The sequence below is a fragment of the Paenibacillus durus ATCC 35681 genome (assembly GCF_000993825.1).
Classification (GTDB): domain Bacteria; phylum Bacillota; class Bacilli; order Paenibacillales; family Paenibacillaceae; genus Paenibacillus_AQ; species Paenibacillus_AQ durus_B.
Window position 1 is genome coordinate 3,225,959 of the sequence record NZ_CP011114.1, and the last position, 57,671, is coordinate 3,283,629.

A 57,671-nucleotide genomic window follows, 5' to 3' on the forward strand; every position below is an offset into this window, starting at 1 on the left:
GTGTGTTTCATAACTAAAGCATCAGCTTGGGCTGAACGATAATACGCTTTAGGGTAGGGGCAGTTAGGCCCCGGGCACGAGTATGCCATGCTCCAAACCTCAATGATTCCGGACAATGTATTTACATTTTTATGCCAAGCGGTATGATGCCGCTTCAGTTTAGTCCCGCAATGGGGACAGTGTCGCAGCTCGCTGTGGAAATATACTTTTTGCTCAGGAACAATTCGGTTTTTGATTGAAGGCATAAGAAGCCCCTCCTTCCTTACCCTTTATTACCCGGTAGGAAGGACTTTACCGTTGATTGGTTAGTGAAACGGGCAGACGTAGAAAAAAAAGGGATATATATGGAATTCCACATATATATCCCGAAGTGCAAGATCTACTTCAGATATTTAATCATTTCAATTCAATTAAATATACTTACTGAAGCTTAAAGCAATTTCTTCAATCTTAGTGCTCGAGCAGGTAAGCGCGAGTCAGGTCAATAGCGCCGCTGAAATCAAGCGTAACGCCTTTCAGGTAAGGCTTAGTCAGCGAGTTGTTGGTATAGTAGTAAATCGGCATCAGGATCATATCGTCCTGAATGATCATTTTCTCAGCTGCTGCAAATTTCTCTTGACGAACCGCAGCATCACCCGTCGCCTTCGCTTCGGCGATCAGCTTATCATATGCAGGGTTGGCATAACCGGTATCGTTGTTACCGCCTTTGGTTACCCACATGTCAAGGAAGGTCATCGGATCGTTGTAATCCGCTGTCCAGCCTGCGCGGGCAACTTGGAAGTTCTGATGTTGACGGTTTTCGATAAATACGGCCCATTCTTGATTTTCCAGCTTCACGTCAATGCCCAGAGCTTTCTTCCACATGTCAGCGACTGCCAGGGCAATCTTCTTATGGCCTTCACTCGTGTTGTACGACAGGGTGAAGGTAGGCAGTTTAGTCAGGCCTTCTTCTTGCAGACCTTCAGCCAGCAGAGTCTTGGCTTGTGCTACATCTTCAGTAAAGTAGTTGTCTTTAATAGCCGTGCGGTATTCACCGTTAGCGCCGGCAACGCCCGGAGGAACATAGCCGAATGCCGGCAGTTGTCCGCCCAGCGTAACCTTGTCAATCAGCGTTTGACGGTCGATCGCCATCGCAAGAGCCTTACGAATCTTAACGTTGCTGAAAGGTTTCTCAGTCACGTTGAACTCGTAGTAGTACACACTTGCAATACCTTTTCTTTGGAACTCATCCGGATATTTTTGTTGAACGATCGGAAGCTGCTCCGTCGGAATTTCGCCGTTTGGAGCGCCTGAATAGTCCAATTGGCCACTTTCGTATGCTTGGAGTTCGGTAGCGCTGCTGTTCACGAGCGAGAAGTCGATTTTGCTAAGTTTAATGGAATCTTTATCCCAGTAGTTGTCGTTCTTGGATACTTGCAGCGATTGTCCAGTCGTCCATTCGGTCAGTGTGAAAGGACCGTCAACGATCATAGTGTCTTTGCTTGTTGCCCATTTCGCATTGCCTTCAACGGATTTATGAACCGGATAGTAAGTATAGAAGGACAGAAGACCCAGGAAATATGGAGTTGGCGCTTTCAGCGTCACTTCCAGCGTCTTGTCGTCAACCGCTTTAACGCCTACTTGGTTGAAGTCGGTAATTTTCTTTTCGTTGTACTCTTGAGCGTTCTTCAGGTAATACAATTGGTAAGAGTAAGGGGCAGGCTCAGCAGCGGCAGGATCAAGGACCCGCTTCCAAGCGCGAACGAAGTCGGCGGAAGTTACAGGGTCTCCATTACTCCACTTGGCGTCGCGCAGGTGGAACGTATATACTAAACCGTCAGCGGAAACATCCCATTTCTCGGCGATGCCCGGCTCGGCTTGTCCAGTTTCATCATTCATGCGGGTCAAACCTTCGTACATGGTCTTCAGGACCGTGTTAGCCTGGCTGTCTTGCGCAAGAGCCGGATCGAATGTCGGAGGCTCGGAGCTCAGGTTAATTTTAAGCGTTTGATCAGCGGCGAGCTTCTCTCCCGATGCGCTTCCATCAGAAGCGGCTGGTGTGTTGCCAGTGTTCGTGGCAGCATTATTGCCACCGCCGCATCCTGCAAGCACGGTTCCAATGACAAGAACGAGTGCGAACAGGAGTAAAAGACTTTTACTCTTCTTCATCTAGCAGTTCCCCCTAAATAGAATGTGGTATATGGTTTATGATTATACAACCAGTGGTCAAAAAAATCCAGAGGAATGTACTCGTAAATAAAGTTTTTTAATTTTTTTAAAAATTATGTGACAACCTTATTCTATTCATGTTAGATTTCATGACATTACCTTTAGGATATACTTAATCATTCCGACAACCATGAATACCACATAACCTGTCCCCATGAACAAAAAGCCAAGCCTCCAGACCGCCCTCAGCAATCTTTTCCCGTCTACCTTTCCCTTCAGGCGATTCTGAGCGCCGCCGATCAATCCCGCCGCAATCAGCACAAGCAGGAGAATCAGATAGAATCCGAAGCCCGAATGAAAAATGATATTGAACAGCGCCGATACGGAGAACAGCAGAAAAACAGTCGTCACATCCATAGCCAGCTGTAGAGCCGGCTTCTTGTCCCGCCCCATAGCAACAGAGATAAAATAGACGAGCAAAAAAGGCAGTACAGGCGTTATGCTTAATACGATCAGCGAATTGCGGAGCCATTCCAAGCGGCTTCACCTCTCCTTTACAATCATGCCCTCCACCATCCTGATTATCAATCGGTGCGCGGGCACATCTACGCCCGACTGGTTCGCCAATTCAACCAGACTGCCGTTAATCCAGCCGATTTCCGTCTCCCTGAAGGCCAGAACGTCAGCCAGCATGGAGGACAGATTTCCGGATGTCGCGCGGCATACTTCAAGTATGTCATCCCATAGGCTGAATTCGTAGGCAATACCGCAGGCGTCATAGACGGAAACCGCTTCCTCGTAAAGCTCCCTCATCATGCTTAGGCGCAGATCTGAGGCCAGCAGTTCACCGTTCGGAATACGCCATACAGCAGTCAGCGGATTAATTACGGCATTAATCAGAAGCTTCCGGAAAATTGCAATATCCACTTCATTCGACAACGTTACGGGAAATCCTGCTAACACCAGCGCCTCGGCCAATGAAGCTGCCGTAATATTCTCCACGGTCCCGTTCTCCCCCCACAAACCGATGACCGTCCGTCCCGTCCCAGCGTGAACGACACGGACTGGAGACTCCCGCTTGGCTCCTTCCGTCGTTACGGCGGCATACAGATGGGCCGCAGGCAGCAGTTCCTGAAGCAGTTCCAAATGTCCCCAGCCGTTCTGAAGACATAGAAGATTCAGTTCGCTTTGCCGAAGCGGAGCAAGGAGTTCCGGCAGCATGCTGCGAAGCGGCCCTTGTTTGACTGCTAGCACTAGCCAGTCTCCGGGCTGCTCCGGATAGAGCCGGGAGAACTCGCTCATGGGCAGTGCTTCAACCTCGCTGCCTGGAACCAGGATCGGCTGCCGTCCGTCCTCATAGCTTATCGTAATGCCGTCTTCCGAAAGCGCCGCGCGCTGCTCTTCGCTTCTGCACCATAGCCTCACTCTGTTTCCGGCAAAGATCAGCTTCCCCGCCAGCAGAAGTCCGAGCGAGCCTGCACCAATAATATCGATTCTCAAAGCTCTATCCACCGTCCATCCATCATATAATTAGCAGTTCCGTGGTTTTCGCAAAAGCAACTGAGCACGCTTTGAAGCCACGATCCCATTTTACGGGGTTACTTGTCTAGTATATCGGGCGGTGGACAAAAGGAAAATCCCGCCTGCGCGGCATCTATTCATGCCGCAGGCGGGATTTTGTAAATATTGCTCTCCTTCATTCGATTCTTTCCAGATTTCCGTTGGCGTCCATCTTGAAGCGGTTCTTGATTTCCTCTTCCTCTTCGCTTAAGAATGCGAGCCTGCGGGCGCGGTCCATGATCTGAATAAGCGCCTTGTAGTCATCGTTAACCACGCGATAATCGCTTTGGGCCGTATTCACTTCTTTGGACAATCTCTCATTCTCGGCTCGGAGTTCGGACAGCTCCTCCTCCTTATCGCGAAGATCCCTTTCCAGCATTTTTAGCTGACGGCCCGCCTCCTGATAAGTACCCTTCCACTGTCTCAGAAACCGGATAACGGCATCGATGGACAAGGAGTTCTCGGCTCCTTCATTCCCGTAAATCTCATCACCGTCACCGATAATGAAGCCGGCTACCTGCGCGCCTCTGGACGAGGTTTGTTTTTTCAGATAGCTCCTTTTCTGACGCTGGCCTTTCGCAATAGTTATCGCTTCCTCGTAGCTTTTGCGAACACTGCTGTTCCAGCGAAATCCGCAGGCCGCCGATGTCCTGCCGATTCTTTCGCCCACTTCTTCAAACGCGGCGAGCTGTGTACTGCCTTCCCGGATATGGCGCAGTGTAACCTCGGCCAAAATGAGATCGTCTTCCTCGCTCCAGGCATCCTGTCTAATGGCTGTCATAAAGCCAAACCTCCTAGTAACATCTTGAAATAACCATTTTCATAACCGGCGATCCCGCCAGCAAGTGAATGGGGATAAAAGCTGCTTACTCCATTCCTATGCCTCTCATAGAGTTCATAGAATCTATTTGATACTCATTTGTATTTCCATTTTGGCTTCGGCTCATACGCAGTCGTGGGAAAATAGCGCTTTTAGCATCTTCCCCCGCCGTCAATCATATAGATCACATTCCCTGGGAAATCGCCCTCTTTTTCCATTGTATTCGTTTACACTGTTTTGCTCGCCGGGTATAATAAATATAAGGTTTATCCATTCGTTTAAGCCTAAGGAGGGGGATGGTAAAGTGGCTCGGATGTTTCGTGTACTGGGATTTTTCACGCTGACAACCGGTCTGATGGCGTTTGCTGGCGGTATGATCGAAATGGCCCTGTTGTTCTTTTTACAGACCGCATTTTTCGTGATCATGGGGTATATGAAGTTTACCGAAAAAACCTATATCCTGCTGTTCTGGGGCTATATGATTGTCACATTTACAGGCTTCAGCTACTGGACGATCTTTGAGATGGGCCTTCCCCTGTGAGCATCAGCTAAAAGCACCTGAGCAAACAACGGAATCAAAGCCCCACGCTGTGGGGTTATTTTGTGTGACTTGATATAGGCTGCCGGCCTGAAAAGCGGTATGATATTTTTACAGGATCGAACATATCATACCTAGCATAAGCTAAGTTCTTCCAAGGAGGTGAGTGCGGTGCTCTTCCGCAAACGTCTGGCTTTCTTTCCGCTTATACTGCTCTGCTGCTCGCTGCTGCTGATTCCTCAGGCGCCGTATTCGTCTGCCGATCCGGAGCAAAGCGCACCGGCCGCCGCTCCTTCCGCTTCCCCTTCTTCTATGCCGTCTTTTCCGGATAATGAAGAAGCCCGCAGGCTGATGCAGCAGACACTGTCCGCAACTGAAATCGAGAAGGAAATTGAACGCATCGGCGCCGAGCAGCACACACTTGAACAAAAGACAGCCGAATTGAGCAGCCAAGCCGCCAAGAAAAAGTCCGATATCGCGGAAAAAGAAAAACGGGCTGGCGCCATTGTACGCGCCTACTATACAGGAGACAGGGACCCTTTGCTGACCGCCATGCTATCTGCAAAGACTCTCAGCAAATGGTTCATTCTGCTCGATTACTATGAAATGATTATGGGTCATGACCAAGAAATACTGGCGGAGTATGAGAAGGAGTATAAAGATCTGCGGACCACGCTGGCGGCGGCGGAACGCACTTCGCAAGAGTTGGCGGAACTGAGAAGCGCCTTAGAGGAACAGAAGCTGCGAGTTGAGGCTTTACACAAGGATATTGACGGCACCATTCAGAGCAGCGGGAATCCGGAGAGCATGGCAGCCCTTCTGGAGGAATTTACAGCTTACTGGCAAAATATCGGGATTCATGAAGTCAAGACTTATTTTAAAGCGCTGTCCGCGGCGATGAATCATCTCCCGCAGTTCGTAGAGAGCCGTGACGGCGTTCTGACGCGCCGGGGGATGACTTACGAATTGAATTTGAAGGAAGCGGACTTGAATGAATTTTTGCATTCCGAGAACAAGCTGTTCGACAATTTCGCTTTTACGTTCGAGAGCGGTTCGGTTATCGCCACTGGCAAGAGCGGGGACTTGTCGCTTCGCCTTCAGGGACATTACACCATACAGGAAGAGCCAATGAACGGGCTGATGTTCCATGTGGACAGCATCATCTTCAATGGCCTTGAATTACCCGATACGACGCGCAAATCACTGGAAGAGGAGTTTGATCTGGGCTTCTATCCGTCTAAGATCGTCTCTTTCCTTCGCGCCTCTGAAGTGGACAGCAAGGATCGCGTGCTTCATGTGAAGCTTACCCTGTCGTTCTGAGGTTAATCCGCCATCCGCTCGTTCAGAGCCCATGATCCTCTCCCTCAGGTGAATACGAGAGCGCTTTGATAAATCCCGCCGCATCCAGTTTGCCGGTCAGCAGCAAACCCGCCGCTGACGTTATTTCGCTCCAATCGGCCTGAGGCTCTCCGGTCTGGTCGGCTCCACCCGTAAGCAAGCTGCCAACGTCAAATGGAAGACTGTCTCCGCCCGGAAGCCCGCCCCGGTACGGTTCTTCCGCCGCAGGCAGCCGCCCGGTGCCGGCCAGCCAATCCAGCTGTGACCTCGCTGATGTTATGTACGACAGCCAGTCGGCCGCCGCCTCCGGACTTCGGGTCTGCGCGGAGAGGGCGAAGCTGCGGCTGTACAGCGTCTCATCTCCGGCAGCATCTCCCCTCCACGGCGCCTCCGCAACCAGATCCCCGCCTCCGCTCTTCTGCCACTCGGATAGCGGGAGCACGGCTGCGGCGATCTTACCCTCCCGAAGCATATTCCAGACTCCTTTGTCCTGCTTGTCCGCCAAATAGATGGAGCTGCGCGCCCGCCCGATCCAGTCAAGCGCCTCTCGGTTCCCCCGAAACAGGGAACTGCTTACACTTTCCAGCAAGGCGGACACACCGTAAGCGCTGCCCGCATCCATCGCCAGCACGTATGTACCCGGCTTCGCGAGGCTGTGTTCCAGCAGCCGGTTCCACTGGTCAACCGTTCTCGGCAGCGCCTCCGCTCCGAGCTCTTCCATCACCTTTGGCGAATAGACAAAGACATACGGATCAATATCCAGCGGCATGCCCCAGACATAACCGTTCCATTGCAGCAGCGGCAGCAGCGGGGTTAGCGGCGTACCCCCGGGCGAGCTCCGGTATACGTCAACCGGCAGCAAATACCCCTGCTGCGCCAGTTCCCTGATATGATGCGTTTCTGTCATCACAATATCGGGCCTGTTCCCGATCGTCAGCTCATTCATCAAAGCATCGTCTCCGGCTGCTTCTCCTAGATTGTTCAGCTCTACCGTCACTCCGCTGGATAATGCGTAATGGCCGCTAATTTTTTGCAGTTCGCGGAACTCCTTGTAGCTTAGCGACACCGATATCCGCAGATGGGCCGGCTCGCCCTTTTTCCGGGGGGAGGAGCTTTGCGATTGCGATTGATATTCGTTCAAGGCAGGAGAATCATCCGTTTGATTCAGGTCCATACTGGGAGATAAGCTCGTCAGCGACAGCAGCAAAATTGCAAACAGCAGCCAGTAATTTTTGCGTTTCAGCATATTCTCCTCCTTGTCCGTTTCGGGGCCCATCTCCCTATTTTACCAGTCCGCGGCGCATTTGTCTGCCCATTTGATGTTAGCGCTTTCACATCATTCTACATAAAGCAGGGGCCGAAAGCTTCCTCCCGGCCCCTGCTTTTAATGTTAATAGGAACGGTTCTACAACAAATCCGCAGCCAGTTGAGCCAAGCGGGATCGTTCCCCTTTTTCCAGTGTAATATGACCGCTTATGCCCTGCTGCTTGAACTTTTCCACAATATAGCTGAGCCCATTGCTTGCGGCATCGAGATAAGGATGGTCGATCTGCTCAGGGTCGCCCATCAGAATAACCTTGCTGCCCTCGCCCGCTCTGGAGACAATCGTCTTGACTTCGTGGCGTGACAGATTTTGCGCTTCATCGATGATGATGAATTGTCCCGGAATGGAGCGGCCGCGGATATAGGTCAGCGCCTCAACCTGAATGCTGCCGAGACCCATCAGAATTTTGTCGATGTCGCCGGCTTTCTTCGTGTCGAACAGGAACTCCAGATTATCGTATATCGGCTGCATCCACGGCCGGAGCTTTTCGTCTTTTTCACCAGGCAGATAGCCGATGTCCTTGCCCATCGGAACGACAGGCCGGGCAATCAGCAGCTTCTTGTATTTATGCTCATCCTCAACCTTGAACAGTCCGGCGGCAAGCGCCAGGAGCGTCTTGCCCGTTCCTGCTTTGCCGGTGATGGTGACAAGCGGAATTTCCTCATTAAGCAAGAGTTCGAGCGCCATCCGCTGCTGCGCATTACGGGCGCTGATTCCCCATACGGGATCGTTGCCGAGATAGAGCGGCTCCAGACGGCTGCCGTCGCTGCTTACCTTGAGCAGCGCCGATTTGCCGCTGCCGATCTCATCCTTCAGGATAATAAATTCATGGGGATACAGCGGATAGGTCAACTGCAGCTGCTTGACGGAAAGGGAACGGTTGCTGTAATACTCGTCGATCAGCGCCGGGTGAACAGGCAGTGTCTGGTACCCGGCGTACAGTTCATCCAAGTCGCCTGTGCGGTCGGATAAATAATCCTCCGGCGTAATGCCGAGCACATCGGCCTTAATACGGACCAGAACATCCTTGCTTACGAGCACGACTGGCCGGGGATCGGCCTTCTCGCTCTCCTCTTGCAAATAATTAAGCGCCACAGCCAAAATCCGATTGTCAGTGGATACCTCGCCGAACATCTCCTGCACCTTGATGAAGCTGCGATGATTCAGTTCGACCTTCAACTTGCCCCCGTGCTCAAGCTCCACACCGCTGTGCAGATGACCCCGCTCGCGAAGTCCGTCGAGCAGGCGGGACACCGTACGGGCATTGCGTCCGATTTCATCGGCGTTCCGTTTTTTATTATCGATCTCTTCCAGCACCACAGCGGGAATGATGACTTCATTCTCTTTAAACGAAAAAATCGAATTGGGGTCGTGAAGCAGTACATTGGTATCCAGTACAAAGATCTTTTTCATGTTATCCCCTCCACAGCGCCTGGTTTGTCTTAAAGATACATAACTCTTTTCGCCGCTGGCAAAGATAAAATCAGAATTCATCTTGGACGAAAGGAGTAAGCATCTATGAGAAAATCAATTTGTCTGTTGCTGGTCCTTCTACTGCTGCTGACAAGCTGCGGTATGGCTAAAAAAGGATCATCACCCTCTCCTCAGGATAAACAATCGGCAGGGCATGGCGTGAATTACGGGGAACGCGGGGTAAGACCGCTAGCCGACGATGGAACGGCCGTTGTCTCCCCAAGAGACGCCGAGCTTAAATATCATCTGGAACAGCTGGCCAAAAGAGTGCCTGGCGTCAAGGGAGCACACTGCGTCGTAATGGGCAACACCGCGGTTGTCGGTATCGACGTGGACGGGTCGCTCAGCCGCTCCAGAGTGGGAACAGTGAAATACTCGGTCGCCGAGGCTTTTCGCAAAGACCACAGAGGCATTAACGCGCTTGTGACCGCGGATGTCGACATGGCATCACGAATTGCCGAGCTGAGCCGCCACTTCCGTCAAGGCCGCCCTGTCTCCGGCTTTGCCGCCGAGATGGCCGATATCATCGGCCGGATCATTCCTCAGGCTCCCGAAGATACAACCCCCCGGGGTCAGCATTAACCTTTTTATCGGCAATTCTGCCCACAGATTCAATGGTCCAAAGGTCAAAAAAAGCCCAGTGAACCTCTCACTAGGCTTTTTGCATTGCGGCAAATACTTGTCCATCCAGCTTCTCCGCCGCACGCTGATCATATGCCTTGGCATATTTGGGAGCGGATTCTAACTGCGCGCCATAAAAAAGCGCATTTCGCACCGCCGAAATTTGCACATCGAAGCAGCACAGCTCGAACGGAACATCCGGAAGCGGATCGATCTTAACGACCGCGCTGCCATTAATGGCATGAACCGTTTCTTCCCCAAAGACAGTCAAAGTTACCAGGGGATTCTCCTTTATGTTTCTGACCAGCCTGGAACGGTGATCAATCGCCAGTCTGAGCGTGGAAGAATCCACTGCATAGACCCACGAAATAACCGTAGACGTAGGGCCGCCGCTTTCCGCATCAACGGTATTAAGCAGCACAAATGTTTCGTTCTGCAGCAACTTCAGCAGGGATTCGGTAAGCTGGGCAGCGGATTCGGACATGTTGACAGGCCCCCTTGTGCAGCATGTTAGAACTTAGTTAATTATATTATAACATAGGCCCAAACTTGCATTCAATTTGGGAAAGTCAGGGGGTGCTCGAGCCGCCGCGCATCTACTGAGCTGCGGACGCCGCCGGAGCTACTCCAGCCTGCCGGTCCCTCAGACTCTGCTTCGCGGCATCAAGAGACTTTTCGTTAATATATACATAAGGGCTGTGCCAGGTGCCGGTCACGGGCTTAAATTCCACGTTATCCTTGGACATTTTCCAATAAGCTGCGATCATGTTCTTGATCTGATCCTTCTCGATGTCAGTCTGCATGTTATCGTTGATCGCATCCAGCACCCCGCCGATTTTTACAGCTCCCCCCAGCGATTGCATCTGGTCCATGAGCGAATGCAATACCTCGCTTTGGCGCCGGTTGCGGTCGAGATCGTCAGAGGGTTTCGTTTCCGGTTTACAGTTGGATTTGCGGTAACGGACATAATCGAGCGCGTCGTCGCCTTTTAGCTCGGCCGGACCCTTTTTCAGATTGATGTCGGTGCCGTCCACGCTGTCCGTATAGCACATATCCTCGCTGATGTTGACTTTCACCCCGCCAAGCTCGTCGACCGCCTCCCGGAAGCCCTGAAAATTAATCACGGTTACGTAGTCGATCCTGACTCCCAGATATTTACCCATCATCGTCTTCATTTCGTCCTCAGCGGAGATGCCGGAGGTCTCTTCCTTGACTTTGAAACGCGGATAAAACGCATTGATCTTCGTTCTCTTGTACCCATCCAGCTCCATATACGTATCACGGGGAAGCGAAACGATGGTTGCCGATTCCGTCTGCGGATTGAGCGAGGCCACCATGATGACATCCGTCAGATACGATTCATGCTTCGGCCGGTAATCCGTACCGAGCAGCAGCAGCGTCAGAGGCTTGACTTTGGCTGAGTTTCCGGCGGACACCGGTTTATCGACACCCGTATTCAGCACACCGCTGTCCAGCTTGTAGTACAAATACAAGAAGTAGCCGACCACGACGAGCGCCGACAGCAATACGAGAATCAACAGCATTCTTCCAAGCCTGGCCCAAAAGCCAGGTTTTTGTTTGCGGACCGCCTTCTTGGAAGACGGCCCTGCGGGCTTCCTGCCACCGCTGCTCTGTCCTCTGGATCTCGGAGGCAAACTGTTATTTCTAGTACTCATAATAAAATTAAGTCCTTTTCATTTTTGGGAATTAGTAAAATCTACTAAAGCAATAGACGTAATTATCGCCAAAAGGTTGCGGTTTATCGCCTCTTTGCCGAATCAGCCGCTGCCCTGCGCTTCTGCCTTGCCTCTAGAAAATAGCGAACCCGGACGAGCAGCATCAGACCGACGGCGACGAGCAGGCACTGAATGATCGGCAGCTTATCATGCTGAAAAATAAGCAGAATGCCCGAACCAAGGGCCATCAGCGCATAGAGCATAACTTCCTTCAGCAGAGACAGCTTCTGATTTACCCGAAATACCCGGTTGTACACATAAGTAAGCAGAATAAAGATAACGACATAGGCAATCAAGGGGTGCGCGGCAAACCAACTTTGCAAGGGTTGTCACTCCTTCCGGTTATGGATGCTATATCCATTATATCACCGAAAAAGGCTGAGACGCCTCAAAACATTCCGGTTCGCTGCCTGCTTTCTTCTATGTGATTTTTATCGGCAAAATGCTAATCCGCCTTTATCGCATAAGTCCCGTAAAAGCGAATCAGCCGCCGGAATGAGATTCCGGCGGCTGATTCTTTTAAAATATAAGTATTTGTAAGCTGAGCGCTTATCATTTTAACTTATATTTCTACGAGAAACGGGTGTCCTCCTTCCGCGAGGACGGCGAAGTCGTTTCTTCTTGTCTGAGAGTGCCTTTGATTACATATTGGCTTCGGCCATTTTACGATGCTTCTCCGCACGCTCGCGTTCGCTCTTGTTCAGAATTTTCTTGCGCAGGCGAACGGATTTCGGCGTGATTTCACAATATTCGTCATCGTTCAGGTATTCCAGCGCTTGCTCCAGCGAGAACAGGCGAGGCGTTTTCAGCTTGACGGTATCGTCCTTTGTAGCGGAACGGACGTTGGTCAATGCTTTTTCCTTACAGATGTTTACAACGATGTCATTATCGCGCGTATGCTCGCCCACGATCATGCCTTCGTAAATATCGGTACCCGGCTCCAGGAACATGATGCCCCGATCTTCCACGCCCATCAAGCCGTAGAAGGTGGAAGTTCCGGTCTCGGTCGAGACGAGCACGCCCTGATGGCGTCCGCCCACCTGACCGCCGATCAGCGGAGCGTAGCTGTCGAACGCATGGTTCATGACGCCATAGCCGCGTGTCAGCGTCAAGAAATGCGTGTTGTAGCCGATCAGGCCGCGCGCCGGAATCAGGAACTCCAGACGTACCTGGCCGTTGCCGGTGTTGATCATGTTGACCATTTCGGCCTTACGGGTCCCCAGGCTCTCCATAACGGCGCCCATGCTGTCTTCCGGCACATCGATAAGCAGTCGCTCGAGCGGCTCCATCTTAGCGCCGTCGATTTCCTTGACGATAACCTCAGGCTTGGAAACCTGCAGCTCGTATCCTTCGCGGCGCATGTTCTCGATCAGAATACCGAGATGCAGCTCACCGCGGCCTGAGACGATAAAGGCGTCGGGACTGTCGGTTTCATCTACGCGCAGGGAAACGTCGGTCTCAAGCTCTTTGAACAGACGCTCGCGCAGCTTGCGGGAGGTTATCCACTTGCCTTCCTTACCGGCGAACGGGGAATTATTGACCAGGAAGGTCATTTGCATCGTAGGCTCGTCAATTTTCAGGACAGGCAGAGCCTCAGGGTTCGCAGGGTCAGCGATGGTCTCGCCGATGTTGATGTCCTTGATCCCGGCGATCGCCACGATATCACCCGCGCCGGCTTCCTCCGTCTCTACGCGCTTCAGCCCTTGGAACCCGAACAGCTTCTCGATGCGCGCCGACTTGTGCTTGCCATCGCGCTGAATGACTGTAACTGCCTGGCCTTGGCGGATAACACCGCGGTTGACGCGGCCGATGGCAATACGGCCCAGATACTCGTTATAGTCCATCAAGGTTACAAGGAACTGCATCGATTCTTCCACGCTCTCCGTCGGAGACGGAATGTGCTCGATGATTGTTTCATACAGGGCAAGCATGTTGTCATCCTGTTTCTCCGGATCAAGGCTGGATGTACCGTTCAGCGCGGAGGCGTAGACGACCGGGAATTCAAGTTGCTCATCGTTAGCTTCAAGCTCGATGAACAGGTCCAGCACTTCGTCGATCACTTCGCTCGGACGGGCGGCCGGACGGTCGATTTTGTTGACGACGACAATCGGCGTCAGATTTTGTTCGAGCGCTTTGCGCAGCACGAATTTCGTCTGCGGCATACAGCCCTCATACGCATCAACGACAAGCAGCACGCCGTCAACCATCTTCATAATCCGTTCCACTTCTCCGCCGAAGTCTGCGTGTCCGGGCGTATCCACAATATTGATCAGGAAATCTTTATAAGTAATGGCTGTGTTCTTTGCCAGAATCGTAATGCCGCGTTCCCGTTCCAGATCGTTGGAATCCATGGCGCGCTCCTGTACCGTCTCGTGCTCGCGGAAAATCCCCGATTGCTGCAGCAATTGGTCGACGAGTGTCGTTTTGCCATGGTCAACGTGGGCGATAATCGCAATGTTGCGAATTTGTTCTCTTGAATGCATGATTTGTATCCAAATCCTTTCATTTATCAAATAAAATCAATTGAAATTTGCAGCAGAATTGGAGGCTTCATAAAAGAAGCGCCGGACGCAAAACCCGACGCTTCAACATTATTTTTAATTGTAGCGTGAAAGCACTGTGAAAAGCAAGTATTTTCATGAAAAAACAATATTGAGACTCAGTTAGCTTACCAGCCCCGGTTCCACTTATTCCGCCCGCTGCTGCGTCCCGCAATCAGCCAAATTCCCGCCAGAACGAGAACAATTCCGATAATGTACATAATGCCCGAGCCCAAGATGCTTAGGAACATCAGCGCCACACTGAGAACGCCGAGTACGATGGCGCCTATGGTTAATCCGCCGCTTCGCGGAGATACGAAAAGCGAATACTCGTAAAGGCCAACCGCCACGCCCAGCGGCAGTACAGGCCAGAGATAAGCCATCAGTCCCCAGCTCCACGTGTTGCACAGGCCAAACAGCAAGCCGTATACGGTGAGAATACCGGCGGGTATAAGCGCGGCAGACGTAATCCGCCGGCCGAAGACGAGAACATGCAGGAATATTCCAGGCAGCAGCAGAAGCAACGGCCACAGCGCCCGTCCTAAAAAACCGAATACCCCTAATTTTCCCAGTAAAATAACAAGCCCAGCGCATACGACGAACAGACCCAGCTTTATATCGTTTTTGGAGGACATCATACCACCCATCCCTTCAACTCGCATCTCTTCCGCTCCGCATCGGCTGTCCGACGCTTCAGGATTCTTCTTTATTTTATCCGAATCCCGCAAAAAACACCATCATTCGCCACTGAAAGCCAAAAGAAAAGACCCCACGGAATGGAGCCTTTTCCTTTGAATTCTGAACAGAAACTCTACGCGGGCAACTTTATTTCTCCTTTTCTACCCCGCTCTTGGGGTATGCCGCTTGATCCCGCCAGCCGCCACGACGGCAACGCCCAGCGCAACCGGCAGTAAAGAATGAAGAGTGGGCAGCAGGAAAGACAGCATCGCGCCCAGCTTGGCGTCCTGAAGGAGCATCTCCCCGGAGGTGTAGGCCAGAATATAAGCGCCTAGATAAATAAGGAACGGAAAGCGGTGCAGCCACCCGGTGATAATGCCGCTGCCCCATACAACGACCGGAATGCTGAGCGCAATCCCGATGACAATTAGAGCCAAATCGCCCTTCGCCAGTCCCGCAATGGCAAGGACATTGTCGAGACTCATAATAAAATCCGCCGCCAAAATGGTCCGGATTGCCTTCCATACCGTCGAGCCTTCGCTCACGCGGATATGATCTTCCTCCTCCAGCAGCAGCTTGAATGCTATCCAGAGCAGCATGAGGCCGCCGCCAGCCTGAATATAAGGGATTTTCAGCAGCAGCACCGCCGCCAGCGTCAGGATGCAGCGCAGAAGCACAGCCCCTGCCGCTCCCCACCATACGGCCTTTTTCCGGTGCCTGTCCGGCAGGTTTTTGCTCGCCATCGCGATCACTACGGCATTGTCTCCGCTGAGCACTAAATTCACCATTAAGATTTCCCCAAGCAGCCATATCGATTCCATCGAACATTCCTCCCGAACCGGCTATGTAACTACTTGTATGCTCAGCCAAGGCAAGCTATGCTTCCTGTCCCATTTCCCCCTCTTTCTTGTTAGAACCATTCTTCGTTGACGGTTGCGATCAAATCGGCCTCATCGGCAGGGCGTTCATCTCCATGCGGAGTGACTTCCACCGTAATTACCGCTGCAGCCGCCTCGGCAAGCCGATCCGCATAACCGGGCAGCGTCGCTTCGATCTTCTCAACGATTTGCAGATTCGGATTGGTTGTCGGCGACTTCGGCAGGAACAGTGTGCAGCAGTCCTCATAAGGAAGAATCGATAAATCATAGGTGCCGATTTGCTTCGCAAGATCCACAATTTCGGCTTTGTCCATCATAACGAGCGGCCGCAGCAGCGGCAGCTCGGTCGCGCGCCCAATGACATTCATGCTGGGCAGCGTCTGGCTGGCCACCTGGCCCAAACTTTCACCGGTGATTAGCGCCAGCGCACCCTCGCGTTCCGCGAGCGCTGTCGCGATCCTCAGCATCGCCCTTCGCATCAGTGTAACCATTAGATTGTCCTGACCGATTCCGGCAAACGAAGTCTGCACCTCCGTAAACGGGACCAGATGCAGCCGAATTTTTCCCGCATACCGCGACAATACCCTGGCCAAATCGACAACCTTCTGCCGGGCTTCCCGGCTTGTATACGGATAGCTGAAGAAATGAACGCATTCCACCTCCAGCCCCCGCCGCATGGAAGACCATGCCGCCACCGGACTGTCAATCCCGCCTGACAGAAGCAGCATGGCCTTGCCGTTGGTGCCGAGCGGAAAGCCGCCCACTGCGGGAATACTCTCGCAGAAAATATAAGCTTGCTGTTCACGAACCTCCACCCTCAGCTCGAGCTCCGGCGTTCTGACGTCGACGGAAAGCGCCTGGAAGGCTTTAAGCAGCGGAGCGGAGACGAGACGGTTCATCTCCTGCGAGCCATATGGGAAATCCTTCCATACCCGCCGGGCATTCACTTTGAAGGTTGTTCCAGGTTCGGGATTGAGCATTTCAATAAATCGAAGACTTGCCTCCACGATTTCCTCAAGCGCCGGCCTAACTGCTTTTACCGGACTTATGGATGAAATGCCGAATACTTTGACCAGCGCTTCCAGCAGCTCCTGCGCGGGTTCTCCGTTCAGCTCCACATATATCCGTCCATATTCTTTAAGCAGCCTCGCCCTGGAATAAGGCTTGACGATTTCCCTTACATGCCGCAGCATCGTCTTCTCGAAACGGGTGCGGTTCTTGCCCTTAAGCGTAAACTCTCCGAAACGCAGCAGCAGCATGTCGGCGTATTCTATGCTTGTTCCCGCCAAACGCGCGGGTTCTATCGGTTTCATGTTACCGCATGCCTCCTTCAGCAATCTTCAAAGCTTTAATTGCGCCAAGCAGCGCCTGTTCCAAAGCGGCAACATCGCCTGCGGTATGCTCATCCCCGAAGCTGATGCGAATGCCGCCAAGCGCCGCACTTTCATCCCTGCCGATCGCGAGCAGTACACGGCTCGGTTCGGCCAGCCGCGATGAACACGCGGAGCGGGTGGATACCAGCATGCCGAGCTGCTCAAGCTGTCGCGCCATAACCTCGCCTTTCATGCCGGGATAAGAAAAATGCACGATATGAGGCGCTCCCTTTTCGCTGCTATTCACGATGAATTCGGGTATTTCCCGCAAAAATGCCAGCAGCCTGTTCCGGAGCGGCAGTATGCGGGAGACGAATTCTCCCCGCCACTCGGAGGCCATCCGCACCGCTTTGGCTCCGGCGACGATCGCCGGGAGATTTTCCGTTCCGGCACGTAGGCCGCCCTCATGGGAGCCGCCGCTCAGCAGCGGGAACAATTGAACCCCTTCTTTGACATACAGCAGGCCGCTTCCGCGGGGACCACGGATTTTATGCGGAGACAAGCTGTACAAGTCCGCTCCGAAATCCCGGGGATCTCCGGGGAGCTTGCCGAACCCCTGAACGCCGTCCACATGGAACAGCGTCCGGGGGTTAGCCGATTTGACGGCGCGGCTGATCTCCGCCAGCGGCTGCACCGAGCCGATTTCGTTATTGACGTGCATTACGCTTACAAGGACCGTATCGCGCCGTACTGCCCCGGCAACCTCTGAAGGGTTCACCGTACCATTTGCATCAGGCCGGATGAAGGTGACTTCCCAGCCCATTTGTTGCAGCTGCAGGCAGCTCTCATAGACGGAAGGATGCTCGATCTCCGTCGTTATGATATGGCGGCCTCTTCCCGTATACTGCAAAGCGGCGCCTTTAATGGCCAGGTTGTTGCTTTCCGTTGCCCCGGAGGTGAATCTGATCTCCCCGGGGAGAACGCCAAGCGCAGCGGCACTTACTTCCCGGGCCCGTTCAATCAGAGCGGCAGCCTCGGCTCCGGCCCGGTGCAGCGAAGAGGGATTCGCATAATGCAGCCTCATTAGCTGCTCCACCGTGCGCGCGACCTCATCATAGGGCGGCGCGGCGGCGGCATAATCCCAATAAATCATATATGCCAAAACTCCTTTGCTGTCAATAAAGTGAAAGGATCAAACGGGGACCCGGCGGCCGGAGCACGGCGCGAACGGTTTGTCCCGTTTGACCCTTTCTATTATACCGCTATACTGCATATTTGGCGCGGGCGCGTTCGATTTTGGCAATATAGGCCTGCGTCTCTTCCGGCAGCTTGTCCAATTGCTGCATCAGTTCTTCGTCCGTGCTAACCCCGAGCTTGATCACGCGGGCCGGACCAGCGTTATAGGCAGCAAGCGCCATTTTCTCCTGTCCGTTAAACCGATTCAGCTGATACGACAAGTAGCGGACGCCTCCGTCAATGCTTTGCGCCGGATCGAACGGATCGGATACCCCGAGCCCTTCGGCGGTGCCATCCATTAGCTGCATCAGTCCCTTGGCTCCCGCTGAGGAAACAACATTCGGATTGAAAGAGGATTCCGTATCAATGACCGCTTTAATCAGATCGGTAGGCACTCCGTATTTGGACGACGCCGCCTGAATAAGATTTTCATAGCTGGTCGGTTTTGCCGCTGCATCCGCAGCTCCATTAACATCCGCTCCCGCTATTTCCCCGGAAATACCGCCTGCCCCCACGGCCCCGACTTTCTGCCATAGCAGCCCGTCTTCGGGCGCAGCAGTTCGGGCCTTCACCTCACCGGAAGATGATGATTGATCCGCAAGAACAGCCTCGAATCGAGATGCTCCCGATGTGGAGCTTTTATTATTTTTTGCCGAAACGCCTGCATCAGCTGAGCTTCTTAGGTTAATCCAATTCAATTGGCCAGTCTCGCTGGCGACGGCGGGATTAATATTCATGCTGCCGCATTCCCTCTTCCCTTAATCTAGTACTTTAATAATTATATCGGTTTTTGGAGGGAATTTGTTAAATATAGTTTTATTTTATGCTGCCTGCGGGTTTTAAAAAAGGCTCTCAGCCCCTTTTCCAAGGTCCGAAAGCCTTCTTTGCCAACTGTTCCCTGTTAAAACCTAACGAGCGAAAGGAATCATAACGAAATAACTTAGCGTTGCGACAATACCAAGACCGATCGCCCAGCCTCCGGCTGTTTTACGGCCCTTATTATAAGCATAATAGCCCAATACTGCCGCCGACGGTCCCAAAATAACCGGCCAAATGAACAGAGAAGCAATGCCTAAGACCAGTCCGGCATAACCGGCAGTCTTATCCGCATCCCCCTCCCTGTCAGCAGTTCGCTCCTTCGAACCGTCTGGAGAGTCAGAACGGACTGGAAGCGGACTGATCTCGGATGCATATTCCTCGCGATGCTCGGGCGATTTCCGGGGGTAATCGACTCTGCGCGGACGCAGCTTGATTTTTTTGCGTTTGGAGCCGTTTAATCCTGAATCCTTGTGTCCACTGTCCATAGGGAACCCTCCTACGCTTTCGGCTTAAAGGTAAGACAACAGGTTGCAGAGGAATTAGCCGCAACATCATGATGATTCGCGTAGGTCATTTCTTCGGCTAATTCTTCTTTCATCCGGCTTCCCGAGTGCTTGTCGATTTCAATAATGATTTCCTCGGCGCGGCAGATGTTGCTCTCACCCCAATAATTACAGTTACTGACACTGCAGTTGACTATGGTTTTTGCGGCATTTGCCATTGGATATCACCTCGGCTTCATTATGTCCTTTCGGCAGAGCTATTATGCAGCGCGGAGAGTTCTTGAATAAAAAAAGCCTCCCGCACATTCGGGAGACTTTTGGAAATTACAATTGATTTTGCATACGCCGCTCAGTCAAATAATCGTTCTCGTAGTAGGTGAGATCATCGCGCAGTTCCTCATACACCTTGGTAATGTCCAAAATGATATCGCGGACGGGACGAACCGGCTTTTTGCGGAAACGGATGGCATCCTGCCCCGTGTAGGCGTAACGTCCATCTTCCGAGTAGCTTTCATTTTTCGGATAGAAGAAGTTATTGACGCCATAGTGGTAAACATTATAAAGCGCTTTTTGCGCAAACTCCTCATTAAATGTGGCGCGGCGGAGCGCAACTCCCAGCTTCTCGTACGACATCTCGGAGAATACCAGCAAGTGACGGAGGTCAGACAGAAATCCTTGATAAAAATGCGTCGTTTCCTCGTCCGGTTCGGGCGCAAGCTGCGGCAGCGCGTAGTGATTTAGGAATGCCTCCATTTTCTCAATGGCATATTTAAGCTTTTCTCTCGTCGTTTCGCACAAATTCTGAATATTGGCTGACATGGCGGTTGCTCCCCCTTATTGTCTTCGGCTATAAATTTAACTTGCCTGCTGTTACATAATTCCTTGCATTTCAATCGTTTTCATGTCTATCCTAACATAAAAATAGGTTCGGCGGTATCCCTTTTACACATGTATAAATCAGGCTGTGTCCTCCCATTCTAACCTTATTACAATGTCAGGGAGGAGCGGGAAATATGTCTCGCAAAAATATTGCCATCGCCGGTCTGCTCACAGCGGTCTGCGCTTCCGTACTGGTGTTTATCATAGCTACGCATCCTGGAACGGGGAACATCGGGGGGCAGCCGGGATATGTGCCTCCAACTCAGGAGAAGCCTCTGAAAAAAATGGCGCTGATCCAGGATGTTGCCGCCACGGATAAGCTGAACCGCGTTGATGCGGGCCGGGATTTGCGCGCAATGCTTACGGCAACCGAAGGCAAGCCGCCGCGTGATGTTGCATTGTATGCGCAGCAGTTGGAACAGAGTCACGGGCATATTGCCATGCTTATGTGGATCGATTTCTCGAGAGAGCAGATTCGGACATTCAAATCCGTTCCGCCCGAAGGCACCCGCGAGCAGCAGCAGCGTCTTCGTCAGTATTTGAATGCCGCCAAATCGGCGGTTAAAAAGCATCAATCCTACGAATCGCCTTCATTTGCCGTCGGAACCCGCAAGTACTTTATTATGGGTCAGCGGAGCCGGGATGGTCAAGTCGGCGTACTCGCCCTAATCGACCAGACCATACTCAGCCGGGTGGCTGAGCACCAGCGAAAAAACTTGCGGCTCATCCCCTACCCCAAAGAAGGCAAATTTCGCGTCGAGTCCGTGCATACCGACACACTGCGGGACATAACCGTCAAGACCGGGCATGACAATGAGAACGCGAGCCATTTTTACGAGAACGAAATCGTTGTCCGGTTCAGGGAAGGCCATCCGGGATCAGACCAGCTTAGAATAATAACCGCCGACATCCGCTGCGGAGCTCCCCGCAAGCTGGGTTACGCCTACATCTTCCGTTCTGCCAATATGAGTTATTCTCAGCTCAAGACATACTTCGCTAATAAGTGGCACCCACTTTACACCGAGCCTCACTATCTGTACTTAACCAATGATTCTACAGATGAAAATACAGCCTCGGTAATAACTCCGAATGATCTGCTGTTCCCCGACTATCAATGGAATCTGCCGGCGATCGAAACCGGCCGGGGGTGGAATTTGTCCAAGGGCAGCGACAAGGTTACCGTCGCCGTTGTCGATACCGGTGTTCAGGCCGATCATCCCGATCTTCGCGGACAGCTGCTCTCCGGCTACAACGCTATCACCAGCGGAGCCAAACCCGCCGATGATGTAGGCCACGGCACCCATGTCTGCGGCATTATCGGGGCACTGGTAAATAATTCCGAGGGAGTGGCTGGCATCAGCTGGTACAACAAAATCCTGCCGGTCAAAGTGCTGGATAAAACCGGAGCCGGCACTACCTATTCTGTTGCCGAAGGCATTATTTGGGCGGCGGACAACGGGGCCAAGGTCATCAATCTCAGCCTTGGCAACTATGCCGATTCGCAATTCCTGCATGATGCCGTCAAGTACGCTTACGACAGGGACGTGGTCCTGGTATCCGCCGCCGGAAACGACAACACGGAACGCCCGGGTTATCCCGCAGCCTATCCCGAGGTGCTGGCTGTCGCTGCGACGAACGCTTCTGGCGACAAAGCATCCTTTTCCAACTATGGCGATTATGTCGATGTCGCAGCGCCCGGTGAAAGTATCGCCAGCACGTATCCGGGCAGCCAGTACGCCGCGCTGTCGGGAACTTCCATGGCCAGCCCGCATGCCGCCGCCCTCGCCGGTCTGGTACGCTCGCTGAATCCGGATTTGACGAACCAAGAGGTCATGGATCTCATGACCAAGAATACCGTCGATCTCGGCAGCCCGGGTCATGATAAATATTTTGGCTGGGGCCAGGTGGATATCTACAAAACGCTGCAGGCAGCCTCCGGCGGCGAGGTTCCGCTTGAGCTGTGGCCGCAGCATGTCAGGAAGAAAATTAATCTGCTGGAACGCAGACTGAAGATTAAATAAGAGCGCCGGTCAAATGATCATATTATTCTGCCGTTTATAGCTTCCTTGAGCAGCGGCATCAGGAGCAGCAGACCGCGCTCCATTTGCGCTTCCTCCATTTGGGCATAGCAGAGCCGGATATGGCTGGACGACGGCTCGCCGGCATAGCATACATGCCCTGCCAGAAAAGAAATGCCCTGCCGCGACGCACTCCTGTACAGCTCTCCGATGTTGACAGAAGCAGGAAGCTCAAGCCACAAATTAAGTCCGCCCCCGGGGAGACTCCACTTCACTCCTTGCGGAGCGTGACGTTTCAGCAGCCTGGCCGCTTTTTCCATACGGGAACGCAGCGCGGTCCGCAGCTCCTGCGTATAAGCGTCATATTTGCCCGCGATGAACGGGAGCACCGCGAGCTGATTCAGCAGCGGGCTGCCCAGGTCGCTCGCTGCCTTCGCGGCGATCAGCCGTTCAAGGATATCGCCTTCAGCGGCTACGCAGGCAATCCGGCAGCCCGGAGCAAGCACTTTGCTGAAGCTTTTCATATAGATGACATGCCCGTCCTTATCCATGCTTTTGATCGAGGAAGGAGGGGGAGAATAGAAATATAAATCGGAGAAAGGATCATCCTCCACTATGAGACAGCGGTAGCTTCGGGCAAGCTCGAGAAGCCGTTGTCTTCTTTCCATGCTCATCGTAACTCCGCTCGGATTCTGAAACGTGGGCACGGTATAAATCAGCTTGGGCGGACGCCGGTCGCACAGCTTCGTCAGCAGGTCGATGCGCATGCCGTCCTGATCCATGGGAACGGATATCATCTCCGCTCCCCTTCCCGCAAAAACGTCGATAGCTCCCGTATAGCTGGGCGCCTCCAGATACACCGCATCGCCGGGGCCGACAAAGGTCCGCGCCACCAAATCGATTCCCTGCTGGGTCCCGCTCGTAATCATCAAACTTACGGCGGACAGGGGGATGCCGCGTGCCCGCAGATGTGCTGTCATCACTTCCCGCAGCCCGAGATCCCCCTGAAAATTACCGTAGACCGACATCAGCTCCGGCCGTTTCGCCACCAGCAGCGTCATCGCCTCGCCGATCTCTTTCAAGGGAAGCAGTCCGGAATGAATGGCTGCCAGATGGAAGGAATATTCCGCCTCGGAGTAATCAAAATTCCGCCACAGCTGCGCTCGCGGCAAATAATCGCCGTAGTCCTCCTGCCAGGCGAATTTCCTCTGCGCCGAAGCTGCCTTCTGTAATGCGTTCCGGCCTGGACTCCGGCTTCCGCCGCCTTTCTCCTCCCATTGATTCTCATTCTTATTTCTATCCCCGGTTCTTCGGTCTTCGGGCCGCCCGGCGCTTCCGCCGCGGTACTCCCCGGCTTCCAGTTTCCCGTCTTTCAGCGGGGCGACAAAGCAGCCGAGGCCTTGGCGGCGCACAATCCGTCCGCGTCTTTCGAGGTCGGCGTACGCCTTGCTGATCGTCACCTGGCTGACGCCGAGCGAGACCGCCAGCTTCCTTACGGAAGGCAGCTTCGCCCCCTTCTGCAGCAGTCCGGAGGATATGCGCTGCCCGAGCGCCTCGCTAATTTGCAGCGGAAGCGGTTTGCCGCCGGCGCGGTTCAATTCGATACGCATTGCTTTAGCTCACCCCCACTGTTATATTTGAAGCTTTACTGTTATACACCTCTGCCGCTATGATACCATCAAATCAGAAGGTAAGGAGCATAAGTGCATGAATATTGTTTATTCCACCATGGCGCGTCATCTGGGCTCATCGGCCGTACGCGATATTCTGAAGCTGACTCAAGGGGGCAATATCATTTCTTTGGCGGGCGGACTGCCGGCAGAAGACCTGTTTCCCTTGGAAGCGGTTCGCGAAGCTTATAACCGGGCGCTGTCCGGCAACACTTCCGTGCTGCAGTACGGCATAACCGAAGGCTATACCCCGCTCCGTGAAAAAGTTGCCGCAAGGCTGTCCCGGCAGGGAATCGCGGTATCTCCGGCAGAGGTGGTGCTGACGACCGGCTCGCAGCAGTCCATCGACCTGCTCTGCCGGGTGCTGCTTGATCCCGGTGACACGGTGTTCGTCGAATCGCCCACCTATCTGGCCGCTCTTCAGGCGCTGGGGTCTTACCGCGCCAACATCGTCCCGGTTGCCAGCGATGCGGACGGCATGCTGCCAGGCGATCTGGAGCAGAAGCTCCAACTCCACAAGCCTAAGCTGCTGTATGCCGTTCCGACCTTCGGCAACCCTACGGGAGCGACCTGGAGCGAAGAACGCAGACGCAGCGTCGTAGAGCTGTGCCGCCGCAGCGGCACGCTTATTCTGGAGGATAATCCTTACGGAGAAATTGCGTTTGCCGGGGGAGAGAAGGCAGAACTCCCAGCGCTTGCGGCTATCGACCAAGGTATGGGCGGCGGCGCTGTCGTCTACACCGGCACCTTCTCCAAAATCGTCGCCCCCGCTTTGCGAACAGGCTGGATCGCGGGCAGCAGGGAGCTTGTCTCCACAGTGGCGAGAGCCAAGCAGGCGGCCGATCTGCATTCCAGCGCCGTCGACCAGCGCGCCTTGGATGAGCTGCTGTCGGGCTTTGACCTTGAAGGGCATATTTCCACCATTTCGCATGAGTACGAGGCGCGGATGAAGGCCCTCTCGTCCGAGCTGCGGTCCCGGAATTGGGCGGGCGCCCATTGGGAGGAGCCGCAAGGAGGCATGTTCCTATGGCTGACGCTGGACAAGTCCATCAACACTACGGAGCTTCTGCCGCTGGCCATCGCCCGGGGCGTCGCCTTCGTCCCGGGCGAAGTATTCTATCCAGGGGAGCCGGACCGCAGCACAATGCGGCTGAACTTCACCCACACGCCGCCGCAGCTGCTGCCGCTGGCCGTGAAGCGGCTAGAGGAAGCACTGGAAGAATGGAGCGGCAAAGGGCTGGAAACCTTGCATCCGGGAAGCCTCTAAATTAAATATATATATATTCAAAAAGCGGCGGCGCTTCCGGGTTTCCCGGTTGCGCCGCCGCTTATAAATTTGTCCAAATATAAGTGTTGCCAGTTTAGGAAAGTTTGCCGTAAGCCGGGTTCTGTGCTCTTTGTGGTTCTGACGGGAACTACCCTCCCACTGTGAGCGACAATCATCTATCTAGGCTGTACATTGCTGCACAGCTCCAGCGACCAACCCGAACGCGCCTCAGGCGAAGGCTGCCTCTTCCTACCCGGAATCGGCTGCGTTCCATTAGGTCTTGCTCCAGGTGGGGTTTACCAGGAACGAAGTCACCAGCGTTCCTCGGGGTCTCTTACACCTCGGTTCCACCCTTGCCTGTGCCGCTTGCAAGCGGCCATCGGCGGTCCATTTCTGTGGCACTATCCTTCGGCTCGCGCCGACTGGACGTTATCCAGCACCCTGCCTTATGGAGCCCGGACTTTCCTCCCGCGGCTCATGCCGCCGGCGATTGTCTGTCAAACTTTCCGAACAACATTATATATTATACAGATTGCGCTGCCCCGAAACAAGTGTAATTATTCCCTTTTTTCGGTGGAAATCCCTGTTATCCGGCAACTCCTTTATGTCAACCAACCGTGTTCCAGTCCGCCTTATCCGGCGGCCTCCCTCCTGGTAAACTGTCTCACCGCGAGCAAGTAGGCGGCAATGCACATCAACAGGACAGCCGCCGCGAGCAGCGGCAGCGCCGGAACGGGCCTTCCGAACCAATTGAAGTCAGAGTAAAAGACAATAACCTGGTAAGCCTTAGCCATACGCCCCGCGCTTAGCTCCACGAGCGGCCGCAGCCATTCCTTTTTATCGGTAAGCATTCCGATGATACTCGGATATAAGGCGAATAGCAATCCTCCAAAAAAGGCGTACAGCGCATGCGCCGTCCGCGAGGACAGATAAAGCGTGAACAGTCCGATCGCCAAGTATCCGAATAGCTGCATGCCAAGCTGAAGCACATAAAACTGCAGATTGTTCAGCGCAAACGGCGTAAAAACAAACGACCAATTCGTATTCAGCGGCTTATCCCAGCCCCGGGCGGTTCCCGCGCCGATAAAGGCCACCAGCTGCAACCCGTTATAAATCAGAACGACTGTGACGATATAAATGGTGGCGGCCAGCATTTTTCCGCGTCCCAGCTTTTTTCGCCCATGCCTGCTGCTGAAGATAACCGAGTCCATGCCGCTCGCATATTCCCGGGAGAACACAGAAGCGAGAGCTAAGGGAACGAGGACGGCCAGAAATGAATAGCTTCCGCCACCGTTGAGGTAGGAAAACAAGCCCCACCAGTCGTAGTTGTAATAAAAGCCCGGCTTCCCGACGGCCGCCATTCGAGCCTGCTGGTTCACCAGCGAGCGGTATTTGTAGGTGTCCTGTTGTCCCTTTTCGGCAAGAGACTGCATTTTGACCTGAATGCCCCGCAGGCTTCGCGGATGCTTCGGGTCCTCTGCCAGGTGGGTATCCTTCGAGGATCTGCCTAAAGTGTACAAGTTGAAATAAATAGCGGTGTAATTATAGCGGTAATAGAAATTTTGTTTAGCAGGATCGACACCATCCGCGAAGTTCGGGTCTTCATCCATTCGATCAATCATCACCTTCGCTTCAGCCGCTGCAGCTTCGTTAATGGCGCCCTCGTAAGGCCGGTAAATCTCGAACAGCCGCGCTTCGCCGCCAACTTTCTTGTACAAATCAAGCGTTGAATTCAAATTTATGACAAACGTTACAGCAAATAAGATTCCGATCGCCACGAGATTAACGCGATTAAGGAACAGCTTTTTAAGTTCAAATTTCAATATATCCATTCGTTAATCTCCCCTTCTCCCTTCGTACTTCGACTTAAAGCAATGAAGATAAAGGTCCTCCAGTCCCGGCTCATCCGGCCGGGCGCCAGGAAGTGGCTGTTCCTCCGCCAAAATACGGGCTTCGATTCCGCTTCCTTTTCGCGTTACGTTCACGATTCGAGCCGATGGATGCGCTGATGCATTGGTATTTAAAAGCGCGGACTCAAAAGCTCCGTATTCCTCTTCCGTCACTTTTGCGGTCCACACCTGCCCCCTCAGCTCCTCAAGCAGTTCTTCCGGCGTTCCTGACCCGATCAGCCTGCCATTCTCGATGAGAATTAGTTCACCCGCGATCATTTCGATGTCGGATACGATATGGGTAGAGAGCAGTACGATTTTTTGCCCGGAAATGTCCGAAAGCAGTTTGCGGAATCGCATCCGTTCCTCCGGATCAAGTCCTGCGGTTGGCTCATCCAGAATGAGCAGCTTCGGATCGTTAAGCAAAGCCTGCGCAATGCCCAGCCGCCGCTTCATGCCGCCCGAGAGCTTGCCGCAGGATTTTTTCTCCATTCCTTCAAGTCCCACCTGTTCCAGAAGCATATGGGACCGTTCCACAGCTGAGCGGCGGTCGATTCCTTTTAAAGCGGCAATGTACAGCATAAAATCGATGACCGTAAATTCCTTGTAAAGCCCAAATTCCTGCGGCAAATAACCAATAACTTCCCGATACTGTCCGCCAAGCCGGTCTTTATCCACGCCGTCCAAGCGGACTTCACCCGAAGTTGGCCGCAGGACATCCGCTACGATACGGAGTAATGTTGTCTTTCCCGATCCGTTCGGACCGAGCAGCCCGTAGAGTCCTTCCTCCAGTTCCAGCGATACCGAATCCAGCGCCGTGGCGCGGCGGTATCTTTTGACTATACTGTCAATGCTGAGATTCAACCATAATCCTTCCTTTCCTGCCAAATGCGGCTGCGCTGAGACCGATCATAACCAAGAATAATCCGGCTGCCGTCAGCCCGTAAACCCGCGTTCCCAGTTCAAGCACCCGTTCAGCCATGTCAGGCGTGTAGACAATCCACAACATAGCGCCGGCCCAAGCTCCGCATAACGCATAGTAGCTGTATACGCCTTTTGAATAGACAGCCACAGCGAGTCCCCCGGCCGATGAGAATAGAAAAGGGACGCACCAATACAGAAACATCCTTTGCAGCGACAATTCCGATTCAGCTCGAAACAGCATCAGGGCAAACCCTGCATTAAGGACGAAATTGAATACACTGTACAAAAATAGCTTGACCGCCCGCATCTGCGGAAGGCTGATTTTGCAGCTAAGCTCCAGCTCCTCAAGCCCGTTCAGGCGGCTGCGGACAAACCCCCGGATACCGAGCAGTGTCGGAACAGGCGATAGCGCAAATAACAGTATGTATGTCGGAATAGTGGCAGCGCCAAGGGATACGGCAAAGTAAGCCGCTGCGTAGATCATTAGACTGTACACCATCGTGGTCCAATCCGCATAGCGAAAGGATACTCGGAGCAGTTCGGCCGTCTGGGTCCAAAAGGTCTCTCTGGCCTGTACTGCCGCGTCTCGCTTTCTTACGGCAAGCATTGCTTCTTCCACAGCTTTCCCGATATCCCGTTCGACTGGCGTAGGAATCTGATGTCCTTGGAGGCGGGCCATGACACCATAGAATGAGGCATCGTTTTCCTCCGGCACAAGGTCCTCTCCCACAGGGGCCTCAGGATCGTCATTTTCAACCCAGCCGCCGTCCGCTGTCCCGCTCCTATGCAAAATGATTGTTTTCCCTTTCTCCATGTTGCTCTTGCGCTTCATCCCATTCACTCCTCTCCAGTGTTTTTTTCAATTTGGACAGCCCTTGGCGATACCGTGACTTGACCGTGGATTCACCGCTTCCTGTCACTTCGGCGATTTCTTTAAAGGCCAGCTCGTGATAGATCCGCAAAATAATCACTTCCCTCTGAAGGGCAGGAAGCTCCTGCAGGGCATTCCGGATAAGCGCCTGCTCCTCTTTTCGTTCAAGTAGTGAAACGACGTTGAATTCCGCGCTTACGGTCTCATCCAGGGCAACCTGCCGCCTCGTTGTCCGAAAGGCGCTGCTGCGAAAATAATTCCGGCACGTATTAACCGCGATCGTTAACAGCCAGGACAAGAACGCTCCCCGCTCGCTCCGGTAGCCGCCTAGCCCCGTCACCGCCCGCTCGAACACAGTCTGCGATAGATCGCAGGCGGTATGGTAATCCCAGGTGCTGCGGTAGATATAGGCGAACACTTTGTCGTAATGGCGTTTAATCAACAGTTCAATGGCCGATTCGCTCCCTTTTCGAAATTCCTCGATTAACTGCTTGTCATCCAGCAATCTCCTCTCCCTCCTTTTTTCTGACAACAATATATACACCGCAGGGTATGAAAAAGATTTAAATAGCGCTCACCGAATTCCAAATTTTTTCATCGCTATTAGAAGAACATTAAAAAAGCCGTGCATTTCTACTGATGTAGAGATCCACGGCCTTTTGAGTTCATCACATGAACCGGAACGGCTCCGTATTCACTTCGGAAGCGTAAACCGGCGTTTCATATTTATGCTCCGTCAGCTTATCCTTGATCCACTCGGCAACCTTTTCTTTCATAATCTTCTCGGCATTATGCCCGGGATCGATCAGCGCGACGCCGGCCATCAGCGCATCCTGAGCCGTATGGTAGTCGATATCGCCCGTGACGAGCACATCGGCGCCGCGGAAGATCGCGCTGCCAAGGAATTTCCCGCCCGATCCGCCAAGCACGGCGGCTTTGCGTACAGGCCGGTCCAGGTCCCCTACCACGCGTACTTTCTCCACATTCAGGCCGGTCTTCACGGTTTCCACGAATTGTTCCAGCGTTGTCGGCTCTTTCAGCTTGCCTACCCGCCCCAGTCCGAAGCTGCGGCCCTTGAGATCCATGGAATAGAGGTCATAGGCGACCTCCTCGTATGGATGGGCTTTAAGCATCGCCTGAATAACCTTGCCCCGGATGCCAAGCGGGACAATCGTCTCGATGCGGATTTCCTCTGTCCGCTCCATTTTACCCTGCTCGCCAATGTACGGGTCGGTGCCTTCGCGGGGCATAAACGTGCCGTAGCCCTCGATATTGAAGCTGCAGTGGCTGTAATTGCCGATCCAGCCCGCCCCGGCGTTCAGGACAGCATCCAGCACCTTCTGGTGATGATCCTTTGGTACGAAGACAACAAGCTTGGACAGCTGTTCCGTATGACTATCCTTGAGCGGAGCGGCATTCTCGATGCCGAGCGCCTCGGCCATCCAGTCGTTCATGCCGCCCTCGGTTATATCCAGGTTCGTATGGCTGATGTAGACGGCGATATCGTTCTTGATCAGCTTCTCGTAGAGCCGTCCCATGGGCGTGTCGGTCTGCAGCTGCTGGATCGGCCGGAAAATAATCGCGTGATGGGCAATAATCAGATTGCAGCCGCGGGATATCGCCTCGTCCACCACCTCGTCGTTCACATCGAGCGCAACCAGAACGCCTGTAATTTCTTTTTGCAGGCTGCCGAGCTGCAGGCCGATCTTGTCGCCTTCCTCCGCCACATGCTTTGGAGCAAGCTGCTCCATATATTGAATTACGGTTTGTCCTTTGGCAAGCATGCCAGCACCTCCGTGATCTCTCTGATTCGCGCTGTTATCTCCGTCCGTTTGCTTTCGGCAGATTCAAGCTCTGACCGCGAGAGCGACTCCAAAATGCGCTCCAGCTTGGATATTTCATCCTGCCACTTGGCAACGAAGACCGGGCCTTTCTGCCGGATCAGCCAAGGGCCCATATGCAGCAGCGTCTCCATGCTGTACGGACGCTCTCCGCCCGCCCGCGCCGCATCCGCATACAGGCCTTCATTAGTTAACCCCGTTGCCGTATCTTCCAGCACGGCCGTGAGAACTTCATACCGTTTGCCGTCTTCTTCAAGAAGAGCTTCTGCCGTCAGCACCCAGCCGTTATCCAGCAGCCAGCGGCGAAGAATATCCTCTCCGACATTGGGCTGCAGCACCAGAGTGCGGACAGCCGCCAGTTTACCTTCCATATTGCCCCTGTTCAGAATCGAGGCAATCAAAGCGCCGCCCATGCCCGCAATCGTAATGCAGTCGGCCTCTTCCGGCTGAAGCACCTCCAGCCCGTCCCCTCGGCGGACGGAGATGCGATCATTCAGTCCTGCGTCCTGAACAGCCTTTTCGGCTGCACGGTGCGGGCCTGGGTTCACTTCCCCGGCAACAGCCGACACAGCGCGTCCGGTCTGGACGGCAGCCAGCGGCAGCAGCGCATGGTCCGAGCCGATATCGGCCAATTTCGAGCCGTGCGGAATTTGTTCAAGCAGCAGCCCGAGTCTTTGCGATAATTTTACGTTGTTCATGTAGCCACCCACGCAATCCATTTTTTTCGAAAGAGAAACAGCATTGCCAGCTCGGCCGCAATTTTTCCAATCAGCAAGAGGGAGATCCACTGCGGGTAATTATGGCGCAGCAGCAGGCTGTCTATTTCAGGCATAAGCCATAGAGCAACTCCTACCGCAAAATAGACGCCGGAAACACCTTTCACCCTATGGTACAGCAGCCAACTCAGCCAGATCATCAGCACGCACAGCGGAAGCCAGAGCAGCTGCAGCTCCCACAGGCCCGCCTCTGGACGAAGCCTGCCTGCGAACCCGGCATACAGCAGGCTTAGCGCCCCGTAACCGCTGAACTGAAGCAGACCGATCCGAAGCTTAAATCCAAGCATGATCCAGACCAGCCCGCAGGCTCCCACAAGGATCGGAATCCAAACTTGCGGACTCAGACTATGCAGCGAAATCATCCATAAGCCGAAGCCAAGCATCAGCAAACTGCCAATTCCCGCTAGCGACAGACCGATTGCCGGCATTCTGTCCCTCCATAGGCTGGCATACCCGTAACAAATAATAAGTACCGAGAGTGCTGTTGCAAGTTGCAAACCCCAGGGAAAAACGCTAAAATAAAAACCAATTAACAAAATCAAGGAAATAATTCCAAAAGCAAACAGCCATATTTTAATATTTCCCTGCTGCAAGTTCTGCAGCGTTATCGGATTTTCACTTTTTACTTTGCCTTCATCCTCATATAAATTGGTCAGAAAATCGCAATACTGCTCGGGAAGCAGCTTGGTGCGGCGCCAATACTGGATTTCTCTCAAAATAATATCACGCTTTTCCATATTCAACGGCTATCCCTCTTTTCTAGCGCGGCTATGGTCCAAAATAAAAGGACCTCCTGCCGCATGCAGCAGAAGGTCCGTAAAAAGCGGTTATTCCAGAAAATCTTTAAGCCGTTTGCTCCGGCTCGGATGACGAAGCTTGCGTAAAGCTTTGGCTTCGATCTGGCGAATCCGTTCCCGGGTAACGCCAAACACCTTGCCGACTTCCTCCAGCGTTCTCGTCCGGCCATCGTCGAGCCCGAAGCGCAGGCGAAGCACATTCTCCTCACGCTCGGTCAGCGTATCAAGCACATCCTCCAGCTGCTCCTTAAGCAGCTCGTAAGCCGCCGCATCCGCAGGGGCGAGCGCCTCCTGGTCCTCGATAAAATCGCCCAAGTGGGAATCGTCCTCTTCCCCGATCGGAGTTTCCAGCGATACCGGCTCCTGGGCAATCTTCATGATCTCCCGAACCTTTTCGACGCTAAGCTCCATTTCAGCCGCAATTTCTTCCGGCGTGGGTTCGCGCCCCAACTCCTGCAGCAGCTGGCGGGATACGCGAATCAGCTTGTTAATGGTTTCCACCATATGAACGGGAATCCGGATTGTACGCGCTTGGTCGGCAATGGCGCGGGTAATGGCCTGCCGAATCCACCAGGTTGCATACGTACTGAATTTGAACCCTTTGTTGTGGTCGAATTTCTCCACCGCTTTGATCAGACCCATATTGCCTTCCTGGATAAGATCAAGGAACAGCATGCCCCGGCCTACATAACGCTTCGCGATGCTGACTACCAGCCGCAAATTCGCCTCAGCCAGACGGCGCTTCGCTTCTTCGTCGCCGTTCTTGATCCGCATGGCCAATTCAACCTCGTCATCGGCGGACAGAAGCGGCACACGGCCAATTTCTTTCAGATACATACGAACCGGGTCGTTAATCTTGATTCCGGGCGGAAGCGACAGATCATCGTCAAAGCTGAAATCATCGCCGTCTCCATTCTCGTTGTCCTCATTCGGACGAAGCGTCACTTCCTCGTCGTTGTCGTTAACGACTTCAATCCCTAAATCGCTAAGCTGCTCATAAAATTCATCCATTTGTTCGGGGTCCTGATCAAATGGCGACAGTTTCTCCATGATATCTTTAATATTCAGTGATGATCTTTTCTTGCCAGACTCAATAAGCTGATCTTTGACCTGGTCGAGCGTAAATTCCGCCTCCAGTTCGGTATGCTGATCGTTCGCCATTATTCGACTCCCTCCTCCCTAGATACATCCTGTCAACGTTCACTGTCTCTCTAGGGCTATAATCTCACTTGCAATTTGTGCCGCACGCAGAAAATCACCGGCTTTTTCCGCCTGAATCATCTCTTCCCGTTTCTTCTCCATCATTCGCTGCACGGGATATTTCCGCACCTCGCGGATATAATCATCCAGTACCTGCGTGCTCCAGTCCGGCGGCGACTCCATCATGGAAATCGAGGCTGCGACCTTTTCCAGCCGGTCGTCCTGGAGCGAGGACAGAAACCGGCTGATTTCCGGCTGCTTGCCCCCCGCGTAATAGGCGTATAGATAAGCGGCAATAGCCGCATGATCATCGATGTTGAAATCTTCTCCCAGATGTTCATTTACATACGCGGCGGCGTCACTATCCTGAAACATCAGGGACAGCAGACTCCGTTCCGCGGCATGGTAAGCCGGAAGCAAGGCCCTTGCTTGAACCTGCCCTTTTTTATGCCTACCATTATTCCACCTTTTGACGTTATTATCCCCTTCGGGCATGTTTTTTTGCATCGAAGCCCTGAGCAAATTGCAATCCTGCTTCAAGCTGTCGTAACTCAGATCCAGCTCGGAGGCAATTTCCTTCAGATACACTTCTCTTTCCGTAGAGGAATGCAGGGAAGCAATAATTTGCAGCGCCTCCTTGACATAAGCGATTTTGCCGTCTTCCTCTAGGAGTATATGGTTTTTTTTCAGATATATAAGCTTAAATTTTATAGTTGAAACCGCGGATTCAATGATTTGTTCCCGGAAGCGTTCTCCCCCATACTGTGCCACAAATTCATCAGGATCCATTCCCCCAGGCAGTACCGCCACCTTGACGCGCAGCCCGGTCGCTTCGAGCATCGAAAGAGCCTTCATCGCCGCGGCTTGTCCCGCCCGGTCTCCGTCATAAGCGATGACGGCCTCATCCGCCAAAGCTTTCATCATCGACGCGTGATTCTCCGTTAGCGAAGTGCCCATGGTCGCCACACCGTTGTGCACACCCGATTCCCAGGCCGAAATGACATCTCCGTATCCTTCAAAAAGAACGATTTGCCGCGTTTTGCGGATAGATGCTTTGGACTGGTGCAGATTGTACAAAATCCGGCTTTTGTTGAACAGCTTGCTCTCCGGAGAATTCAAATATTTCGGCTGGCCCTCCCCGAGAATTCTTCCGGCGAAAGCCACCACTTTACCGGAACGGTTCGCAATCGGAAAAATAATCCGCCCGCGAAAACGGTCGATATAGCCTTTGCCTTCGCTTCTTGAAGACAGCAGGCCGCCTTTTTCCATTTCAGCAAGGTCGAAATTCCGTCTTTCCAGAAACTGCAGCAGCGTATCCCAGCGATCTGGCGCATATCCGATCTGAAACTGATCAATCATATGGTCGCTGAATTTCCGGGATCTTAAATAATCCATTGCGGCTTTGCCGTGTTCCGTATTCTTCAGCAAGTAATGATAGAACTTCGCAGACCATTCATACGCTTGAAGCAGCCGGTCAAGTTCCGGGTTATGCGCAGACTGCACGCCTCCGACGCCTTCCGGTACCGGAATGTCGCTCTCTTCGGCCATAATTTTGACGGCTTCGGGAAAGGATAACCCTTCGATTTCCATCCTGAATTTGATGGCATTTCCGCCCATGCCGCAGCCGAAACAATGAAACACTCCACGATCCGGAGTAACTGTGAAGGAAGGGGTGCTTTCCGAATGGAATGGGCAGAGGCCCCATAAATATTTCCCCCGCTTGGTCAGATGGACAACTTTCCCTACGGTATCAACAATATCATGCCGCGCCAATACGCTTTCGATAACTTCCTCGGGAATATTGCCGTGTCCGCTTGCCACTAACAACCACCTTCATCCCTTGACAAATAAATAGTATTCGCTACGGCTGAACATTCTCCTGCAATAATTCCAAAAGTTTTGTCAGTTTATGTTGAAAAGTATGTCGATCCTCTGCGGTGAACGGCTTAGGCCCTTTGGCGTAACGGCCTCTCCGGCGCTCTTTCGCCCTGGCATGCCTGCCTTCCAGCATCATATCCATATTGGTCTCATCGTATGTCTGCCCCCTGAAAGAAAGGGCATGGCATCCCTTCGCAAGCGCCAGAGCAGCAAGGCCATAGTCGCCGGTCAGTACGACATCCCCGGATTTGATGTGATTGGCAATGTAGAGGTCGGCGCTCTGATCGCTGTTGTCAACATGCACGACTGCGACGCCTTCGCCGCCCCGGAGTTCGTGAGCGTAGGATGATACCATGATGACCGGAACCCCAAAAGCGCGGGCGGTGTCCGCCGTTTCCTTCTTGACCGGACAGGCATCCGCATCGACCACGATAGTTATTTCCCGAGCGTCTGAGCTTCCCATAGTCTGTCACCGTTTCCCGTGTAATATATATACGCGACGATCCCAAAAAATCCTGCCGGCTCATCCAATGTTTAAAAAGCGTAAAATACGGAACGATAGCCATAAGCTGTACTTTGGCACCGTTCCGTATATTTATACCCTAAACCCGTGTTCTATACCGCCAGACCGACCTTTTTCTTCACAAAACGCAACATATGCAGACTTAAGTCAGAAGCTACCAGACCAGTTTGCCAAAATCGGCGAAGCTCTTCAAATCGGCATCAATCCCCGCCAGCAGCGCAAGCCGGTTCGCCCGCACCCGCTCGTCCTCGGCCATGACCATGACGGAGTCAAAAAAGACGGTTATGGCATCGCTGAGTCCGGCGAGCAGGTCAAGCGCCCCAGCCGTATCATCCGCTTCCAGCGCTTTTTGGTAAGGCAGATGAATCGACTGCCAAGTTTGATACAGGGCGCTTTCGGCCGCTTCGCCAAGAAGCGCGGAATCCAGAGCGGCTCCGGTGGCTTTGGCTGCCAGATTGCTGACCCGGTTGAAGGAATCCACCGTATTCTTAAAATTCTCCTTGGAGTCCACGGCATCCGCCAGCGCCTGACTTCTGGCGACAACGGCGACAATATCGTCGTAGCCTGCGGCCATAACCGCGTCGACTACATCGTAACGCACATTGTCCGACAGAAGGCGCTTTACACGCAGGCCGAAGAACTCATACAGGTTAGTACGCAGTTCATCCACGGAAGGTTTCAAATTTCGAGTATTTTCATGAACCTGAACGGCAATTTCGAAAATATCGTTCAGACCGACCGGCAGCTTCCGCTCCAGCACGATCTGTACAATGCCCGCCGTCTGGCGGCGCAGCGCGTAAGGGTCCTGGGAGCCGGTAGGAATAATACCGATCGAGAAGCAGCCGACGATCGTGTCGATTTTGTCGGCAATGCTGACGATCGCCCCGGCTTCCGTGGACGGAATGGCGTCTCCGGCAAAACGCGGCTGGTAGTGCTCGAAGATCGCCTTGGCCACTTGCTCGTCCTCGCCCGCTTTGCGCGCATAATCCTCGCCCATCGTTCCCTGAAGCTCCGGAAATTCGTATACCATCTGGGTTACGAGATCAAATTTGCAAATATCCGCGGCACGGCTTACTTTCGCCGCCACTTCCGGCGCTGTCTGCAGCTTGCCTGCCAGACTGTCCGCGATCTGACGGATGCGGTGGACTTTGTCGGCAACGCTGCCGAGCTCTTCATGATAAACGATGTTTTCGAGCTTGGCGAGGGCATCCTCAATCTTCAGCTTCTGATCTTCTTCATAGAAGAACTTCGCATCGGACAGACGGGCGCGCAGCACCTTCTCGTTCCCTTTGGCGATCGTCTCGAGATGATCGGCATTGCCGTTGCGGACGGTTACGAAATATGGAAGCAGCTTGCCTTCGGCATCCAGCACAGGGAAATAGCGCTGGTGCTCGCGCATCGATGTAATCAGCACATCCTGCGGAATATTCAGGTAAGCCGGATCGAACGTGCCGAACAGTACTGTCGGCGTTTCCACCAGGAACAGCACTTCTTCCAGCAGGTCTTCCTTGATTGCGATCTTCCAGTTTTTATCCACAGCCAGCTTGTTGATTTGCTCGAGAATCAGAGTCTCTCGTTCCTTCACATCGGCAATAACGTGCTGGGTGCGCAGGCTTTCCGCATAATCGGCCGCCTGGCCGATAACTGCTTCCTGTCCAAGGAACCGATGGCCGCGGCTGACATTGCCTGTTCTGACGCCCGTAATCTCAAAATCGACAATGTCGCTGCCGTACAGCGCGACCAGCCAGCGGATCGGACGAACGAACTTGAAATCGTACGCTCCCCAGCGCATATTTTTTGGGAACGTCATGGCGCTTACGATTCCGGTCAAGCCTTCCGCGAGCAGGGAATACGTGTCCACGCCTTCGCTGCTCTTGGTGGCGTATATATATTCGACCCCGCCCACTTCCTTAAAAGTGAACTGTTCGGGAGATACGCCCTGGCTGCGGGCAAATCCAAGCGCCGCTTTGCTCCACTCGCCGGCCGCGTCCAGTGCGATTTTGCGGGAAGGGCCTTTGACTTCTTCACTGACGTCCGCCTGTTTCTCGGCTACATCCTTCACAAGAACGGCCAGACGGCGCGGCGTTGCGAACGACTGCACTTCTCCGTGCTTCAGGCGGGATACGTCCAGCCATTTGGTCATTCTGTCCTGAAGCTGCTCCATCGCCGCCCGGATAAAGCGTGCCGGAACTTCCTCCAGCCCGATTTCAAACAGCAGATCCTTAGCCAAGCTGAACACCTTCTTTCTTCAGCAGCGGGAAGCCGAGCTTCTCGCGCTCCTCTACAAAAGTTGCCGCCACTTGGCGGGCCAGATTGCGCACTCTTGTAATGAAGCCCGTACGCTCCGTTACGCTGATTGCACCCCGCGCATCCAGCAGGTTGAACGTATGCGAGCATTTCAGCACATAGTCATAAGCCGGGAAGACGAGATGGCGGTCCATCGCCCGCCGCGCTTCCTCTTCATAGGTGTTGAAGAGGTTAAACAGCATTTTGACATCCGACACTTCGAAGGTATATGTGGAATGCTCCACCTCCGGCTGATGGAACACGTCGCCGTAGGTCAAGCCGTCGACCCATTCCAGATCGAACACGTTCTCCTTTTCCTGGATATAGGAAGCGAGACGCTCCATGCCGTAAGTGATTTCAACTGAAACCGGGCTGGTCTCAATGCCGCCCACCTGCTGGAAATAGGTGAACTGCGTAATTTCCATTCCGTCCAGCCATACCTCCCAGCCGAGTCCCGCGCAGCCGAGCGACGGATTCTCCCAGTTATCCTCAACGAACCGGATATCGTGCTGCAGCGGATCAATCCCCAGCGCTTTCAGGCTGTCCAGATAAATTTCCTGAATATTATCCGGGGACGGCTTGATAATAACCTGGTATTGATGATGCTGATACAGACGGTTCGGGTTCTCTCCATAGCGTCCGTCCGAGGGACGGCGTGACGGCTCGACATAAGCGACCTTCCACGGCTCGGGTCCGAGGGAGCGCAGGAATGTCATCGGGTTCATCGTGCCCGCGCCTTTTTCCGTGTCATACGGCTGAACGATAATGCAGTTCTGCTTCGACCAGAACTCATTCAGCGTCAAAATCATCTGCTGAAAATTCATGCTACCGACTCCTTCGCGTTAATTTTGAGAGCTGCCGGATTTGCGGTCCCTGAAGACCAACCGATACAATGCCCGGCATAACGTCCTGCGATGGAGGCGGCGCTCCTCTATTCCGGAAGGAAGATAAGATATTCTCCGTTCCAGACCAAAAAGCTCCCGCCCCCATGCCTGAAATTCAGACATAGGGACGAGAGCTGTTCATGTACTCCCGCGGTTCCACCCTACTTGATTCCGCTCTTCACTGACTGATGCCGGTGATGACGAAATCCACTTTTCATGCTGCCGCCTCCGCACTCCCGGGTGCCGTTTCATGAGCGCTGCCGCACCGGGCTCCCACCGTCCCCGGCTCGCTATTTCAAGCAATCGTTCACTACTTTCCCGTTCAACATGCCTGCCGGCTTCAGCCAGCGGCGGCCTTCTCGTTATTTGCCTTGATAAGGCATATTCCAACAAGAAGAGACTGTTCCTATATTAACGGAAAATCCGGCTTTCGTCAAATATTGTATTTATCCAGCTGATCCAGGAAATTTTGCGACTTTAACCGGAGCCCCAGTTGGGTATCCATGAACGCCCGCATGATTTTCTTCAATTCTTCCCGCGTACTCTCCTTGACGTCCACATTGCCCAGACGGGTCAGATCAAGCGCGGCGAACAGCCGCAGCAGCTTCAGCGCGCGGGGCGACACTTCCAATGCCGGCGGGTCATTATGACGGCAGCTGCGGCACAGAGCGCCGCCCAGCCGCGGGCTGAGCAGCAGTTCTTCGTCCGCCTTCTCGCGCCCGCAGGCGATGCAGGAATCCAGTTGCGGACCGTAGCCGGCCGCTTGAAGTATTTTCATCTCAAACAGATTAATAATGACTCCCGGTTCCTTGCCTTCCTCCAGCGCATTCAGGCAGGCCGACAGCTGCCGGAACCAAAAGCTGCCCGTCTCCTCGTCATGCAGCACCCGGTCCAAAAGCTCACAGGCATAAGAGCCGTAGGCGGCTGTAACCAGATCCTCCCTGATCGAATGATGGGAGCTGATTATCTCGCCGGAATTCAGCGTACCCAGTCCTCCGTTATTTCGGAAAAAAACATATTGCCCGAGCGTAAACGGCTGGATCAGAGCAGCATGGCGGCTTTTTACCTTTTTGGCTCCACGGACCAGCACTCCTATCTTGCCCGCGTTCTCGGTGCAAAGCGTAATGATTGCATTCCCCTCGCCGTAGTCCATACTGCGGATGACGATCCCTTCCACCCTGTGTAGCATGCCTCTTCCCCCAACCACTCGGCAAGCAACCAGTTCTTACTTTGCTTCTTCGTCATAGACCTGCTCTTCTTCCGCCGCTGTCTCGGCCGCCGGACTCAGCGGTTCTCCCGCTGCCCGGTACAGCAGATAGGCATCGACATCACCAGTCATTGCAAAATACTTCCACGAAAAATCTCGCATTCGTATTTATCCCCCTTCGCAAAACACGATGTCTTCCTAAAGTAGGATGTGCGATGAGACGGGTTCTATCCTTGCAATTACTGGCAGTCATTTGCGGTGAAGATCACTGATCCTTATGGAAGCCCAAATCGCGCAGCACGCGCTCCTGATTGCGCCAGTCTTTTTTCACCTTTACCCAAAGCTCCAGAAACGTCTTGGACCCCAGCAGGTTCTCAATATCGGTACGGGCTCTTCTGCCGACTTCCTTCAGCATAGCGCCCTGTTTGCCGATGATAATGCCTTTTTGCGAATCCCTCTCAACAAAAATAACCGCGGAGATATGCACCACTCCGTTCGGCTCCGCCCGCATATCCTCAATAGCGACCGCAATGGAGTGCGGCACCTCCTCGCGGGTCAGATGCAGGATCTTCTCGCGGATCAGCTCGGCGATAACAAATTGCTCCGGATGGTCGGTCACCTGATCCTCCGGATAATACTGCGGACCCTCCGGCAGGTATTTCTGCAGCTGCTCCAGCAGTGTATTTACATTGCTGCCTACCTTAGCTGAAATGGGAACGATCTCGGCAAAATCATGCAGCTTGCTGTATTCCGTAATCAGCGGCAGCAGCGCTTCAGGTTCCAGCTTGTCGATCTTGTTCATCACCAGAATGACCGGCGTCTTCAGACCTTGAAGCTGCTCGGCGATAAAACGGTCGCCTCCGCCAAGACCCTCTGCGGCGTCAATCAGAAACAGCACCGCCTCCACTTCTCCGAGCGTGCTCATCGCCGTCTGGTTCATGTAATCGCCCAGCTTGGATTGGCGTTTATGGATGCCGGGCGTATCGAGGAAGACGATTTGCGAATCGTTCGTCGTGTATACGCCGTGAATCTTGTTACGTGTCGTCTGCGGCTTGTCCGACATAATGGCGATTTTCTGCCCGATGACCTGATTCATCAGGGTTGATTTGCCTACGTTGGGCCTGCCGATGATGGCGACAAAGCCTGATCTGAATTTCATATGTGAGTTCTCCTTTTTAAAAATTTCGATCCAAACTTTCGATCCCCCTAAATCCAACCTTTCGATCCCCCTAAATCCCCCTTAGCCAAGGGGGACCCCAAGGGCCCCGCCCTCTGGACACCCGGAACTGGGCGTGCCTGCCACGGTTGGAGCGTTAAAAGGGGGGTGCAGCGATGACACGCTTACGTTCCCTGCGGTCACCCGCTTAGGTTGGCGCGGGAAGAGCGGATCGTAGAGTGATGTGCGTGCGTGTGCTAAGAGACTGCGTGCAGACAACCGCTGGCGGCTCGCCGCTTCGCTTACACTTGCGCGAACACGTGCGTGCTTCGGCGGCGGGAGCCCTTCTACTGCGTGCGGACAACCGCTGGCAGCTTCGCCGCTACGCTTACGCTTGCGCGAACACGTGCACCTTCTGCGGCGGGGGCCCTGCTACTGCGTACGGACAACCGCTGGCGGCTTCGCCGCTTCGCTTACGCTTGCGCGAACACGTGCACCTTCTGCGGCGGGGGCCCTGCTACTGCGTGCAGACAACCGCTGGCGGCTCGCCGCTTCGCTTACGCACTTACGCTGGGGGCCTGTCCCTGCTTTAATTCATCTGGGCCGAAAGCGCCGGGAAGCAGCTCGCGTACGGTTGTTTCGCGAATGTCCCCTTTTATATTGCCCAGGATGATTTTCATGTCGGGATCGCATAACTCAACGATGACTTGCCGGCATGCGCCGCAAGGCGTAATCGGCAGGTCGGTATCGCCTACAACGGCAAGCGCTTTAAAGCTGCCTCGTTTATGGCCCTGGGCCATAGCGCTGAAGAGAGCGGTGCGCTCGGCGCAATTGGTTACACTGTAAGCGGCGTTCTCGATATTGCAGCCATGATGAACCTGACCGTCCTGATCCAGCAGAGCGGCTCCTACGCCGAAGCGGGAGTATGGGATATATGCTTTGGAGCGGGCTTTGATCGCCTCTTGCAGCAGCGTATTGGAATCCATAATTGGGTCCTCCTGTAAGTTCATCTTTGGTATATTATCCGGGAATATGCTCGCTAATACGGTTAAAAAAGCGGAACAAAGACAAAGATGGCGGAACCGCCCAACGGCTTATCCGCCTTTTCCATCTATAAGTTGTATTCCGATTATGACATAAGTGCTGTAATCCAGTCTATCACCGGATGATAAAAAACATAGATGCCTGCAATGACGGCAAACACGGCCGCCAGAAACACAGCTCCGGCAGCGGTATCCTTCGCCGCTTTAGCCAGGGGGTGAACTTCCGGCGACACAAGGTCGACGACCGACTCAATCGCCGTATTGATCAGCTCGGCTGCCAGCACGAGCGTGATCGCGAGCAGAAGCAGCATCCAATCTCCAGGCGGTACACGCAGCAGTGTGGCGAACAGCAGTACGACGACGGCAAAGCAGGTATGCACCTTCATGTTCATTTCGGTCCGGAAGGCCTGTCTAAGCCCCTGGGCCGCATACCAGAACGACTTCCAGAAACGTTTGGGGCCTACCGCCGTATTTTTGGGCATCAGCGGGTCAACCCTACCTGCGACAGCACCTGCTCCTGCTTGCCCATCATTTCCGCCTCGGAAGCCTCATCCTGATGATCGTATCCGAGCAGATGCAGAAATCCGTGCACGAACAAAAATCCCAGCTCCCGCTCCAGCGAATGTCCATAATCGTTTGCCTGCTCCTTGGCCCGGGTAACGGATATAATAATATCGCCAAGCATGTCGGGAAGCTCCTCCGCTTCATCCTCGCTAACTTCATAGACGATTTCGAGTTCATCCTCGGCGGATTCGTTCAGCGCGAAGGACAGCACATCGGTGGGCCGGTCGATGCCGCGATACTCCTTATTAAGCTCATGAATCCGCTCATTGTCGACAAAGGTCAGATCCACCTCGCCGGTGTCGATCCCTTCCAGCTTACCCGCTTTTTCCAGGATGCTTTCTAGCAGCGAGATCAGCCGATCGTCGATTTCCATTTCTTCTTGCTCATTACTCCAAACCAGCTGCAGGCTCATGCTATTCAACGGCCCCTTCCTCTTTTTTCGGCTTTTTCGCTTCCTCCGGATATTCAATTCGCGAGTGGAAAATGCCCATCACTGTTTCTTTCAGCGTCCGGGCGACAATGTCCAGCTCTTTCAGCGTCAGATCGCATTCATCGAATTGATGATCGTCCAGCCGGCTCTTGATGATCTTCTCGATCATCGTCTCCACCTGGTTTACTGTGGGGCTGCGAAGGGAACGAACGGCCGCCTCCACGCTGTCGGCAATACCGATTACCGCAGACTCTTTGGACTGGGCCTTCGGACCGGGGTAACGGAAATCATCTTCGGTGAAATCGGGCTCTACCCCTTTTTCCTCCGCCAGCCGCAGCGCTTTATGATAAAAATAATGCAAAAAAGTCGTTCCATGATGCTGCTCCGCGATATCTCTGATCGGCTTGGGAAGCTTGTACTCCTTCAGCATTTCCACCCCGTCGCGCGCATGCGCGATAATAATCGACTTGCTCAGCTTGGGATCGATGGAATCATGCGGATTCTCCATATTGTTCTGATTCTCGATAAAATAGAACGGGCGCTTCGTCTTGCCGATATCATGATAATACGAGCCGACCCGGCAGAGCAGGCCGTCCGCTCCGATCGCCTCTGCCGCCGCCTCCGACAAGTTGCCGACCATTACGCTGTGATGATAAGTCCCCGGCGTTTCCGTCAGCAGTTTCCGCAGCAGCGGATGGTTCGGATTGGACAGCTCGACCAGCTTGAGCGCAGACAGAATACCGAATGTCGACTCAAAAAAAGGCATAAGGCCGATAACCAGCACAACGGTCACCAATCCGCCGGCAAAAGCGAAACCGATGGCATACAGCGTATGAATCTGCTGCCATGCGCCGTTCCCCAGCAGGTTCGTCATAAAGACGGTCAGCGAGCCGAATAGACAGACCATGATGCCGCCTTTCAGCAGCGTCGTGCGCTGTCCCGCCCGATGGGTGGCAAATAAGGCTACATACGAAACGACCAGCGTAAAGAAACCATAGTTGAAATCAAAAATCGTATTCTGCTGCACATTCAGAATAACGCTTGCCAATAGGGCGAACAAAATGGAGCAGAAATAGGCAAGCATCATATCGAGCAGCAGCGCGACCAGCAGCGCCCCGATGGCGACCGGCGCCAAAAAGCCTATAAATGGCCGCATATCGCTCTGCAGAAAGGCAGTCAGCCGCAAGGATATAATCGTGATTAGAAAGACGAGCACCAGCATCAGAAGCTGTGAATTATTGTACTTAAATCCAGAAGAGCCGGATGGGCCGGACAGCCGGATAAACATCAGCAGACCGATTGAAAAAAACGCCGCAAGGATGAGCAGTCCAAGCTGAGGCCAATAATCGACATTGCTGCGCAGCAGCCCGTTCTCATCTAGCAGCTGATACAATTCAGGCGTAATGGGCTCGCCTTTCTTGACAAGCACCTCGCCCTGCTCGATATAGACGGGCGGCGTATTTTCCCGGGCCTGCACTTCCGCTTCTTTGGTGGCGTCCTCATCATAGAATTTATTGGCCGTGATCGCCAGACGGGCGAGCTCCTGCACCACCTCGCGTGCCGTTCGCTGAGAGAGCGAACTGATGCTAACCTGCTCCGCCACCTTGGCGCGCGCAGCGTCGGCATCGGCAATCTGGTCATTCATCAGCCTGCTGACAATATCCCTCGCCACGGGCTTCATCTCGATGATGTCCTGCGAGGTCAGCCGCGGTATTTTGATAAACGTTTCTTCCGGTATGGAATAGACCTGCTCCTTAATCTTCGACTGCATTTCATTCAAAAGATTATCCGAATAGGTTCCGCTGCTCCGGCTGGACGCAACAAAACTCAATATGAAATCATTGGCCCGCTGCGGAATCTCCTCCCGGTAAATGGAGGTCTTGTCGCTTTGGGAAATGGTGTCGTCCTGATTGAGACGGTCGATCCGGTCCAGCAGAGAGGTTACGAGATTCTCCGCCCGGATCGGAATAATCTGATATTTCTTCGGCACATTCTCAGCCGCTTGTTCCTGTGCCTTCAACGTTGCCTTAGTGTCTTTAATCTGCTTAGGCGCCGTTATCTCCTTGGCGCTGAGCGTGTTTTCCTTGATGTCGTACCGTTTAGGCAGCAGGTCCGGCGCCAGACTGAAATAAATTAGGATACCGAGAAGCAGAAATAGAGCATAGCGAGTCGCTCTGCTATACTTCCATCCGCTCACATTGTATGTGAATCCGCTGAATTTGGACGGTTGCTTTGAAGCCATGGTGACAGTCCCCTTTATTCAAGGTTTTCGGCTGAGCGATCATAGGCAACGATGATTTTCTGCACCAGGGAATGCCGAACTACATCCTGCTCCGCAAAATAGACAAACCCGATCTCCTCAATCGAGGATAAGACCGTATTGGCCTCAATAAGACCCGATTTCTTTCCCCGAGGCAGATCGATTTGGGTTACGTCGCCCGTAATAACCATCTTCGAGCCAAAGCCGAGCCGGGTCAGGAACATCTTCATCTGCTCCGGCGTCGTATTTTGCGCCTCATCGAGAATAATAAACGAATCGTCAAGCGTGCGCCCGCGCATGTAAGCCAGAGGCGCAATTTCGATCAACCCGCGCTCCAGAGCTTTGGCAACCTGATCAGGTCCCATTACGTCGTATAGAGCGTCATACAGCGGCCGGAGATACGGGTCTACCTTCTCCTGCAAATCTCCAGGCAAAAAGCCCAGGCTCTCGCCGGCTTCCACCGCCGGACGGGTCAGAATAATGCGTTTGACCGATCCTTCCTTCAAAGCGGCAACAGCAAGCACAACGGCAAGATACGTCTTTCCGGTTCCCGCCGGACCGATGCCGAATACGATATCCCGTTTCTTGATTGTCGTTACATAATGCTTCTGTCCAATCGTCTTGACCCGGATCGGTTTGCCGCGGAAGGTCGTGGTAATTTCGCCTTTGAACAGATCCAGCAGCTGATCGGCGCGAAAATCCTTCGCCAGCTCCACTGCATATTGCACGTCTCGCTCGCTTAGAATATAACCGCTTCGAACAAGGGAGAGCAGCGACTGGAACAGCTGTGCCAGCATGTCCACTTCCCTTTCGCCGCCATGTACCGTAAGTTCCGCCTCACGCGAGTCGATACGGGCGGGGATTTCTCTCTCAATCAGCTTTAAAAAGCTGTCCTGCGGGCCGAAAAGCGCCAGCGCTTCTCCCGCATTTTGTAAAGATATCTGTATGTTTGCAGTCTTATCTGACAAATAGCCTCATTCTCCTTGGTTGTATACTATCGGAAGCTCCTCCGTAATTCTCTCTTCCACTTCAAAAAGCACTTTCATATAAACTTTACCATTCTCTTTCTTCTCATGCAAAATTTTTTGGCTTTTGATGACGCTATCGCTGCCATAGCGGGCCGCAATATCAGCCTCCGCCAGAGTCAGACCCGCCTGCTTCGCTACCTCCGGCGTCAGCGTTTCCCGAGTCTCCTTGACTTCCATTTCTTTCTCTGTCATCCAGCCGATCGGCAGCCGGATATTACGCCAGGTCAGCGGATCAAGCTCGGTCAGCGTGCGCGACTCTTCAAAAGGCGATTTGCCGTAACCCCATAGCTGAACCGCCCATTTGCCAAGAACAAAATAGCTTTTATCCTTCCGCTCCCCGGTATAAGCGGTATTCTTTTTTTGCAGCGGAACCTTTATATCATACTCATGCCACACCAGCCCCTTAACTTCTCCTTTGGCAACAACCGCCTGTCTATTGGCCTCATCGCCTAGAACTCCGGAAATAAGGATTTCGCCCTTTTTCACTCTCGCGTTGCGCTGAACGACGGGCCTGCCCTGCTCGGCGTAGATATCGGTGATAACCGCATCGGTTCGGCTGATGAGATGACGGGGACTGTTAATCGGCTTTTTTTCCGGCAGCGCGGCTTCAACGATTTGAATGTTCACCGCTGTTCCGTTACGCTCAATCCCAACCCAGGATACGCCCGGGAGCCGCGCCGCCAGGTGCTTGGAGAGCTTGTCCGGAGAACCCATACGCCATATCCACTGGAAAGGGTAAATCCCTTCCTGCCGCGCGGCATCCAGCACATCCTCCGAAGCCAGCCGCTTATTCCCCTCCACCCGAACACTCCAGACGAGAGAACACAGCAGCACCAGAATAATGCCGAACAGCACCAGACCTGCGGCAAAAAACTTCCGCTTCCACAACCTGGCCGCCACGAACGGCAGTCCGATCCGTCCCGTAATATGCATTCTGCAGCCTGTCTGCTTCAAAAGTGGCCGGAGAGCATAGAAATCGTCCAGCAGCAGCCGCAGATTTACCCCGCTTCCGGTCGCTTTTACATTCCATATGACAATTCCGGCCTCGGTAACGGCGTTAATCAGCCCTTCCACCCGTTTCCCGGAAATATGCAGCACAACAGTCCCCCGCAGCCATGACAGTGGCGGTTCCTTCATCGCTTCTCCCCGCTTTCCTTATATCTGATTTCCCCGATCACGCCCTCCACCGTCAGTTCCCTTCCCAGAATGGAAGTGATGACAAGGCCTTCTCCGGCAATTTCCAGCGATCCTTTCGAAAGCGCGAGCGTCAGCTGTCCGGGGGAAAAATTCTGCACGCCTCTATGGTTCTCAATGACCATTTCCTTGTTGCCGATAAGGGTGATCCGGGGCAGGTCGCTTAGCAGATCCTGCGGCAAATCCAGCATCCCGTTTGTCCATCCCCGCAGACTGCGGCCAATCCGGGTCATAAGTAGACGCTCCCCCTTCCTTTACTGTACACCTTATGCGGTAAGACGCTTATTTATGAGAGCGGGCGGTTTGAATTCAATGGAAAGGAGTCTGCCAAAAAAGGAAAAACGGGAGACCGCCGCAATAGAAGTTCGCCATTCCTAAAATAGGCTGACGAGCTCTTCATTTTGCGAACGATACACCCGTTAGGATACATCTTCGTTCATTACTTACAAATGGCCGTTACGCCGGGAGCTCATGGGCCTGCGGGCGCGCGGAGGGCCGAGAATTTCCGCCCAGATGAGTCCGCTGCGAAGATCGCTGCCTGCGCTAAGAGAAGGCGATCTCTGCATGGACGGCGCTGACGAACGGGATTTCGGCCCGGCTCCGCCGTCTCCTCCCATATCGTCCGAGATCCGGTCCAGAGCGCGGTGTACACGTTCCAGCTCCAGCCGCATACGTTCCTGCCGGACCTCGACTCCGTCCGCTTCTTCGGGCTGCTCCATCGACATCCCTTCCCCTGACATGTAATCGGGAGTCGGGAACAGAGCAGGCTCTGGAAACGCAGGCGCCATACCCGGTTCACGGCTCTCGTCCATCTGCGGTTCCGGCTGCCGGGAGGATGAAGCGGGAACCGGGAAGCCGCTGTTACGTGGCTCGGCCGCTCTTCCGGAATCCGGATGGCCGGATCTTGGTCGGCGCAGGGGCCCCTCGCCCGGACCGCTGCCAAAGGGCGGCATTCCGCCTCGAGGGGATCTTCTGTTTTTGTTATTATTTTTGTTCGCCTTGTTTACTTGGGACACAATCGCGAAAATAATAACCGCAATGACATAAATCCAGCTCATGGGGTCTCATCTCCCCTACTCGTTGTGTTCATTATTTATTCTTGGAACCGTCGTTATCCTGATCGCCCATCTTGCCGAGCGAACCGCGCATCTGGGTATCGGCTTCGATATTTTTCAGATTCATATAATCCATCACGCCGATTTGACCTCCGCGAAGCGCCTCGGCCATAGCCAGCGGCACCTGGGATTCGGATTCGACGACCAAGGCTTTCATTTCGACGACGCGGGCCTTCATTTCCTGCTCCTGCGCAACGGCCATCGCTCTGCGTTCCTCGGCCTTCGCCTGGGCGATCCGCTTGTCGGCTTCAGCCTGTTCCGTCTGCAGGTAGGCGCCGATGTTCTTGCCTACATCCACATCCGCAATGTCGATCGAGAGAATTTCAAAAGCCGTTCCGGCGTCGAGCCCTTTCTGAAGCACGGTGCGGGAGATCGAGTCCGGATTCTCCAGAACATCCTTATGCGAATTGCTTGAACCTACCGTCGTTACGATACCCTCGCCGACACGGGCGATGATCGTCTCCTCACCGGCGCCGCCGACGAGCCGGTCGATATTGGCGCGAACGGTAACGCGCGCCTTGACCTTGACTTCGATCCCATCGCGGGCAACGGCAGCCACGGTAGGCGTCTCGATTACGCGCGGGTTAACGCTCATCTGTACCGCTTGCAGCACATCGCGTCCGGCCAGATCAATCGCAGCCGCCCGGGTGAATTCCAGCGGAATATCGGCCCGCTGCGCGGCGATCAGCGCATTGACGACACGATCGACATTGCCCCCCGCCAGATAGTGGCTTTCCAGTTGGTTGATGTTAAGACCGAGGCCCGCCTTGGTCGCTTTAATCAAAGGATTAACGATCCGGCTTGGCGTTACACGGCGCAGCCGCATGGCGACCAGTGTAATAATGCTGATTCTAACACCGGACGCCAGAGCGGAAATCCACAGCATAACCGGAAAGAAGCTTAGAAAGATGCTCAGAGCAATGATCACGACCACAGCGATCAGCAGGATGGTTATTAAGGATGCTTCCATTGTTATATCTACCCTTTCTGCCTATAAATATTGAAAATACACTAACACTTCCATGAGTTTACCTTATTCCCGGATTTCCTTCACCACAATTCTGCCGCCTTCCACTTTGACAACGGAAATGGGAGTATTCACACCGATGAATCCGCCTTCCGTGACCACATCAAGACGTTCGTCTGCGATTAGCGCCGTGCCTGCCGGACGAAGCGGTGTGATGCTTACTCCTCTCTGGCCTACGAGATCCAGTTTCTCGGGGGTAGGAATGAAACCCTGCTCCTTGCTCAAGCTTTCGCTGAGAATAAACCGATTCCAGATGCCCCGGTCCCTGAAGGCTACCGCAACAATGATAATGACCACCACGGCGGCAGCAAAAGCAATGCCCAAGCTGAACAGCGCATGCGTAAAGCTGTAGGCGGCTCTAACAACGCCCGCAATCAGACTGATAGAGCCCAGAACCCCCAAAATACCGAAGCTCGGAACGAACAGCTCAAGCACCATCAGAGCGAGGCCAATGATGAACAGTAGCCAAGTCTCCGCACCGGCAAATCCCGCCACATAGTTGCCGAAGAAATACAGGACGAAGGCTAGTGTTCCCAGGATGCCCGGAATCCCGAATCCGGGTACAAGCAGCTCGATGACCACTCCGGCGATCCCAATAAACAGCAGAACGGTCATGACGGCGGGGTGGGTCAGAAAATGCGACAGCTTTTCCGCACCGGTATGCTGCACTCGGAAAATGTCATCGGTTGAATAACCCATCCATGCTGCCGCTTCCTCCGGCGAATCCTTGACAGCGTCGGCGTAGCCCGCTTTCAGCGCCTGATCGCTGGTCAGAGCGATAATCTCTCCCTTGCTCTTATGGACGCCCAGTTCAGGCTTGTCGACGACCATATTGATATCCGTCATTCCGGCCGCGATATCCGGATCGCGTCCATTCAGCGCCGCCGCTCCCGCCATTTTCGACTTCCAGAACGAGACCAGCTTGGCATTATCCACGCTTCGACCGCTCCCGTCCACAAGTGAAGCCGACCCGATCATGCTGCCGGGCTTCATTACGATTTTTTTGGCATTCAGCGCAATATAGCTGCCGGCCGATGCTGCATCACCTTCAATGAAAGCAAGGGTAGGAATTTCGCTCTCCCGGACCATTGCCCCTATTTGTTCCGCGCTGTTCACCAGTCCGCCGGGCGTATCGATTTCCAGCACAATCAGCTTGGCACCGTATTTGCCCGCTTCCTGGAATCCCCGCTTCAGGAAGCTCTCCAGTCCCCGCTCGATCTCCTGATCCACGGGCAGAATAAATACCGGGCCTTGGTTTAATTCGCTGCCAGCAGCCGCTGAGGCTGAAGCGCCGGCGGCCTGGACCGTTACAAGCGGAACGAACAGCAGCAGGAACAGAGCGAAGGCGGCCAGAGCGATTTTTCGCAAACCCGTCACAACATATCCCTCCGATCTACATAAGCTAGTTTCGATCATTTTTCCGGATAATATAAAATACGGATATACAATGTTACTACGGGATTGAAGGGTTATGCGTTTCAAGGACTTTGCGTCCAGCTTGCCGCCAAACCCGAACTTATGCAAAAAAAGAAAAACACCCCTTCTGTAGGGGTGTTCAACTTATGTTATTGCAGAAATTGCAGAACCGCCTGGTTCACGAGTTTACCGTCAGCGCGGCCTTTGACTTTCGGCATCAGCGCGCTCATCACCTTGCCCATATCATTTTTCGAAGAAGCACCGGTTTCCTGGATGGTCTGCTGTACAATTACCTTAATTTCTTCTTCGGAAAGCTGTTCGGGAAGATATTGTGCTATAATCTCGATTTCTGCTTTATTGCTTGCAGCAAGCTCGTCACGACCCGCTTTTTCAAATTCTTGGAGGGCATCTTTGCGCTGTTTGATTTCACGACTAAGGATATCAAGCACTTCGTTGTCGTCTAATGTTCTTTTCAAATCTATTTCAAGATTCTTTATCGTCGAACGAACCATTCGAATCGTGGAGAGTCTGAACTTGTCCTTACTCTTCATCGCCTGCTTCATATCTTCGTTCAATCGTTCGCTAAGATTCATGCTTGGGTAATCCTCCTAAAACTTTCTCTTACGAGCAGCCTCGGACTTTTTCTTGCGCTTAACGCTTGGCTTTTCATAATGCTTGCGTTTCTTCACCTCAGCCAAGACGCCATCTTTAGCGATGGAACGTTTAAAGCGACGAAGTGCAGCATCAATTGTCTCGTTTTTGCGAACTTTCGTTTCAGACACCAGTTTTCCCTCCCTCCGACCAGACCGTCCAAGAGCATAACACGGTTCATCAAATTTCATTATAGGTCAAACCGAAATAGAGTGTCAACCTTAATCCCATTCTTTTTTCGCAAATGAGCGTATATTTCTTGTTCACTCTCTTAAGCGTGGGATGTAGAATTGCCGATCAGCGCGCCCAGCTTCGCTCCCCCAATAAGATGATAATGCAGATGTGGAACCGCCTGACCGCTGTCCGGTCCGCAGTTATTAATCAGACGATACCCGGTTTCCGCAATGCCCAGTTCCTTGGCGATTTGCTGTGCCACACTGTGCATTTCTCCGATCAACGGCAAGTCCTCGGGAGCCACCTCGTTCATCGACGGAATCGGTTTCTTGGGAATAATCAGCACATGCACCGGCGCGGCAGGCGCGATATCGTAAAATGCCAGTATACGTTCATTCTCAAACACCTTGTTGCAGGGAATGCTCCCCTCGATAATTTTGCTAAAAATGGTTTCCATACAGCAGCTTCCTCCTAAAGGATATTTGAAGCACCCTTTCCCGTATGTGGTCTCGGGCGGTCTCTGACGATAATCGTACTATCGGCCCATTGGCAAAACAACCGCAGCCAAGACCGTCGTCGCTTTCCATTTATCATACAGGAATTTGCTCTTTTTCGAAAGCAACGTCTCAGGGTCCTGGAAAAATACGGATCATGGTATGGGAAAATTCCCGATGCTAAAGCTGTATCAGATACAGCGAAAACAAAGTTCCATTCACTTAGCAAAAAGGCAAAAAAAAAGAAACACCCTTCACAGCTGATAAAGCTGATTCGGCGGCGGACGTATGAAAAGGAGTAATTTCCCTGCCATACGTCCGCCGAGGTGTTTCAAATGATGTCGGCTTAGCTGTATTATAACAGGGGGGTGATACTGTCTCTGTGACAGTTATCACAAACCCCATCCATTTTAATTTTTTTCCAAAATGATGCTTGAACCCGCTCCGCCCAGTGAAGCAGGGACCACAACCAGCTTCCGGGCAAGCCTTACCCGGAGCTCCGGGACGTGACTGATAATACCAACCGACAACTGGTCGTTATGCAGCCGTTCAAGCGATGTAATCACGGTATCGAGCAGTTCGGGGTCCAGCGTACCGAAGCCTTCGTCCAGGAAGAAAAATTGCAGCGGATACTGCCCGCGAAGCTGAATCTGCGCAGACAGCGCCAGCGCAAGCGACAGCGAGGTCAGGAACGTCTCTCCCCCCGACAAAGTGGATACCGGCCGCTTGACTCCGCCGTTTCCGTCATCGCGGATGACAAAGCCGCCGCCGGAGTCGACCTCCAGCGCATAGCGCTGTCTGCTCAGGAAGCGCAGACGTTGAGAAGCAGCCTGACATACCTGCATCAATTGCTCCTCCGCGATATATTCAACGAAGGCGTTGCCCCGCAGGCAGGACTGCAGCTTGGACAGCCGGCTTTGCAGGCTCTCATGCCCGGCGCGCAGGCTTTCCAGCTCACTCCAGCGGATATGTCTCTGCCGCAGATCCTCCAGATCACGCTCTCCGCGCGCTTTGGCCTGAAGCGCCGCTTCATCGTCCTCCTTGCTCTGCCGGAGCTCATGCTCACAGTCCCGCCACTCGTCTTCGGTCACCGCGTCGCCGCCGAGCCTCTCTTCGATGTGGCGAAGCTGCGCGCTGACCTCAGCCTCGCCGTCACGGTGCGCCCGCACACGCCTGGAAGCCGCCTCGCGTTCTCCGGCATCCAGCACCGCTTCTTCGGTTTCAGCGGCTGAAGCGAACGATGAAGAAGCAAGGCTTTCTTCCCAGTTCGCAGCCGCAGCGGCGCAGTGCTCGCGGGCGGAATCCGCCGCCTGGCGCGCAATCGCCGCCTCTCTGGCATCCTGCTGCGCCCTGTCCGCTGCAGCGCGGTTACGGCGCTTGCCTTCCTCTGCGGCTGTCTGCAGCTCCTGCAGCCGCCGCTCGCATTCCGCCAGTAGAGAACCGGCGGAATGCCCTTCCGTCCATTGCAGCAGCCGCTGCTCTTTCTCGCGCAGCAGCTCCTCTTTGCCCGCATGCTGCGCCGTCCAACCGGCCAGCTCCTTATCCAGCTCAGCGATCCTGGTCTGCAGCAGCTGAACGGAACCACTCTTCTCGTCCAGAAATTTCACGCTGATGTCCAGCCTGCCCCTGATTTCCTCGGCTTCTTCATCCTTGCGCCGCAGCTCCCGGTAGGCGTGCTCCGCTTCGCCCGGCGCAAGCTGCGGAAACCGCCGCTCCCACTCCTGACGGAGGAACGTAAGCTGCCGCTGCTGTTCCTCCGCCTTGGCGGCCGTTTGCGCCTCCCAGCTTCGCGCGGCTTCGGTGTCGGCAGCTTCCTTGAGCAGACGCTGCTGCGCCTGCCGGTCTTCCTCCTGCCACTGTACCGCCCGGCGCCGCAATTCCCGCGAGCGGCTCTGCAATGCGGCAAGCTGTTCTTCAAGCTCTGCCACGGCAGCTTCTTCGGGCCATGCGGAAGAAGCTGCGTCTTCGGCGGTTAATGACCCTATAACCGCTGCTTGGCCCGAGGCCGCTGCAATTTCGGTTAAGCCGGGGATCGCTTGCCCGATTTCGGCCAGCGAAGCGGCCGCAGCGGCGGGAGTGCCGGAGAGGGAGGCGGATTCGCCGTACACTTGCTCCAGCCAGGCGCGGTCCTGCTCCCGCAGGCTCCGCAGCATGCCCCGCGCCTCAAGCGCACGCGCCGTCAGCATTTTCACGTCCTGAAGCTTCCGCTCCTCCGCCTGATCTTCTTCGCCGCCCTTAAGCGATGCCGGCGCCGGATGATGCTCGCTGCCGCACACGGGGCACGGAGCCCCGTCCCGCAGCTCGCGGGACAGCGCCAGCGACAGCCGGTGCAGCTCCCGCTCCCGGAGCGCGGCTTCCAGCGCCGCGCCTGCCTGCTCCAGCCGCCCGGCGACGGCGGCTGCGGCCTCTTCCGCGGACGCCGCCCGCTCCAGATGCAGGGCGGCGTCCCGCGCGGAGGCCGAGCGCGCTTCGGCCAGCCGCGCAGCTGCCGTCTCGGCCTCCGCGAGACGGCCTTGAACCGCGCCGAGCGCAGCGGCGCGCTCGCGCTTCTCCCGCTCCGCCTGCTCCCGCAGGGACTCGGCGGAGCGCAGCCCTTGCAGGCTCTGCATCGCTTCCTGCAGAGCCTGCCGCTCCTGGGAGCGGACCTCGAGCGGCTGCAGGCTGCGCTGCAGCTCCTGCTGCCGCTTTTGGCCCTTGGCCAAAAGCTCCCGCTCCCGGGCCAGCGTCTCCCGCGAGGCTTCCAGCCCGCGGGAGGTTACATTCCGGCGCTCGGCCAACTCCGCGAGCGTCTGGCGCAGTCCGGCGAGCTCGGCTTCCAGCTCGAGCGCCTGGCGCAGCCGGCCCTCCCGCTCACGCAGGGCCGGCTCTTCCGCAGCAAGCGCCTCCTGCGCTTGCTGCTCGGCCTCGGCGGCGCGGTCGGCCTCCTGCTCGGACACCGCAAGCTGCGCCTCCAGCCGCTCCGCTGACGCGGCGCGGGTGCGCCAGGCCTCTTCCGCGCTGCGCCATGCCTGAAGCGCAGGCGCAATCTTGGCGGCTTCGTCGCTCTTAAGCAGCCGCAGCTCCAACGAGGCAATTTGCGCCTCCTGCGCCCGGAACTCCAGGAGTTTCATCTCCCGGCGGGATCGCTCCTCCTGCAGCTCACGGATTTTGCCGAAACGCTCGGCCTGCCGAGTCGCCGCCTCCAAGCGCTCGCGGCACTTCGCAGCATGGCGTACAGCCTCTGCAAGACGCTCCTCCGCCGCTTGCACATCCTCCGCTCTGGCGCTGCCCAGCCCCTGCTGTTCGGCCTCCAGCGCGCGCAGCGCCGCCTCATTCTCTTTAACCCGGCGGCTGAGCTTCAGCGCCAGTTGGTCCCCGTACTGTTCCAAGTGGAACAGACGCTGCAGCATCTGTCTGCGGTCCACGCCGCGAAGGGACAGAAATTCAGCGAACTTGCCCTGAGGCAGAACGACCGCCCGGGTAAAATCGTCCATTTTAAGCCCAATCTTGTCCTCGACGCAGCGCGTCACCTCCGCAAGCTTGTCAGCCAGCACGGTTTCTCCATCCGGTCCTATCTCAATGAAACGGCTCACCGTATTGCTGACAGACTGCTCGCCCGTCCGTTTGAATCTCCGCTCCACCCGGTAGCGGCGCGGCCCGTGGGATGTGCTCAGCTCGAAGGTGAACGCCACGGCAAGAGTATCCTCGGAATGGTTCATGATCCCCTGCGTCCCGTTCACGGCACGTTCCACCTTGCCGTACATCGCCAGGGTAATGGCATCGAGCAGGCTCGATTTTCCGCTGCCCGTTGGTCCGAAAATGCCAAACAGCCCCGTCTCGCATAAGCTGAGGAAATCGATCTCCTGACTTTCGCGGTAGCTCTGCAGCCCGCTCACCTTTAACAGTATCGGCTTCATTGGGTCTCCTCCGCTTCCTGTCCGTCGCGATCTTCCTCCGCCAGCTCCAAAAACAGCTCCACAAGGCTGTCTTCCGGCTCCGCTCCTCCGGTCTGCCGCTGGTAGAACCTTCTGAACAGCTCCTGTACCGGCATCCGGGAGCGGAGGGACGCTTCCAATTCCTGCTCCATCTCCGGGTAGACCGGGCGGATATGTACAATGCCATCCCGTGCTTTACGCAGCCGCTGGATGTCTCCCATTGACAGCGCTTCGCTCAGGCGGATTTTCAGATCAATGAACGCGTTGGCGTCTCTGCCCTCGTCAAGCCACTTGTACACTTCATCCAGCCCCCCCGTGCAGTCCCACTCCACCAGGGGACGGCCACAGCGCAGCAGAATTTCTTCTGGCTTCGCCTCCGCTCCCGGCGAAAGTCCCAGCATCGTCACGGACTTGGCCTGGCCCGCCTCCGAAAAGCTGTACGCCAGCGGAGAACCGCTGTAGCGGATGACCCCTTCTCCCTTGACCTTCTGCGGACGGTGAAGATGGCCAAGCGCCGTATACTGCGCACCGCATGCCAGCGCCGAAGGATCGACCGTATACGCCCCGCCAACCTGGATCGGGCGCTCGGAGTCGCTCTCCACGCCGCCCAGCACATAAATATGGCTCATCGCCAAATTGACCGTACCTGTCGTGAATTCCCGGGACAACAGCTTCATCAGGCGGCCTACGCGCGCGCTGTAAGCGAGCCGCAGACCGGCTTCGTCGCTGTCTTCGGCCAGCAGTTCGCCAAGACGGGCTTCAGAAGGGTA

The 57,671-nt window shown here is 54.2% G+C and carries 56 protein-coding genes and 1 other RNA gene (2 of these 57 running past the window's edge); 6 read left to right on the plus strand and 51 right to left on the minus strand.

The window, feature by feature from the left end; translation table 11 throughout:
• The 5 genes from VK70_RS14935 to VK70_RS14955 form a co-directional block, all read right to left on the minus strand.
• A protein-coding gene (locus tag VK70_RS14935) for a transposase (RefSeq protein WP_025698584.1) crosses the window boundary here: on the minus strand, window positions 1-11 show its 5' portion. 769 nt of this gene lie to the left of the window's left edge; 11 of the gene's 780 nt are visible here — the first part of the coding sequence; it begins with the start codon at window positions 9-11; the stop codon falls past the left edge of the window.
• A 439-nt stretch (window positions 12-450) separates the two neighbouring features.
• Window positions 451-2,148: a peptide ABC transporter substrate-binding protein gene (locus VK70_RS14940; RefSeq protein ID WP_025700401.1), complete on the minus strand. Its 1,698-nt coding sequence runs from the start codon at window positions 2,146-2,148 to the stop codon at window positions 451-453.
• Between the two features lie 147 nt (window positions 2,149-2,295).
• On the minus strand, window positions 2,296-2,685 hold the full coding sequence (locus tag VK70_RS14945) for a DUF3397 domain-containing protein (protein WP_025700402.1): 390 nt from the start codon (window positions 2,683-2,685) through the stop codon (window positions 2,296-2,298).
• 6 nt (window positions 2,686-2,691) lie between these two features.
• Window positions 2,692-3,648: a ketopantoate reductase family protein gene (locus VK70_RS14950; protein WP_025700403.1), complete on the minus strand. Its 957-nt coding sequence runs from the start codon at window positions 3,646-3,648 to the stop codon at window positions 2,692-2,694.
• A gap of 196 nt (window positions 3,649-3,844) precedes the next feature.
• On the minus strand, window positions 3,845-4,489 hold the full coding sequence (locus tag VK70_RS14955; protein WP_025700404.1) for an RsfA family transcriptional regulator: 645 nt from the start codon (window positions 4,487-4,489) through the stop codon (window positions 3,845-3,847).
• A 343-nt stretch (window positions 4,490-4,832) separates the two neighbouring features.
• Here VK70_RS14955 and VK70_RS14960 point away from each other — a divergent pair, with 343 nt between their 5' ends.
• Both VK70_RS14960 and VK70_RS14965 read left to right on the plus strand, forming a co-directional pair.
• Window positions 4,833-5,069 (plus strand): DUF2626 family protein, encoded by a 237-nt coding sequence (locus VK70_RS14960; protein ID WP_025700405.1) that lies wholly within the window; start codon window positions 4,833-4,835, stop codon window positions 5,067-5,069.
• A 168-nt stretch (window positions 5,070-5,237) separates the two neighbouring features.
• Window positions 5,238-6,386: a coiled-coil domain-containing protein gene (locus tag VK70_RS14965; protein WP_025700406.1), complete on the plus strand. Its 1,149-nt coding sequence runs from the start codon at window positions 5,238-5,240 to the stop codon at window positions 6,384-6,386.
• 22 nt (window positions 6,387-6,408) lie between these two features.
• On the opposite strand, the gene VK70_RS14970 is transcribed toward VK70_RS14965, so the two are convergent.
• Both VK70_RS14970 and VK70_RS14975 read right to left on the minus strand, forming a co-directional pair.
• Entirely contained in the window at window positions 6,409-7,650 is a 1,242-nt protein-coding gene (locus VK70_RS14970; RefSeq protein WP_025700407.1) for an ABC transporter substrate-binding protein, read from the minus strand.
• A gap of 159 nt (window positions 7,651-7,809) precedes the next feature.
• Window positions 7,810-9,141, minus strand: coding sequence for a PhoH family protein (locus VK70_RS14975; protein ID WP_025700408.1), 1,332 nt, complete (start codon window positions 9,139-9,141; stop codon window positions 7,810-7,812).
• A 105-nt stretch (window positions 9,142-9,246) separates the two neighbouring features.
• On the opposite strand from VK70_RS14975, the gene VK70_RS14980 reads away from it, so the two are divergent.
• A complete protein-coding gene (locus VK70_RS14980) occupies window positions 9,247-9,783 on the plus strand; it encodes a YhcN/YlaJ family sporulation lipoprotein (protein WP_025700409.1) in 537 nt (178 codons plus the stop codon).
• A gap of 70 nt (window positions 9,784-9,853) precedes the next feature.
• Here VK70_RS14980 and VK70_RS14985 read toward each other — a convergent pair whose 3' ends face one another.
• The 12 genes from VK70_RS14985 to VK70_RS15040 all read right to left on the minus strand — a co-directional run bounded on the left by VK70_RS14985 (window position 9,854) and on the right by VK70_RS15040 (window position 20,344).
• A complete protein-coding gene (locus VK70_RS14985) occupies window positions 9,854-10,306 on the minus strand; it encodes a pyridoxamine 5'-phosphate oxidase family protein (protein ID WP_025700410.1) in 453 nt (150 codons plus the stop codon).
• A gap of 112 nt (window positions 10,307-10,418) precedes the next feature.
• Window positions 10,419-11,498 (minus strand): LCP family protein, encoded by a 1,080-nt coding sequence (locus tag VK70_RS14990; RefSeq protein ID WP_025700411.1) that lies wholly within the window; start codon window positions 11,496-11,498, stop codon window positions 10,419-10,421.
• An 83-nt stretch (window positions 11,499-11,581) separates the two neighbouring features.
• Window positions 11,582-11,881, minus strand: coding sequence for a YlaH-like family protein (locus VK70_RS14995; protein WP_025700413.1), 300 nt, complete (start codon window positions 11,879-11,881; stop codon window positions 11,582-11,584).
• A gap of 318 nt (window positions 11,882-12,199) precedes the next feature.
• Window positions 12,200-14,041, minus strand: coding sequence for a translational GTPase TypA (gene typA, locus VK70_RS15000; protein ID WP_025700415.1), 1,842 nt, complete (start codon window positions 14,039-14,041; stop codon window positions 12,200-12,202).
• A 185-nt stretch (window positions 14,042-14,226) separates the two neighbouring features.
• The gene (locus tag VK70_RS15005; protein WP_046724305.1) at window positions 14,227-14,733 is read right to left on the minus strand and encodes a hypothetical protein; all 507 of its coding nucleotides are present in this window, start codon (window positions 14,731-14,733) and stop codon (window positions 14,227-14,229) included.
• A 204-nt stretch (window positions 14,734-14,937) separates the two neighbouring features.
• Window positions 14,938-15,597 (minus strand): TerC family protein, encoded by a 660-nt coding sequence (locus VK70_RS15010; RefSeq protein WP_025694319.1) that lies wholly within the window; start codon window positions 15,595-15,597, stop codon window positions 14,938-14,940.
• 89 nt (window positions 15,598-15,686) lie between these two features.
• Entirely contained in the window at window positions 15,687-16,967 is a 1,281-nt protein-coding gene (thiI, locus tag VK70_RS15015; protein WP_051504980.1) for a tRNA uracil 4-sulfurtransferase ThiI, read from the minus strand.
• A gap of 1 nt (window position 16,968) precedes the next feature.
• The gene (locus VK70_RS15020; RefSeq protein WP_046723446.1) at window positions 16,969-18,120 is read right to left on the minus strand and encodes a cysteine desulfurase family protein; all 1,152 of its coding nucleotides are present in this window, start codon (window positions 18,118-18,120) and stop codon (window positions 16,969-16,971) included.
• Window positions 18,121-18,229: 109 nt separating this feature from the next.
• A complete protein-coding gene (locus VK70_RS15025) occupies window positions 18,230-18,940 on the minus strand; it encodes a lytic transglycosylase domain-containing protein (RefSeq protein WP_025695791.1) in 711 nt (236 codons plus the stop codon).
• A gap of 171 nt (window positions 18,941-19,111) precedes the next feature.
• On the minus strand, window positions 19,112-19,507 hold the full coding sequence (locus tag VK70_RS15030) for a hypothetical protein (protein ID WP_025695792.1): 396 nt from the start codon (window positions 19,505-19,507) through the stop codon (window positions 19,112-19,114).
• Window positions 19,508-19,518: 11 nt separating this feature from the next.
• Complete coding sequence (locus VK70_RS15035) at window positions 19,519-19,743, minus strand: DUF1540 domain-containing protein (protein WP_025695793.1); 225 nt, start codon at window positions 19,741-19,743, stop codon at window positions 19,519-19,521.
• A 106-nt stretch (window positions 19,744-19,849) separates the two neighbouring features.
• Window positions 19,850-20,344, minus strand: coding sequence for a YpuI family protein (locus VK70_RS15040; RefSeq protein WP_025695794.1), 495 nt, complete (start codon window positions 20,342-20,344; stop codon window positions 19,850-19,852).
• 194 nt (window positions 20,345-20,538) lie between these two features.
• On the opposite strand from VK70_RS15040, the gene VK70_RS15045 reads away from it, so the two are divergent.
• On the plus strand, window positions 20,539-22,425 hold the full coding sequence (locus tag VK70_RS15045; RefSeq protein WP_025695795.1) for a S8 family peptidase: 1,887 nt from the start codon (window positions 20,539-20,541) through the stop codon (window positions 22,423-22,425).
• Window positions 22,426-22,442: 17 nt separating this feature from the next.
• On the opposite strand, the gene pdxR is transcribed toward VK70_RS15045, so the two are convergent.
• On the minus strand, window positions 22,443-24,032 hold the full coding sequence (gene pdxR, locus VK70_RS15050; RefSeq protein ID WP_025695796.1) for a MocR-like pyridoxine biosynthesis transcription factor PdxR: 1,590 nt from the start codon (window positions 24,030-24,032) through the stop codon (window positions 22,443-22,445).
• A 97-nt stretch (window positions 24,033-24,129) separates the two neighbouring features.
• Here pdxR and VK70_RS15055 point away from each other — a divergent pair, with 97 nt between their 5' ends.
• Window positions 24,130-25,359, plus strand: coding sequence for an aminotransferase-like domain-containing protein (locus tag VK70_RS15055; RefSeq protein ID WP_046723448.1), 1,230 nt, complete (start codon window positions 24,130-24,132; stop codon window positions 25,357-25,359).
• A gap of 95 nt (window positions 25,360-25,454) precedes the next feature.
• Here VK70_RS15055 and rnpB read toward each other — a convergent pair.
• The 16 genes from rnpB to era all read right to left on the minus strand — a co-directional run bounded on the left by rnpB (window position 25,455) and on the right by era (window position 41,594).
• Window positions 25,455-25,865: RNase P RNA component class A (gene rnpB / locus VK70_RS26855), an RNA gene on the minus strand.
• Between the two features lie 126 nt (window positions 25,866-25,991).
• On the minus strand, window positions 25,992-27,191 hold the full coding sequence (locus VK70_RS15060) for an ABC transporter permease (protein ID WP_025698537.1): 1,200 nt from the start codon (window positions 27,189-27,191) through the stop codon (window positions 25,992-25,994).
• A 3-nt stretch (window positions 27,192-27,194) separates the two neighbouring features.
• A complete protein-coding gene (locus tag VK70_RS15065) occupies window positions 27,195-28,112 on the minus strand; it encodes an ABC transporter ATP-binding protein (protein ID WP_025698539.1) in 918 nt (305 codons plus the stop codon).
• Window positions 28,096-29,004 (minus strand): hypothetical protein, encoded by a 909-nt coding sequence (locus VK70_RS15070; protein WP_025698540.1) that lies wholly within the window; start codon window positions 29,002-29,004, stop codon window positions 28,096-28,098. Before VK70_RS15070 ends, VK70_RS15065 begins: the two co-directional genes overlap by 17 nt.
• Window positions 28,955-29,548, minus strand: coding sequence for an RNA polymerase sigma factor (locus tag VK70_RS15075; protein WP_025698541.1), 594 nt, complete (start codon window positions 29,546-29,548; stop codon window positions 28,955-28,957). Before VK70_RS15075 ends, VK70_RS15070 begins: the two co-directional genes overlap by 50 nt.
• A gap of 163 nt (window positions 29,549-29,711) precedes the next feature.
• On the minus strand, window positions 29,712-30,827 hold the full coding sequence (locus VK70_RS15080) for a Nif3-like dinuclear metal center hexameric protein (RefSeq protein WP_025698544.1): 1,116 nt from the start codon (window positions 30,825-30,827) through the stop codon (window positions 29,712-29,714).
• Complete coding sequence (locus tag VK70_RS15085) at window positions 30,803-31,582, minus strand: tRNA (adenine(22)-N(1))-methyltransferase (RefSeq protein ID WP_046723450.1); 780 nt, start codon at window positions 31,580-31,582, stop codon at window positions 30,803-30,805. Before VK70_RS15085 ends, VK70_RS15080 begins: the two co-directional genes overlap by 25 nt.
• Window positions 31,579-32,403 carry a hypothetical protein gene (locus VK70_RS15090; RefSeq protein WP_025693593.1) on the minus strand — a complete coding sequence of 275 codons (825 nt, stop codon included), beginning with the start codon at window positions 32,401-32,403 and terminating at the stop codon, window positions 31,579-31,581. The genes VK70_RS15085 and VK70_RS15090 overlap by 4 nt, the downstream gene beginning before the upstream one ends.
• 84 nt (window positions 32,404-32,487) lie before the next feature.
• Window positions 32,488-33,618: an RNA polymerase sigma factor RpoD gene (gene rpoD, locus VK70_RS15095; RefSeq protein WP_025693594.1), complete on the minus strand. Its 1,131-nt coding sequence runs from the start codon at window positions 33,616-33,618 to the stop codon at window positions 32,488-32,490.
• A 39-nt stretch (window positions 33,619-33,657) separates the two neighbouring features.
• The gene (dnaG, locus tag VK70_RS15100; RefSeq protein WP_025693596.1) at window positions 33,658-35,478 is read right to left on the minus strand and encodes a DNA primase; all 1,821 of its coding nucleotides are present in this window, start codon (window positions 35,476-35,478) and stop codon (window positions 33,658-33,660) included.
• 40 nt (window positions 35,479-35,518) lie between these two features.
• A complete protein-coding gene (locus VK70_RS15105; protein ID WP_025693597.1) occupies window positions 35,519-35,998 on the minus strand; it encodes a YaiI/YqxD family protein in 480 nt (159 codons plus the stop codon).
• 214 nt (window positions 35,999-36,212) lie between these two features.
• Complete coding sequence (glyS, locus tag VK70_RS15110) at window positions 36,213-38,288, minus strand: glycine--tRNA ligase subunit beta (RefSeq protein WP_025693598.1); 2,076 nt, start codon at window positions 38,286-38,288, stop codon at window positions 36,213-36,215.
• Entirely contained in the window at window positions 38,281-39,168 is an 888-nt protein-coding gene (glyQ, locus tag VK70_RS15115; protein ID WP_025693599.1) for a glycine--tRNA ligase subunit alpha, read from the minus strand. Before glyQ ends, glyS begins: the two co-directional genes overlap by 8 nt.
• Window positions 39,169-39,661: 493 nt before the next feature.
• Window positions 39,662-40,417, minus strand: coding sequence for a DNA repair protein RecO (recO, locus tag VK70_RS15120; protein WP_046723452.1), 756 nt, complete (start codon window positions 40,415-40,417; stop codon window positions 39,662-39,664).
• Window positions 40,418-40,453: 36 nt separating this feature from the next.
• Complete coding sequence (locus VK70_RS27275; RefSeq protein ID WP_081755042.1) at window positions 40,454-40,597, minus strand: YqzL family protein; 144 nt, start codon at window positions 40,595-40,597, stop codon at window positions 40,454-40,456.
• A 103-nt stretch (window positions 40,598-40,700) separates the two neighbouring features.
• Window positions 40,701-41,594, minus strand: a complete 894-nt coding sequence (gene era / locus VK70_RS15125; protein ID WP_025700685.1) for a GTPase Era — start codon at window positions 41,592-41,594, stop codon at window positions 40,701-40,703.
• A 245-nt stretch (window positions 41,595-41,839) separates the two neighbouring features.
• Here era and VK70_RS27910 point away from each other — a divergent pair, with 245 nt between their 5' ends.
• Window positions 41,840-42,184, plus strand: a complete 345-nt coding sequence (locus tag VK70_RS27910) for a hypothetical protein (protein WP_144415242.1) — start codon at window positions 41,840-41,842, stop codon at window positions 42,182-42,184.
• Here VK70_RS27910 and VK70_RS15130 read toward each other — a convergent pair.
• From VK70_RS15130 to VK70_RS15200, 15 genes are all read right to left on the minus strand, one after another.
• A complete protein-coding gene (locus VK70_RS15130; protein WP_025694434.1) occupies window positions 42,149-42,577 on the minus strand; it encodes a cytidine deaminase in 429 nt (142 codons plus the stop codon). The genes VK70_RS27910 and VK70_RS15130 overlap by 36 nt on opposite strands.
• A gap of 143 nt (window positions 42,578-42,720) precedes the next feature.
• The gene (locus tag VK70_RS15135; RefSeq protein ID WP_025694435.1) at window positions 42,721-43,116 is read right to left on the minus strand and encodes a diacylglycerol kinase; all 396 of its coding nucleotides are present in this window, start codon (window positions 43,114-43,116) and stop codon (window positions 42,721-42,723) included.
• Complete coding sequence (gene ybeY, locus VK70_RS15140; RefSeq protein ID WP_025694436.1) at window positions 43,116-43,610, minus strand: rRNA maturation RNase YbeY; 495 nt, start codon at window positions 43,608-43,610, stop codon at window positions 43,116-43,118. Before ybeY ends, VK70_RS15135 begins: the two co-directional genes overlap by 1 nt.
• Before the next feature lies 1 nt (window position 43,611).
• Window positions 43,612-45,870: an HD family phosphohydrolase gene (locus VK70_RS15145; protein WP_025694437.1), complete on the minus strand. Its 2,259-nt coding sequence runs from the start codon at window positions 45,868-45,870 to the stop codon at window positions 43,612-43,614.
• Window positions 45,871-45,884: 14 nt separating this feature from the next.
• Window positions 45,885-46,856, minus strand: a complete 972-nt coding sequence (locus VK70_RS15150) for a PhoH family protein (RefSeq protein ID WP_025694438.1) — start codon at window positions 46,854-46,856, stop codon at window positions 45,885-45,887.
• Between the two features lie 6 nt (window positions 46,857-46,862).
• Window positions 46,863-48,053 carry a sporulation protein YqfD gene (gene yqfD / locus VK70_RS15155; RefSeq protein ID WP_046723454.1) on the minus strand — a complete coding sequence of 397 codons (1,191 nt, stop codon included), beginning with the start codon at window positions 48,051-48,053 and terminating at the stop codon, window positions 46,863-46,865.
• Complete coding sequence (yqfC, locus tag VK70_RS15160; protein WP_025694708.1) at window positions 48,050-48,343, minus strand: sporulation protein YqfC; 294 nt, start codon at window positions 48,341-48,343, stop codon at window positions 48,050-48,052. Before yqfC ends, yqfD begins: the two co-directional genes overlap by 4 nt.
• 210 nt (window positions 48,344-48,553) lie before the next feature.
• On the minus strand, window positions 48,554-49,168 hold the full coding sequence (locus tag VK70_RS15165) for a hypothetical protein (RefSeq protein ID WP_046723456.1): 615 nt from the start codon (window positions 49,166-49,168) through the stop codon (window positions 48,554-48,556).
• Window positions 49,169-49,199: 31 nt separating this feature from the next.
• Window positions 49,200-50,195: a flotillin-like protein FloA gene (gene floA, locus VK70_RS15170; RefSeq protein ID WP_162151023.1), complete on the minus strand. Its 996-nt coding sequence runs from the start codon at window positions 50,193-50,195 to the stop codon at window positions 49,200-49,202.
• 63 nt (window positions 50,196-50,258) lie between these two features.
• Window positions 50,259-51,629, minus strand: a complete 1,371-nt coding sequence (locus tag VK70_RS15175; protein WP_025697845.1) for an NfeD family protein — start codon at window positions 51,627-51,629, stop codon at window positions 50,259-50,261.
• 188 nt (window positions 51,630-51,817) lie between these two features.
• Complete coding sequence (locus VK70_RS15180; RefSeq protein WP_025697847.1) at window positions 51,818-52,261, minus strand: GatB/YqeY domain-containing protein; 444 nt, start codon at window positions 52,259-52,261, stop codon at window positions 51,818-51,820.
• A gap of 15 nt (window positions 52,262-52,276) precedes the next feature.
• A complete protein-coding gene (rpsU, locus tag VK70_RS15185; RefSeq protein ID WP_005547957.1) occupies window positions 52,277-52,450 on the minus strand; it encodes a 30S ribosomal protein S21 in 174 nt (57 codons plus the stop codon).
• Between the two features lie 140 nt (window positions 52,451-52,590).
• Window positions 52,591-52,950, minus strand: coding sequence for a histidine triad nucleotide-binding protein (locus VK70_RS15190; protein ID WP_025697850.1), 360 nt, complete (start codon window positions 52,948-52,950; stop codon window positions 52,591-52,593).
• Window positions 52,951-53,397: 447 nt separating this feature from the next.
• On the minus strand, window positions 53,398-56,883 hold the full coding sequence (locus VK70_RS15195) for an AAA family ATPase (protein ID WP_046723464.1): 3,486 nt from the start codon (window positions 56,881-56,883) through the stop codon (window positions 53,398-53,400).
• Window positions 56,880-57,671 carry the 3' portion of an exonuclease SbcCD subunit D gene (locus VK70_RS15200; RefSeq protein ID WP_025695828.1) on the minus strand. 390 nt of this gene lie beyond the right edge of the window, so only the last 792 of its 1,182 coding nucleotides appear in the window; its start codon lies beyond the right edge, outside the window; it ends in the stop codon at window positions 56,880-56,882. Before VK70_RS15200 ends, VK70_RS15195 begins: the two co-directional genes overlap by 4 nt.

Coding starts and splice junctions, on each gene's coding strand:
- VK70_RS14940 (WP_025700401.1), bottom strand. CDS start 2,148: ATGAAGAAGAGTAAAAGTCTTTTACTCCTGTTCGCACTCGTTCTTGTC.
- VK70_RS14955 (WP_025700404.1), bottom strand. CDS start 4,489: ATGACAGCCATTAGACAGGATGCCTGGAGCGAGGAAGACGATCTCATT.
- VK70_RS14970 (WP_025700407.1), bottom strand. CDS start 7,650: ATGCTGAAACGCAAAAATTACTGGCTGCTGTTTGCAATTTTGCTGCTG.
- VK70_RS14975 (WP_025700408.1), bottom strand. CDS start 9,141: ATGAAAAAGATCTTTGTACTGGATACCAATGTACTGCTTCACGACCCC.
- VK70_RS14980 (WP_025700409.1), top strand. CDS start 9,247: ATGAGAAAATCAATTTGTCTGTTGCTGGTCCTTCTACTGCTGCTGACA.
- VK70_RS14985 (WP_025700410.1), bottom strand. CDS start 10,306: ATGTCCGAATCCGCTGCCCAGCTTACCGAATCCCTGCTGAAGTTGCTG.
- VK70_RS14990 (WP_025700411.1), bottom strand. CDS start 11,498: ATGAGTACTAGAAATAACAGTTTGCCTCCGAGATCCAGAGGACAGAGC.
- typA (WP_025700415.1), bottom strand. CDS start 14,041: ATGCATTCAAGAGAACAAATTCGCAACATTGCGATTATCGCCCACGTT.
- VK70_RS15005 (WP_046724305.1), bottom strand. CDS start 14,733: ATGTCCTCCAAAAACGATATAAAGCTGGGTCTGTTCGTCGTATGCGCT.
- VK70_RS15010 (WP_025694319.1), bottom strand. CDS start 15,597: ATGGAATCGATATGGCTGCTTGGGGAAATCTTAATGGTGAATTTAGTG.
- thiI (WP_051504980.1), bottom strand. CDS start 16,967: ATGAAACCGATAGAACCCGCGCGTTTGGCGGGAACAAGCATAGAATAC.
- VK70_RS15020 (WP_046723446.1), bottom strand. CDS start 18,120: ATGATTTATTGGGATTATGCCGCCGCCGCGCCGCCCTATGATGAGGTC.
- VK70_RS15025 (WP_025695791.1), bottom strand. CDS start 18,940: ATGAATATTAATCCCGCCGTCGCCAGCGAGACTGGCCAATTGAATTGG.
- VK70_RS15030 (WP_025695792.1), bottom strand. CDS start 19,507: ATGGACAGTGGACACAAGGATTCAGGATTAAACGGCTCCAAACGCAAA.
- VK70_RS15035 (WP_025695793.1), bottom strand. CDS start 19,743: ATGGCAAATGCCGCAAAAACCATAGTCAACTGCAGTGTCAGTAACTGT.
- VK70_RS15040 (WP_025695794.1), bottom strand. CDS start 20,344: ATGTCAGCCAATATTCAGAATTTGTGCGAAACGACGAGAGAAAAGCTT.
- VK70_RS15045 (WP_025695795.1), top strand. CDS start 20,539: ATGTCTCGCAAAAATATTGCCATCGCCGGTCTGCTCACAGCGGTCTGC.
- pdxR (WP_025695796.1), bottom strand. CDS start 24,032: ATGCGTATCGAATTGAACCGCGCCGGCGGCAAACCGCTTCCGCTGCAA.
- VK70_RS15055 (WP_046723448.1), top strand. CDS start 24,130: ATGAATATTGTTTATTCCACCATGGCGCGTCATCTGGGCTCATCGGCC.
- VK70_RS15060 (WP_025698537.1), bottom strand. CDS start 27,191: ATGGATATATTGAAATTTGAACTTAAAAAGCTGTTCCTTAATCGCGTT.
- VK70_RS15070 (WP_025698540.1), bottom strand. CDS start 29,004: ATGAAGCGCAAGAGCAACATGGAGAAAGGGAAAACAATCATTTTGCAT.
- VK70_RS15080 (WP_025698544.1), bottom strand. CDS start 30,827: ATGCTTGCCAAAGGACAAACCGTAATTCAATATATGGAGCAGCTTGCT.
- VK70_RS15085 (WP_046723450.1), bottom strand. CDS start 31,582: ATGAACAACGTAAAATTATCGCAAAGACTCGGGCTGCTGCTTGAACAA.
- rpoD (WP_025693594.1), bottom strand. CDS start 33,618: ATGGCGAACGATCAGCATACCGAACTGGAGGCGGAATTTACGCTCGAC.
- VK70_RS15105 (WP_025693597.1), bottom strand. CDS start 35,998: ATGGGAAGCTCAGACGCTCGGGAAATAACTATCGTGGTCGATGCGGAT.
- glyQ (WP_025693599.1), bottom strand. CDS start 39,168: ATGAATTTTCAGCAGATGATTTTGACGCTGAATGAGTTCTGGTCGAAG.
- recO (WP_046723452.1), bottom strand. CDS start 40,417: ATGCTACACAGGGTGGAAGGGATCGTCATCCGCAGTATGGACTACGGC.
- VK70_RS27275 (WP_081755042.1), bottom strand. CDS start 40,597: ATGCGAGATTTTTCGTGGAAGTATTTTGCAATGACTGGTGATGTCGAT.
- era (WP_025700685.1), bottom strand. CDS start 41,594: ATGAAATTCAGATCAGGCTTTGTCGCCATCATCGGCAGGCCCAACGTA.
- VK70_RS15130 (WP_025694434.1), bottom strand. CDS start 42,577: ATGGATTCCAATACGCTGCTGCAAGAGGCGATCAAAGCCCGCTCCAAA.
- VK70_RS15135 (WP_025694435.1), bottom strand. CDS start 43,116: ATGCCCAAAAATACGGCGGTAGGCCCCAAACGTTTCTGGAAGTCGTTC.
- ybeY (WP_025694436.1), bottom strand. CDS start 43,610: ATGAGCCTGCAGCTGGTTTGGAGTAATGAGCAAGAAGAAATGGAAATC.
- VK70_RS15145 (WP_025694437.1), bottom strand. CDS start 45,870: ATGGCTTCAAAGCAACCGTCCAAATTCAGCGGATTCACATACAATGTG.
- yqfD (WP_046723454.1), bottom strand. CDS start 48,053: ATGAAGGAACCGCCACTGTCATGGCTGCGGGGGACTGTTGTGCTGCAT.
- yqfC (WP_025694708.1), bottom strand. CDS start 48,343: ATGACCCGGATTGGCCGCAGTCTGCGGGGATGGACAAACGGGATGCTG.
- VK70_RS15165 (WP_046723456.1), bottom strand. CDS start 49,168: ATGAGCTGGATTTATGTCATTGCGGTTATTATTTTCGCGATTGTGTCC.
- floA (WP_162151023.1), bottom strand. CDS start 50,195: ATGGAAGCATCCTTAATAACCATCCTGCTGATCGCTGTGGTCGTGATC.
- VK70_RS15180 (WP_025697847.1), bottom strand. CDS start 52,261: ATGAATCTTAGCGAACGATTGAACGAAGATATGAAGCAGGCGATGAAG.
- VK70_RS15190 (WP_025697850.1), bottom strand. CDS start 52,950: ATGGAAACCATTTTTAGCAAAATTATCGAGGGGAGCATTCCCTGCAAC.
- VK70_RS15195 (WP_046723464.1), bottom strand. CDS start 56,883: ATGAAGCCGATACTGTTAAAGGTGAGCGGGCTGCAGAGCTACCGCGAA.